56 protein-coding genes and 1 tRNA gene are annotated in these 57,671 nt (G+C 38.4%); 35 read left to right on the forward strand and 22 right to left on the reverse strand.

The annotated features are described in order from the left end of the window. Window positions 1–147: 147 nt before the first annotated feature. Window positions 148–552 carry a hypothetical protein gene (locus ACFE6N_RS20645; protein ID WP_378939631.1) on the reverse strand — a complete coding sequence of 135 codons (405 nt, stop codon included), beginning with the start codon at window positions 550–552 and terminating at the stop codon, window positions 148–150. A gap of 20 nt (window positions 553–572) precedes the next feature. Beyond that, window positions 573–2,135: a L,D-transpeptidase family protein gene (locus ACFE6N_RS20650; RefSeq protein WP_378939633.1), complete on the reverse strand. Its 1,563-nt coding sequence runs from the start codon at window positions 2,133–2,135 to the stop codon at window positions 573–575. A 275-nt stretch (window positions 2,136–2,410) separates the two neighbouring features. On the opposite strand from ACFE6N_RS20650, the gene hisG reads away from it, so the two are divergent. The 11 genes from hisG (at window position 2,411) to ACFE6N_RS20705 (ending at window position 12,095) form a co-directional block, all read left to right on the forward strand. Next, window positions 2,411–3,262, forward strand: a complete 852-nt coding sequence (gene hisG / locus ACFE6N_RS20655; protein WP_090981954.1) for an ATP phosphoribosyltransferase — start codon at window positions 2,411–2,413, stop codon at window positions 3,260–3,262. 49 nt (window positions 3,263–3,311) lie between these two features. Further along, window positions 3,312–4,628 (forward strand): histidinol dehydrogenase, encoded by a 1,317-nt coding sequence (gene hisD / locus ACFE6N_RS20660; protein WP_378939635.1) that lies wholly within the window; start codon window positions 3,312–3,314, stop codon window positions 4,626–4,628. Between the two features lie 125 nt (window positions 4,629–4,753). Continuing rightward, window positions 4,754–5,794: a histidinol-phosphate transaminase gene (hisC, locus tag ACFE6N_RS20665; RefSeq protein ID WP_378939637.1), complete on the forward strand. Its 1,041-nt coding sequence runs from the start codon at window positions 4,754–4,756 to the stop codon at window positions 5,792–5,794. Window position 5,795: 1 nt separating this feature from the next. Then, entirely contained in the window at window positions 5,796–6,929 is a 1,134-nt protein-coding gene (gene hisB, locus ACFE6N_RS20670; RefSeq protein WP_378939639.1) for a bifunctional histidinol-phosphatase/imidazoleglycerol-phosphate dehydratase HisB, read from the forward strand. A gap of 212 nt (window positions 6,930–7,141) precedes the next feature. Continuing rightward, window positions 7,142–7,735 carry an imidazole glycerol phosphate synthase subunit HisH gene (gene hisH / locus ACFE6N_RS20675; RefSeq protein WP_378939641.1) on the forward strand — a complete coding sequence of 198 codons (594 nt, stop codon included), beginning with the start codon at window positions 7,142–7,144 and terminating at the stop codon, window positions 7,733–7,735. A gap of 1 nt (window position 7,736) precedes the next feature. Next, window positions 7,737–8,486: a 1-(5-phosphoribosyl)-5-[(5-phosphoribosylamino)methylideneamino]imidazole-4-carboxamide isomerase gene (gene hisA, locus ACFE6N_RS20680; RefSeq protein ID WP_378939643.1), complete on the forward strand. Its 750-nt coding sequence runs from the start codon at window positions 7,737–7,739 to the stop codon at window positions 8,484–8,486. Between the two features lie 198 nt (window positions 8,487–8,684). Beyond that, entirely contained in the window at window positions 8,685–9,440 is a 756-nt protein-coding gene (hisF, locus tag ACFE6N_RS20685; protein WP_378939645.1) for an imidazole glycerol phosphate synthase subunit HisF, read from the forward strand. A gap of 61 nt (window positions 9,441–9,501) precedes the next feature. Then, a complete protein-coding gene (gene hisIE / locus ACFE6N_RS20690) occupies window positions 9,502–10,104 on the forward strand; it encodes a bifunctional phosphoribosyl-AMP cyclohydrolase/phosphoribosyl-ATP diphosphatase HisIE (RefSeq protein WP_378939647.1) in 603 nt (200 codons plus the stop codon). 74 nt (window positions 10,105–10,178) lie between these two features. Beyond that, window positions 10,179–10,550, forward strand: coding sequence for a hypothetical protein (locus tag ACFE6N_RS20695; protein ID WP_378939649.1), 372 nt, complete (start codon window positions 10,179–10,181; stop codon window positions 10,548–10,550). Window positions 10,551–10,570: 20 nt separating this feature from the next. Then, the gene (locus tag ACFE6N_RS20700) at window positions 10,571–11,038 is read left to right on the forward strand and encodes a hypothetical protein (protein WP_378939651.1); all 468 of its coding nucleotides are present in this window, start codon (window positions 10,571–10,573) and stop codon (window positions 11,036–11,038) included. Between the two features lie 160 nt (window positions 11,039–11,198). After that, window positions 11,199–12,095: a WD40 repeat domain-containing protein gene (locus ACFE6N_RS20705; protein WP_378939653.1), complete on the forward strand. Its 897-nt coding sequence runs from the start codon at window positions 11,199–11,201 to the stop codon at window positions 12,093–12,095. A 267-nt stretch (window positions 12,096–12,362) separates the two neighbouring features. On the opposite strand, the gene ACFE6N_RS20710 is transcribed toward ACFE6N_RS20705, so the two are convergent. After that, on the reverse strand, window positions 12,363–13,148 hold the full coding sequence (locus ACFE6N_RS20710) for an NlpC/P60 family protein (RefSeq protein ID WP_378939655.1): 786 nt from the start codon (window positions 13,146–13,148) through the stop codon (window positions 12,363–12,365). Window positions 13,149–13,255: 107 nt separating this feature from the next. On the opposite strand from ACFE6N_RS20710, the gene ACFE6N_RS20715 reads away from it, so the two are divergent. Continuing rightward, window positions 13,256–13,708 (forward strand): universal stress protein, encoded by a 453-nt coding sequence (locus tag ACFE6N_RS20715; protein ID WP_378939657.1) that lies wholly within the window; start codon window positions 13,256–13,258, stop codon window positions 13,706–13,708. Window positions 13,709–14,016: 308 nt separating this feature from the next. Here ACFE6N_RS20715 and ACFE6N_RS20720 read toward each other — a convergent pair whose 3' ends face one another. Then, window positions 14,017–14,367: a 4Fe-4S dicluster domain-containing protein gene (locus ACFE6N_RS20720; RefSeq protein ID WP_090981929.1), complete on the reverse strand. Its 351-nt coding sequence runs from the start codon at window positions 14,365–14,367 to the stop codon at window positions 14,017–14,019. A 79-nt stretch (window positions 14,368–14,446) separates the two neighbouring features. On the opposite strand from ACFE6N_RS20720, the gene ACFE6N_RS20725 reads away from it, so the two are divergent. From ACFE6N_RS20725 to dnaJ, 6 genes are all read left to right on the forward strand, one after another. Next, complete coding sequence (locus ACFE6N_RS20725) at window positions 14,447–15,463, forward strand: acyl-CoA reductase (RefSeq protein WP_378939660.1); 1,017 nt, start codon at window positions 14,447–14,449, stop codon at window positions 15,461–15,463. A 104-nt stretch (window positions 15,464–15,567) separates the two neighbouring features. Next, a complete protein-coding gene (locus ACFE6N_RS20730; RefSeq protein ID WP_378939662.1) occupies window positions 15,568–17,472 on the forward strand; it encodes a gliding motility-associated C-terminal domain-containing protein in 1,905 nt (634 codons plus the stop codon). Between the two features lie 51 nt (window positions 17,473–17,523). Then, window positions 17,524–17,727 carry a hypothetical protein gene (locus tag ACFE6N_RS20735; protein WP_057932355.1) on the forward strand — a complete coding sequence of 68 codons (204 nt, stop codon included), beginning with the start codon at window positions 17,524–17,526 and terminating at the stop codon, window positions 17,725–17,727. A gap of 1 nt (window position 17,728) precedes the next feature. Beyond that, a complete protein-coding gene (locus tag ACFE6N_RS20740) occupies window positions 17,729–18,412 on the forward strand; it encodes a cell division ATP-binding protein FtsE (protein WP_090981923.1) in 684 nt (227 codons plus the stop codon). A gap of 127 nt (window positions 18,413–18,539) precedes the next feature. Continuing rightward, entirely contained in the window at window positions 18,540–19,121 is a 582-nt protein-coding gene (locus ACFE6N_RS20745; protein ID WP_378939665.1) for a nucleotide exchange factor GrpE, read from the forward strand. A gap of 88 nt (window positions 19,122–19,209) precedes the next feature. Next, entirely contained in the window at window positions 19,210–20,373 is a 1,164-nt protein-coding gene (dnaJ, locus tag ACFE6N_RS20750; protein WP_293744466.1) for a molecular chaperone DnaJ, read from the forward strand. Between the two features lie 314 nt (window positions 20,374–20,687). Here the strand turns inward: dnaJ and ACFE6N_RS20755 are convergent, their stop codons facing one another. Further along, window positions 20,688–21,638 carry a hypothetical protein gene (locus tag ACFE6N_RS20755; RefSeq protein WP_378939667.1) on the reverse strand — a complete coding sequence of 317 codons (951 nt, stop codon included), beginning with the start codon at window positions 21,636–21,638 and terminating at the stop codon, window positions 20,688–20,690. A gap of 160 nt (window positions 21,639–21,798) precedes the next feature. On the opposite strand from ACFE6N_RS20755, the gene ACFE6N_RS20760 reads away from it, so the two are divergent. The 3 genes from ACFE6N_RS20760 to ACFE6N_RS20770 all read left to right on the forward strand — a co-directional run bounded on the left by ACFE6N_RS20760 (window position 21,799) and on the right by ACFE6N_RS20770 (window position 24,012). Next, complete coding sequence (locus tag ACFE6N_RS20760; protein ID WP_378939669.1) at window positions 21,799–22,107, forward strand: hypothetical protein; 309 nt, start codon at window positions 21,799–21,801, stop codon at window positions 22,105–22,107. A gap of 30 nt (window positions 22,108–22,137) precedes the next feature. Further along, window positions 22,138–22,851: a DUF72 domain-containing protein gene (locus ACFE6N_RS20765; RefSeq protein ID WP_378939671.1), complete on the forward strand. Its 714-nt coding sequence runs from the start codon at window positions 22,138–22,140 to the stop codon at window positions 22,849–22,851. Between the two features lie 246 nt (window positions 22,852–23,097). Further along, entirely contained in the window at window positions 23,098–24,012 is a 915-nt protein-coding gene (locus ACFE6N_RS20770; protein ID WP_378939673.1) for an exopolyphosphatase, read from the forward strand. A gap of 259 nt (window positions 24,013–24,271) precedes the next feature. Here ACFE6N_RS20770 and ACFE6N_RS20775 read toward each other — a convergent pair whose 3' ends face one another. The 9 genes from ACFE6N_RS20775 to ACFE6N_RS20815 form a co-directional block, all read right to left on the reverse strand. Further along, window positions 24,272–24,838 (reverse strand): Maf family protein, encoded by a 567-nt coding sequence (locus ACFE6N_RS20775; RefSeq protein ID WP_378939675.1) that lies wholly within the window; start codon window positions 24,836–24,838, stop codon window positions 24,272–24,274. A 69-nt stretch (window positions 24,839–24,907) separates the two neighbouring features. Next, on the reverse strand, window positions 24,908–25,297 hold the full coding sequence (locus tag ACFE6N_RS20780) for a Spy/CpxP family protein refolding chaperone (RefSeq protein WP_090981903.1): 390 nt from the start codon (window positions 25,295–25,297) through the stop codon (window positions 24,908–24,910). 101 nt (window positions 25,298–25,398) lie between these two features. Next, window positions 25,399–26,229, reverse strand: coding sequence for a universal stress protein (locus ACFE6N_RS20785; RefSeq protein WP_378939678.1), 831 nt, complete (start codon window positions 26,227–26,229; stop codon window positions 25,399–25,401). A gap of 172 nt (window positions 26,230–26,401) precedes the next feature. Next, entirely contained in the window at window positions 26,402–26,929 is a 528-nt protein-coding gene (locus tag ACFE6N_RS20790; RefSeq protein WP_378939680.1) for a KdsC family phosphatase, read from the reverse strand. 77 nt (window positions 26,930–27,006) lie between these two features. Further along, window positions 27,007–27,249, reverse strand: coding sequence for a Fe-S cluster assembly protein IscX (iscX, locus tag ACFE6N_RS20795; RefSeq protein WP_090981895.1), 243 nt, complete (start codon window positions 27,247–27,249; stop codon window positions 27,007–27,009). Between the two features lie 87 nt (window positions 27,250–27,336). Then, window positions 27,337–27,669 carry a 2Fe-2S iron-sulfur cluster-binding protein gene (locus tag ACFE6N_RS20800; protein ID WP_025143142.1) on the reverse strand — a complete coding sequence of 111 codons (333 nt, stop codon included), beginning with the start codon at window positions 27,667–27,669 and terminating at the stop codon, window positions 27,337–27,339. A gap of 40 nt (window positions 27,670–27,709) precedes the next feature. Next, window positions 27,710–28,474 (reverse strand): Rossmann-like and DUF2520 domain-containing protein, encoded by a 765-nt coding sequence (locus ACFE6N_RS20805; protein WP_378939683.1) that lies wholly within the window; start codon window positions 28,472–28,474, stop codon window positions 27,710–27,712. Window positions 28,475–28,477: 3 nt separating this feature from the next. Next, a complete protein-coding gene (locus ACFE6N_RS20810; protein WP_378939685.1) occupies window positions 28,478–30,943 on the reverse strand; it encodes a heme lyase CcmF/NrfE family subunit in 2,466 nt (821 codons plus the stop codon). 5 nt (window positions 30,944–30,948) lie between these two features. After that, complete coding sequence (locus ACFE6N_RS20815) at window positions 30,949–31,383, reverse strand: cytochrome c maturation protein CcmE (protein WP_145855931.1); 435 nt, start codon at window positions 31,381–31,383, stop codon at window positions 30,949–30,951. A 254-nt stretch (window positions 31,384–31,637) separates the two neighbouring features. Here ACFE6N_RS20815 and ACFE6N_RS20820 point away from each other — a divergent pair, with 254 nt between their 5' ends. From ACFE6N_RS20820 to ACFE6N_RS20835, 4 genes are all read left to right on the forward strand, one after another. Beyond that, entirely contained in the window at window positions 31,638–32,318 is a 681-nt protein-coding gene (locus ACFE6N_RS20820) for a hypothetical protein (protein ID WP_378939687.1), read from the forward strand. A gap of 60 nt (window positions 32,319–32,378) precedes the next feature. Further along, a complete protein-coding gene (locus tag ACFE6N_RS20825; RefSeq protein WP_378939689.1) occupies window positions 32,379–34,412 on the forward strand; it encodes a hypothetical protein in 2,034 nt (677 codons plus the stop codon). Window positions 34,413–34,537: 125 nt separating this feature from the next. Further along, on the forward strand, window positions 34,538–35,932 hold the full coding sequence (locus ACFE6N_RS20830; RefSeq protein ID WP_378939691.1) for a hypothetical protein: 1,395 nt from the start codon (window positions 34,538–34,540) through the stop codon (window positions 35,930–35,932). Window positions 35,933–36,038: 106 nt separating this feature from the next. Beyond that, window positions 36,039–37,643, forward strand: a complete 1,605-nt coding sequence (locus tag ACFE6N_RS20835) for a Na+/H+ antiporter (RefSeq protein ID WP_378939693.1) — start codon at window positions 36,039–36,041, stop codon at window positions 37,641–37,643. A 142-nt stretch (window positions 37,644–37,785) separates the two neighbouring features. Here the strand turns inward: ACFE6N_RS20835 and ACFE6N_RS20840 are convergent, their stop codons facing one another. The 4 genes from ACFE6N_RS20840 to ACFE6N_RS20855 form a co-directional block, all read right to left on the reverse strand. After that, on the reverse strand, window positions 37,786–39,207 hold the full coding sequence (locus ACFE6N_RS20840; protein ID WP_090981877.1) for a Glu/Leu/Phe/Val dehydrogenase: 1,422 nt from the start codon (window positions 39,205–39,207) through the stop codon (window positions 37,786–37,788). 1,102 nt (window positions 39,208–40,309) lie between these two features. After that, window positions 40,310–40,531 carry a CcmD family protein gene (locus ACFE6N_RS20845; RefSeq protein ID WP_378939696.1) on the reverse strand — a complete coding sequence of 74 codons (222 nt, stop codon included), beginning with the start codon at window positions 40,529–40,531 and terminating at the stop codon, window positions 40,310–40,312. A 1-nt stretch (window position 40,532) separates the two neighbouring features. Beyond that, window positions 40,533–41,195 (reverse strand): cytochrome c biogenesis protein CcsA, encoded by a 663-nt coding sequence (gene ccsA, locus ACFE6N_RS20850; protein ID WP_378939698.1) that lies wholly within the window; start codon window positions 41,193–41,195, stop codon window positions 40,533–40,535. Between the two features lie 114 nt (window positions 41,196–41,309). After that, window positions 41,310–41,975: a heme exporter protein CcmB gene (locus tag ACFE6N_RS20855; RefSeq protein WP_378939700.1), complete on the reverse strand. Its 666-nt coding sequence runs from the start codon at window positions 41,973–41,975 to the stop codon at window positions 41,310–41,312. A 477-nt stretch (window positions 41,976–42,452) separates the two neighbouring features. Between ACFE6N_RS20855 and ACFE6N_RS20860 the strand changes: the two genes are divergently transcribed. The 6 genes from ACFE6N_RS20860 to ACFE6N_RS20885 all read left to right on the forward strand — a co-directional run bounded on the left by ACFE6N_RS20860 (window position 42,453) and on the right by ACFE6N_RS20885 (window position 49,510). Then, complete coding sequence (locus ACFE6N_RS20860) at window positions 42,453–43,073, forward strand: hypothetical protein (protein ID WP_378939702.1); 621 nt, start codon at window positions 42,453–42,455, stop codon at window positions 43,071–43,073. A 311-nt stretch (window positions 43,074–43,384) separates the two neighbouring features. After that, complete coding sequence (locus tag ACFE6N_RS20865) at window positions 43,385–44,734, forward strand: M28 family metallopeptidase (RefSeq protein ID WP_378939704.1); 1,350 nt, start codon at window positions 43,385–43,387, stop codon at window positions 44,732–44,734. 45 nt (window positions 44,735–44,779) lie between these two features. Beyond that, window positions 44,780–45,253 (forward strand): TspO/MBR family protein, encoded by a 474-nt coding sequence (locus tag ACFE6N_RS20870; RefSeq protein WP_090981864.1) that lies wholly within the window; start codon window positions 44,780–44,782, stop codon window positions 45,251–45,253. Between the two features lie 50 nt (window positions 45,254–45,303). Then, the gene (locus tag ACFE6N_RS20875) at window positions 45,304–47,601 is read left to right on the forward strand and encodes a patatin-like phospholipase family protein (protein ID WP_378939707.1); all 2,298 of its coding nucleotides are present in this window, start codon (window positions 45,304–45,306) and stop codon (window positions 47,599–47,601) included. Beyond that, window positions 47,598–48,128 carry a hypothetical protein gene (locus ACFE6N_RS20880; protein ID WP_293744486.1) on the forward strand — a complete coding sequence of 177 codons (531 nt, stop codon included), beginning with the start codon at window positions 47,598–47,600 and terminating at the stop codon, window positions 48,126–48,128. Before ACFE6N_RS20875 ends, ACFE6N_RS20880 begins: the two co-directional genes overlap by 4 nt. An 815-nt stretch (window positions 48,129–48,943) precedes the next feature. Continuing rightward, window positions 48,944–49,510, forward strand: a complete 567-nt coding sequence (locus ACFE6N_RS20885) for a 2'-5' RNA ligase family protein (protein ID WP_378939709.1) — start codon at window positions 48,944–48,946, stop codon at window positions 49,508–49,510. Here the strand turns inward: ACFE6N_RS20885 and ACFE6N_RS20890 are convergent, their stop codons facing one another. Continuing rightward, on the reverse strand, window positions 49,511–51,934 hold the full coding sequence (locus tag ACFE6N_RS20890) for a BamA/TamA family outer membrane protein (RefSeq protein WP_378939711.1): 2,424 nt from the start codon (window positions 51,932–51,934) through the stop codon (window positions 49,511–49,513). Here ACFE6N_RS20890 and ACFE6N_RS20895 point away from each other — a divergent pair. From ACFE6N_RS20895 to ACFE6N_RS20910, 4 genes are all read left to right on the forward strand, one after another. Beyond that, window positions 51,925–52,671 carry a TrmH family RNA methyltransferase gene (locus tag ACFE6N_RS20895; RefSeq protein ID WP_378939713.1) on the forward strand — a complete coding sequence of 249 codons (747 nt, stop codon included), beginning with the start codon at window positions 51,925–51,927 and terminating at the stop codon, window positions 52,669–52,671. The two genes, ACFE6N_RS20890 and ACFE6N_RS20895, sit on opposite strands and share 10 nt — an antisense overlap. A 69-nt stretch (window positions 52,672–52,740) precedes the next feature. Next, a tRNA-Cys gene (locus ACFE6N_RS20900) sits at window positions 52,741–52,814 on the forward strand. A 35-nt stretch (window positions 52,815–52,849) separates the two neighbouring features. Continuing rightward, complete coding sequence (locus tag ACFE6N_RS20905) at window positions 52,850–53,020, forward strand: hypothetical protein (protein WP_029275070.1); 171 nt, start codon at window positions 52,850–52,852, stop codon at window positions 53,018–53,020. A 97-nt stretch (window positions 53,021–53,117) separates the two neighbouring features. After that, on the forward strand, window positions 53,118–53,987 hold the full coding sequence (locus ACFE6N_RS20910) for a hypothetical protein (RefSeq protein WP_378939715.1): 870 nt from the start codon (window positions 53,118–53,120) through the stop codon (window positions 53,985–53,987). A 1,191-nt stretch (window positions 53,988–55,178) separates the two neighbouring features. Here the strand turns inward: ACFE6N_RS20910 and ACFE6N_RS20915 are convergent. From ACFE6N_RS20915 to ACFE6N_RS20925, 3 genes are all read right to left on the reverse strand, one after another. Next, window positions 55,179–56,207, reverse strand: coding sequence for a quinone-dependent dihydroorotate dehydrogenase (locus ACFE6N_RS20915; RefSeq protein WP_378939717.1), 1,029 nt, complete (start codon window positions 56,205–56,207; stop codon window positions 55,179–55,181). Window positions 56,208–56,510: 303 nt separating this feature from the next. Beyond that, window positions 56,511–57,161: an NAD(P)-dependent oxidoreductase gene (locus ACFE6N_RS20920; RefSeq protein WP_378939719.1), complete on the reverse strand. Its 651-nt coding sequence runs from the start codon at window positions 57,159–57,161 to the stop codon at window positions 56,511–56,513. Window positions 57,162–57,232: 71 nt separating this feature from the next. Next, window positions 57,233–57,646, reverse strand: a complete 414-nt coding sequence (locus ACFE6N_RS20925; RefSeq protein ID WP_378939721.1) for an Rrf2 family transcriptional regulator — start codon at window positions 57,644–57,646, stop codon at window positions 57,233–57,235. Window positions 57,647–57,671: the final 25 nt, after the last annotated feature.

Raw genomic sequence — 57,671 nt, forward strand, 5'->3', positions numbered from 1 at the left:
CTGAGCAAGCTCAAGGATACCTAGTTTGTTCTTAATGATCTTTGCTTGTGTAGTCATAATACTAATCTCTGTTACGTTGTTTAATTTATTGTAACTGTCAGATTAAGTTTTGACTAATTCAGATAAAAATATCCTCAACTTTTCAACCTAATAACTAAACCCGGGAAATTCGATATTTACAATTTTCCATTGGCCATTGCTTAATGCAAAATACAATTTAAAAGGTCCGCTTATAATTTTAGATTGTTTTTGAATCACATCCCGGTAACCCGCAACGCCTTCCACAATGCCCATACCTTTAACCTCATCAAATAATTCAAAATTAACATCAATAATATCATAACGCCCCCCAACATATTCGTCTGATTGTCCGAAAATACCTTTCAAACGCCCAATGATCACATCTTTGCCAATGATTTTTTTTCCAGGCAGGATAAAAAAATCGTTCAGTTCCATTGTAATGGCCTTTGATTGCTTAAACCATGCGTTCATAAACCTGATGGCACTATTTACGATATCGGCCTGATGGTTAAAAATAGGTGTTTCCTGCATTTTGCAAACTTAACACTAAGTTACCTAAATTTCTTCATTGCCGCCCAAAGTTTATCGTCCATACCATAAACATCAGGACGGTATTCAATCTGATTATTCTGAGACCAGGCCGTAATATAAGTAATCAATAAAGGAACTTGTTTCTTTGGTCCGAACCATGCAGGTTTTAATTGAAAAGCCTTGGTGGTATCTGCCTTTTGAGCCATACGTTTTTTATACCATTTTATATGCGTACTATCTACTGGCGGCAAATCAACTTCTGCCCTAAGTTTATCATAAGTGTATGGATCTCTAACCAAAAGTTCAGCAAATTCAAGTGGCTTTTCGATGCGTACACAACCATGACTGATGGCCCTGTTGGTTAAGTTAAATCCATTCTTGTTATTGGTGTCGTGCAGGTAAATACTAGAGCTATTATCGAAGATAAATTTAAACTTTCCCAGGGCATTTCCACCACCAGATCCCTGTTTAAATTTAAAAGGTAATTTATCCCGTGAATACCTGCTCCAGTTGATGGTATCGGGCTCACCGATCAGCTTATCTTTATAGTAAACTTTGATGTTACTGTTCGATAAATAATATGGGTCTTTTCTGGCCATCCAATAGATCTCACTCTGAGCAATACTTACCGGAATATTCCACACCGGATTGGCCTGAATAGCGTTAATTTTACTGAACAATAATGGTGTCTCATGATTCTTCGGTTTATCATCTAAACTACCTGATTTTGCAAAGGCTTTAAGCTTCTCTTCGTAACCATTTTCACGCTTGCCACCCACACATACTTTCATCGTAATTAAGGTATCTTTTTTATCAAACCAGGTTAACCTAAAATCAGGAATATTTACCTGTACATAGTTGTCTCCTGTCTCCGGCATTTTCCAGCGGAAACGTTCCATATTCAACAATAAAATTCGCTTTTCGCTTTCCGAATCTGTATTCAAATAAGCAGCTTGTAAAGCCTTGTATTGAGCCGACTTTGGCTGAACGGATCTTAGGGTATCTATAAAGCTTTTGCTCTTTAAAAGATTAATCATACCCAAGCTATCCGGACGCTTCACTTTAATATAATAACGGGAAAAAATCGTCCGCGGATTTACGACCCCATATTTTAGATAATTGTTATAATTTAGATAAGCATTAGCAGACAGAAGTTCCAGTTTAGCAATTATAGGATAACTTTCCTCTACTTTCTTAAACTTATTGGCCGTTAACACAGTCAATAAACCTTTAATTTCATCACCCTTAAAGATTTTTGGATTAAAGCCATGTACCGTGCTTTGATCTAAATAACTCACCAGTGAGTCTAACTGGCCATTAATGTAGAATTGTGTAACCAGTTTAGGCTGAGTATTATTATGTGCATAAAACGCTTTTATGGCTTTGGGATTTACGAATTTACCTGAAAGACTGTCCATTGTTTTCACAAAAACACTATCGTAAGCTACAGTATCAAAATCTTTATAGATCTTATTCTTGAAATGTTCAGATAGTACTTGTCCAATCTCAGGCGGGCTTTTAAACCACCCACAAGCAGATATAAATAAAATAAATGGCAGAATAAGAAGGTGAAACTTTTTCAAAAGCGTAAAATTTTAATATAAATTAACGGTTAATGATAATAAAAACAGCATAATGGCAAATTAAGTGCCATTATTTTTTGTTTTCACAAATCAAACACTATATTTGCCAGCGCTTATCAGCTAACGTATTGATACTGGCAGAAATAATTTATGAACTTAACTTTGAACCATCACTTACATTTACACCATCGCCGATAGGCGATATGATATGTTTGTTTTGTACTTCAAAACTTTTTTCCGTAAAATAATTTCTTGTTCACTCTATATTCAATACTTTGAAAACACTTAAAATTGCTATCCAAAAGTCGGGTAGGTTAAACGAAAAATCTGTAGAAATACTTAAAAATTGTGGTTTATCTTTCGAAAACTACAAAAGTTCACTCATCTCAACCGTTACCAATTTTCCTTTAGAAATTCTTTTCCTGCGTGACGATGATATTCCGGAATACGTACAGGACGGCATTGCCGATTTAGGTATAGTGGGCGAAAATGTGATTGTAGAAACCAAAGCCGAGGTAGACTATCTTCAAAAATTAGGTTTTGGAAAATGCACTTTAAAAATCGCCGTTCAGGCCACCAGCAACATCCAACAATTGGAAGAGTTAAACGGCAAGGCCATCGCAACTTCTTATCCGGTAATTCTCGAAAAATTTCTACAGGAAAAAGGGATACAATCTGATATCAGAACCATATCAGGATCGGTAGAAATTGGCCCGGGTTTAGGATTAAGTGACGCCATTTTCGATATCGTTTCAACAGGTGGAACATTAAAAAGTAATGGCTTAAAACCTTTCGCTGATGTCATGCAATCTGAAGCTGTTTTAATCGGAAACAAATCTATCGCCGACAATCCGGAGGTAGCAGAATTATTGCAACGCATCCGCTCTGTACTCAGTGCAAAATCAAACAAATATGTAGTACTGAATGTATCTAAAGATAACCTTCAAAAAGTAGTTGATTTATTGCCCGGCGTAAAAAGTCCTACGGTAGTTCCACTCTTCGAACCTAACTGGGTAGCCGTACATTCGGTAATTGCAGAAGAAGATTTCTGGGATAAAATAAACAGTTTAAAAGCTGCCGGAGCCGAAGGTATTTTAGTGATGCCTATTGAGAAAATAATCAGATAAATTTTTAAAATTTCATATTAACTATTAGTTAATTTAAAAATATAAATCATTGAAAATCTATAATTATACAGATTTATCTAAATCAAAAATTGAAGAACTGTGTTCCAGACAGATTGAGGATGATAAGTTGGTGGAAAGTCGTGTTGCCGACATTGTAAAATCAGTAAAAACGGATGGCGACGAAGCCCTTTTTAATTTTGCCAAAACCTTTGATAAGGTGGAACTGGAAAAACTTTTTCTAGATGGAGAGGAGTTAAAAGCTATTGCAGCAACTATCCCTCATGAAGCAAAAAAAGCGATTGATACGGCGTATGAAAACATTAAAAATTTTCACTTGTCTCAACTCAAAAAAGAAGATAAAGTAGAGACCATGCCAGGTGTAGTTTGCTGGCGCGAAAGCAGGGCAATTGAAAAGGTCGGATTGTATATTCCGGGGGGAACTGCAGTATTACCAAGCACTTTTTTAATGCTGGCAACACCAGCTCTTATTGCAGGCTGTAAAGAAATCATCGTATGCTCTCCGCCGCAAAGTGATGGTAAAACAAATTGTTACCTGGCTTACTGCGCAGTGTTATTGGGTATCGAAAAATTATTTCTGATTGGAGGCGCACAGGCTGTAGCAGCTATGGCTTTTGGAACGGAAAGTGTGCCACAGGTATATAAGATCTTCGGACCTGGCAATCGCTACGTAACCACAGCCAAAACCATGGTCCAAAATAAGGTGGCTATTGACATGCCTGCCGGACCATCGGAGGTACTGGTCATTGCAGATGAGACTGCCAATCCGTCATTTATTGCTACTGACCTAATTGCACAGGCAGAACATGGAACTGATAGCCAGGCTATTTTGGTATCTACCTCTAATCAAATCATAGCTAAAACATTAAAAGAAATTGAAAGTCAGCTTACTATTCTTCCCAGGAAAGAGATAGCAGCCAAGGCCATTGCCAATTCTTATGCAGTTTTAACTAAAAACCTGGATGAAGCGATGTTATTTTCAAATGAATATGCACCAGAGCACTTAATATTGGCCACGGAAAACTTTGAAAGTATTATCCCCCTGATTGTCAATGCAGGATCTGTATTTTTAGGCAATCTTACCCCAGAAAGTGTTGGCGATTATGCTTCCGGAACCAACCATACCTTACCTACCAGTGGCTTTGCAAAGGCTTATTCAGGCGTATCAACAGATGCGTTTTTGAAAAAAATCACTTTCCAGCACTTATCTCAGGAAGGTTTGAACAATATAGGCAGAACAGTAGAGATTCTTGCAGCAGCAGAGGGTTTGGAGGCGCATAAAAACGCGGTGAGTATAAGATTAGGTGTTGGGTCGGAAGACCGAAGTCAGCAGTCAGAAAATAAATAAGTATAAAATAAAACCGAAAATAAGATTAAGTCATTTCAATAAATCTGTAAAAAGTATAACGTATAAAGCTTTAGGCTACATGCCAAGCCCTTTTACCTTTTACCTTTTACCTTTTACCTTAAAAAATGGACATTAACGATTTAGTAAGAGAAAATATAAAAAACCTTCGCCCCTACTCTACCGCAAGGGACGAATTTAAAGGTCAGGCATCTGTTTTTTTAGATGCCAACGAGAACAGTTATGGCTCACCGCTGCCCGCCAATTATAACCGGTACCCGGATCCTTTACAGCTGGACTTGAAAGATGCCATCAGTAAAATAAAGGGCGTGCCTATTGAGAATACATTTTTAGGAAACGGTAGTGACGAAGCAATAGATTTGTTGTTCCGCGCTTTCTGTAACCCGGGAAAAGACAATGTAATTGTACTGCCCCCAACTTACGGAATGTATGAAGTTTCGGCCAACATAAATGATGTAGAATTACGCAAAGTAAGCCTGCTTCCGGACTTCCAGTTAGACATGGAAAAGATCGCAGAAACGATCGACAAAAACACCAAATTAATATTCATTTGTTCGCCAAATAATCCGACCGGAAATTCGATAAACCGGGAAGATATTGAAACCATTTTAGCCAACTTTAATGGTATCGTTGTAGTGGATGAAGCGTACATTAATTATGCCCGCCAGAAGACCTTTATTCAGGAGTTAACTGAGTACGCAAACCTCGTGGTTTTGCAAACTTTTTCGAAGGCCTGGGGACTCGCAGCATTACGTTTAGGCATGGCCTTTTCTTCCACAAAAGTGATTGATGTTTTGAACAAAATTAAGCCACCTTATAACATCAACCAGGCCACTCAGGATTTAGCATTTGAGGCGATAAAAAACATTGCACAAGTGAATGAATGGATTAAAGAATCTGTTGCAGAAAGAGATCGTTTAAGCAAGGCATTAAGTGTAATAAATATTGTAAAAAAAGTATACCCTTCTGATGCAAATTTTATTCTCACAGAAGTTACAGATGCGCTAAAGATTTATGATACTTTAGTAGAGCAAGGCATCATCGTACGCGACCGTTCTAAAGTAACTTTATGCGAAGGTTGTTTAAGGATCACTGTGGGTACAAAAGAAGAAAACGACAAACTATTAACTGTTCTAGAAAATTTCTAAAATGAAAAAGGTATTATTTATAGATAGGGATGGCACTTTAAATATCGAGCCAGATGATGAACAGGTTGATAGTTTTGCTAAGCTTAAATTTTATCCACGTTCGTTATATTATCTATCGAAAATTGCAGCCGAGATGGATTACGAACTCGTAATGGTTACCAACCAGGATGGATTGGGTACACTTTCAAATCCGGAAGAAAATTTCTGGCCTATCCATAATTTTATGCTGGAGACTTTTGAAGGCGAAGGGGTACATTTTAGCGAGGTTGTAATTGATAGAACTTTCGCAAAAGACAATGCCCCTACCCGTAAACCCGGCACCGCTTTATTGACGAAATATTTTAGCGAAGATTACGACCTGAAAAACTCTTTCGTTATCGGCGACCGTTTGAATGATGTAGTTTTGGCAAAAAATTTAGGCGCAAAAGCCATTTTTCTTCGCCAGAATGATGCATTAGGCTCTACAGAAGCGCTGGATAAGCATGAAACACTCTTAGATGTTATCATTCTTGAAACCAAAAAATGGGAAGATATCTACAACCTGCTTAAAGCAGGAAGCAGGAAAATCCATCATGAGCGCAAAACCGATGAAACCGACATCACCATTAACCTTGACCTGGATGGAACAGGAAAGGCAAAAATAGAAACCGGTTTAAACTTTTTCGACCACATGCTTGATCAGATCGCCAGACATGGCAGTGTTGATTTAGAAGTAATGGCTAAAGGCGATTTGCATATTGATGAACACCACACGATAGAAGATACCGGTATTGCACTGGGAGAAGCCTTTGCTAAAGGACTTGGAAATAAACTCGGCATTGAGAGGTATGGTTTTTGCTTACCAATGGACGATTGCCTGGCACAGGTAGCCATTGATTTTGGTGGAAGGAACTGGATCGTTTGGGATGCTGAATTTAAACGCGAAAAAGTGGGTGATATGCCAACAGAGATGTTTTATCATTTCTTTAAGTCGTTTAGTGACGCTGCAAAATGCAATCTAAATATAAAAGCGGAAGGTGATAACGAGCACCATAAAATTGAAGCAATTTTTAAAGCATTTGCAAAAGCCATTAAAATGGCTATAAAACGTGATGCAGAGAAAATGGTATTGCCGAGTACCAAAGGAATGTTGTAAGAGAATTGGAAGGCTTAAAGGTGGAAGGCTGAAAGGTTTTAACTGAGGGTTTTGACGCCCATCCGCTGTTAAATAAAACCCGATAGAGCGGAATAGCCCGCATCCCGATTTTTCATCGGGAGAGGACTATAAGCGATAGCGGGACTACAGGCCCGATGAAAAACTGACTTTCATTTTCAAACCTATAAAAAAAGAATATTAACTATTATATTATGGTTGGAATTATAAACTACGGAGCAGGCAATATTTTCTCTCTTACCGCAGCTTTAGACCGCTTAAGTGTGACCTACGGCATGGTAAATACAGAAAATGACCTCGAAAAATACAGCCACATCATCATCCCTGGTGTTGGCCATGCGGGTGCGGCGATGGAAAAATTAAAGGGTACCGGCCTGGTTGAAGCCATAAAAAAGCTAAAAAAACCTGTACTGGGCATCTGTGTGGGCATGCAGCTTATTACCGAACATTCTGAAGAGGGCGATGCCGCGCTTTTAAATATCGTTCCGGTTAAAACCAAAAAATTCGATAAGTCGCTGAACATCAAAATCCCACACATGGGCTGGAATGCGGTAAGCCCAAAAAGTAATTCTTTATTTGAAGGTGTTGAAGATAATACACAATTTTACTTCGTGCATTCGTACTTTATTGAATATAACCCTACTTTTGATATCGCATCTGCTGATTATGGTTTAAAGTTTTCGGCAGCGGTACAAAAAGATAATTTTTACGGCGTTCAATTTCATCCCGAAAAATCGGGAAAAGCCGGCGAACTAGTATTAAAAAATTTTTCAAACTTAAGCTTATAAAATGTACATAATACCTGCTATTGATATCTTGGATGGAAAAGTGGTCCGTCTGCGTGAAGGAGATTACAACCAGAAAACGGAATATGATGTTTCTATTCCCGAAATGATAGAAAAATACCGCTCTAATGGTACAGATTTTATCCATATTATTGACTTAAACGGAGCTAAAGGTGATTTTAGTAATCAAAAAGCACTTTTTGAGATCATCAAAAAAACCGACATGAAGGTGCAGTATGGTGGTGGTATCAGAACCGTTGAACAGGTGACTAACTTGCTTGATGCCGGGATCCATCGGGTAATTGTAGGTACACAAGCCATTACCAACCCTGATTTCTTGCCACAGTTGAGCGAGGCTTTTGCTAAAAAAGACGATTATGCCAACCGCATTGTTATTGCAATTGACGTTTTAGACGAAGTGATTAAGTACTCGGGCTGGATGGAAAGCTCACCTATTAAGCTAATGGATTACGTAGATAAATGCCTTTCGCTGGGATTTTTCCGCTTCCTATGTACCGATATCAGTAAAGACGGGAAATTAGGTGGCGCAGCAATTGAATTATATCAAAAATTACTGGAACACTCACCAATGATCAAATTAATTGCTTCTGGTGGTGTAAGTTCAATGGACGATATTTACGAACTGGCTAAATATCCAATTAGAAGTGTAGTAGTTGGAAAAGCCATTTACGAAAACAGGATTACTATTGAAGAAATTAAAGAGTGGAATCTGAAGGCGCTAAGTTCAATTTAAAATAACATTTAATATTTAGTTCATTGTAATATTCGATCGTCATGCTGAATTTATTTCAGCATCTTAGTGCAATATAGACCCTGAAATTAATTTACTTTTTAGCTTTCCTCTGCGCTACAGATCAGGGTGACGAATCGCTCCGCGCGAAAGCATTAAGATTGCTTCGTGCCTCGCAATGACGAACTACAAACATAAAGTATGCTTTCAAAAAGAATAATCCCCTGTTTAGACGTTAAAGACGGCCGTACGGTAAAAGGCGTAAACTTTGTTGATTTACGCGATGCAGGGGACCCGGTTGAACTGGCTGCGCAGTATGCCCAACAAGGGGCAGACGAATTGGTTTTCCTCGATATTACCGCAACACACGAGCGTCGCAAAACCATGATCGAAATGGTTAAATCGGTGGCTAGGCAGCTAAACATCCCTTTCACCATTGGTGGTGGGATCACCGAAATCGCAGATGCTGATGCACTTTTAAATGCAGGTGCCGATAAAATCAGTATTAATTCTGCAGCCGTACGTAATCCTAAACTGATTGAAGAACTGGCCAAAGCCTTCGGTGTACAGTTTGTGGTTTTGGCCGTTGATACCAAACACGTAGACGGCAAAAATATGGTTCATTTAAATGGAGGAAGGTTAATTACCGAACTGGAAACCGAAAACTGGATTAAACAGGCCGAAGATTTAGGCGCTGGTGAGATTTTATTAACCTCAATGGACCACGATGGCACCAAGGCGGGCTTTGACTGCGGATTATTGGGTAAAGTAAACCAAATGATTAATATCCCGATCATCGCTTCGGGCGGTGCCGGTAACATGGATCATTTTACTGAAGTATTCCAGAAAGCAAATGTTGATGCCGCATTGGCCGCTTCCGTATTTCATTATGGTGAAATCCTGATTCCTGATTTAAAACAGGAATTGAAAAGAAACCAAATTCCGGTAAGGATATAAATAAGTCCGGGGTCAGCAGTCCATGCCAATGAGTCTGCTTTTTCCGAAATAAAAAAATAAAATGACAATTGATACTAATTCCCTTGATTGGGATAAAACTGTAGGCTTACTACCTGTAATTATTCAGGATCACAAAACTTTAGAAGTTTTGATGCTGGGTTATATGAATGCCGAGGCTTTGGAAAAAACCCAGGCTGAGGGTAAAGTAACTTTCTTTTCACGTTCCAAAAACCGTCTTTGGACAAAAGGTGAAACCAGCAATAACTTCCTTTATGTGAAGGAGCTTTTTGTGGATTGCGATAATGATACCATCCTGATTAAGGCAGATCCTGTTGGCCCAACTTGTCATACCGGTAGCCGCAGCTGCTTCAAAACAGATTTCAACCAAAATTTCATTTTCGAGCTTGAAAACATCATTAATGATCGTTATGAAAATCCGGTTGAAGGTTCTTACATCAACAAAATGCGCAACAAAGGACTTAATAAAATTGCGCAAAAGGTTGGCGAAGAAGGTGTAGAAACGGTAATTGCCGCATTGGCAGAATCGGAAGAAGAACTTATCGGAGAAGCTTCAGATCTTCTTTTCCACCTCTTATTTTTATTGAAAGAAAAAGGCCTGTCGATTCAAGACATCGCAAAAAATTTAGAGAAAAGGCATAAATAAGGTAGAAGGCAGGAAGGTTGAGGGTGTAAGGTTTTACATATTGAGGATTGATTTTGAACCAGAACTAAAAAGCTTTGAAAATACAGGATAAAATTAGCGAGGTAATAAAGTCGAGAATTTTAGGCTGGCATTTTTCAGCTATTTTTATCTCTGCATTTTTAATATGTTCTTTACTTTACGAATTAATTATTCCAATTATATTTTGGATGGCTTTAGGAGAAAGCGCAGAATCGGATAGAATCGCTAGTCTACCTTTTAATATGTTTATTGCAGAATGGGCAGCGTTAATTTTAACTATTCTACTCTGCGCGATTCTTACATTGATAAATTTGAAGAAATTAAACTTCCAACGGGCAAAATCTTATCTATTAACCATATTAATAATTTCTATATTATATTTATTGAGAACTCAAATTGGTGACTTTCTATTTGAAGTTTTTCAATAGTAATTATTTATTAGATTAAATTGAAAACGAGTATTAATTTTGATGAATTAAATATATTTGTAAGGAGTAAAACAGCTACAAACTACTATTTTAAAATATTTTTATTTCTTTTCAATACAACTGCTATCACTGGACTATTCTGGTTTGCTCTTAGCTTGCAAGAAGAAAAGCCAAACATTTTTCCATTCCTCCTACCGATTGCTTATTTTTTTACACTTGGCAAATATTTAATTTGGAATACTTTTGGCGAAGAATTTTATATCATCAGTACAACTCATATATCCTATCAGCACAGTTATGGATTTTGGACAACTAAACTTAAAACAGCTAAATATTATTCTATTAGTGAATTACAGAATAAAGGAAGCGAGGGTGTAAACTTTATTTTCCAAGATTATACTGACGGAAAATTACCAACAGAAGTATTCAGTACTGCGCTACCAATCTCTGTTTCTGATTCAGCAAGAATTTTTAACCGATTAAATTAAATAAAAGTTGATGAATTTGGTGAAGGAATAAATTTTCCAAAGATTTTTTCAAATTAACTGATACTTATTTAAAGGCATAAATAAGGTTTAAGGAAAGAGGTTTAAGGTACTAGAAGTTTAAACCCTATACCCTAAGCCTTAAGCCCTAAACCTCAAGAAAATGCTAAAACACATCAAAACACTTCCTGGCCACCAAAATCCTGTTTATGCCCTTGCCCACTCGGATCAGGATGAATTATTTTTTAGTGCGGGTAACGACAAAGGCATTGTAGAATGGTCGTTAGCGGAAATGGCTTTTGTTAAGGTTAAAATGCCCGTACAAAGCTCTGTTTATTGTCTGCATTACCATAACGATCAATTATTTGTTGGCGAAAGAAGTGGTGCTTTTAGTGTTTACGACCTGAAAGAACAAAAGGTAATTGTAAGGGTTAATGCACATATCAAACCTATTTTCGATATACAAACGGTAAAAAGTAAAAATGAGCTTTTAACCACTGGCGAAGATGGAACTGTAGCGGTTTGGTCGTTAAATGATTTTAAGGAAGTTTACCGCTTTCAGGCAGCTTACGACACGGTACGAACCATTGCCTTGTCTCCTGACGAAGCGGAAATTGCATTTGGCTGTAAAGACCACCTGATTAAAATTTATAATCTCCAAGATTATAGCCTGAAGCAAAATCTCGAAGGACATAAACTTCCGGTTACGTCTTTGGCCTATCACCCAACAGGTAAATACCTGATTTCAGGAAGCCGGGATGCCCAATTAAAGATATGGGATATACCAAATTACGAGTTAAGGGAAACCGTACCGGCACACATGTTTACCATCTATGATATTGCTTTCCACCCTTCTCTACCCTATTTTGCAACATGCAGCCAGGATAAAAGCATTAAACTTTGGGATGCAGAGAGTTTTAAACTCTATAAAATATTAAGCCTGGAAAAAGCGGGTATAGGCCATACCCATTCTATCAATAAAATTATGTGGAGCCATGATGGTAAATACCTCATTTCCACAGGTGATGACCGACAGATAATGGTTTGGGAAATGGAGTAGGTTAAGATGTATTTATGTTATTAATTAAGTGTTGTCGTCACGCTGACCTGTAGCGAAGCGGAAAGCTACGCAGTAAACCGAGCCTTCGGCGAGCTCACCGAAGGTAATTTATTTCAGGGTCTAACTCATAGAAAAGATGCTGAAACAAGTTCAGCATGACGATCACATTAGGAAAAGTAGACCAAAACTAATTAAAACACATAAAAATTAAATGTAAATCCTTAGATCGAAAATTAACTCATAAGTTTGAGAAGATTGCTAAATACATTATTCCACAAAACGTTTAATAATTCTCAATTTATGAGAATATTTTCCCAGTTCTTTATTAAAAATCCCCTGGTCATCAATTGGATCAATTTTAACCTTTGCAGAGGAATGGATGATCTCACTTGGACTCAACATAATACCCACGTGTGTAATCCGGCCTTCTTCATTATCGAAAAACGCAACATCACCTGGCTTACACTCGGCGAGAAAACCAACCAGTTCACCTTGTTCAGCCTGCTGAGCAGCATCCCGGTTTAACTTTACACCCAACATTTTAAAAACGGTTTGCGTAAAACCTGAGCAATCTAAGCCAAATAAATGCCTTCCGCCCCATAAGTAGGGGATGTTCTGAAAAAATTTGGCTGTTTCGGTTACTTTATCCGTAAAATTCACAGTACGGTTATCGTATGGTTCAAAATTCAGTTTAAACCTTTCTTCTCCGGCATAACAATATCCATCTTTTACAAAGGGGAGATTACTTGCCGGACTTAAATGATATAAACTGCCATCATCGGCGGTTAACACGTTATTGAAACTTAAAGGCGCCAACAAATGACAATCATGCATTTCCGCAAACTGGTCCTGGTTAATGGCGGCCAGCTGCCTGAAATCCATCCAGCCCTGATAACCATCATAGCCATTCTGAATCAGCCACCAACGTTCTTCTTTCTGGATAATTTCAACATGATCACCAAATAACAATTGTGAAACAATTTCTGCTCGGTCTGATGCATCTGCTCTTAAAGGGGCTACTGCTACTCTACAAATACCATATTGATTTTCCATATAATCTGCTCGTGAAATGATGTAAAACTAATAAATTACCGCTATTACCTAACATTTTCCATACAAATTTGTTACTTTTATGGTGTTCATTTTTAAATAAGCCCGCCATGAATTTTAAAAAAATATTAATTGCTGTTGATAATAGTACCTGCTCAGAAAAAGCGGCAAAAGCCGGTTACAATATGGCTGAAAAATTCGGGGCGGAAGTAGCATTGGTTAACATTATTGAGCCTGTACCAGCCAATGTGAATGCAGACCTAACGCTGGCCCCTGTTTTCTTGGAAACTTATGATAACAGCGAAGAGAACAGCCACATTTTACTAAAAGAAATGGAGACTAAATACGGAAACGGGATAGCTACCACTTACCTAAGCGTTATTGATACCGCTGCACATGGTATCATCCAACAATCAGACGAATGGGGATCGGATTTAATCGTGATAGGCACTTATGGCCGAACTGGTTTATACCATTTTTTAATGGGAAGCGTAGCCGAACACGTAGCGAGAAAATCTGCCTGCCCGGTTTTGATTATTCCTAATAAGAGCGATGTTGATTAACTGGTTTAACCTAACCCATTGTCTTCATTAAGAAAAATTTAGTTTACAAAAAAAACTACAGGGTTATAAAGAATTAGAATCTTCTCGAAATATCGTTTCGACTGCAGTGGAGAAATCCTTTAAACTAGCGTTTAATAATTTGGTTCAAAGATCTCTCTCCCGACTTAATGCCGGGACTGCGCTACATCCGATAGCTATCGGATCAAGATAACGAGCAAACCAGTAGAGTCTGTAGCATCAAACCAAAACTTCATAAATAAAAAAAGTCTCACCTTAAGCGAGACTTCCTTCTTAATATCTGGTCAAGACTATCCTTCCTGGTGCAACCAGGCTTTCTTAGCCAATAATTCTTCTTCTGTTTCGCGGATATCCTCATCATCTACACAACAATCAACCGGGCATACTGCCGCACATTGTGGCTCATCATGAAAACCTTTACACTCAGTACACTTATCGGATACGATATAATATACCTCATCTGAAACTGCCTCCTGAGCAGCATCAGCTTCAATTTTTTGATTACCAAAATCAATGATACCTTCTAAATTCGTACCATCAGAAAAACGCCATGCAGTTCCGGCATCGTAAATCGCGTTATTTGGACATTCTGGTTCACATGCCCCACAATTTATACACTCATCTGTTATTTTAATTGCCATGTTTTCGTCTAATTCTTTTGCTTAGTTTACCTTTGCGCCTGCAAATATAAGATATAATCCATTAATAATAATTCTAAATATGTCAGCATTAACTCAAGAAAAAGCAATAATTGCATTCGGTAAACTCGGCCAAAAGCTTATAAGCCCTGCTGACATACTAGGAAATATACTTTATAGTGCCGGAAATGCTAATGCATGGTTCACTGAAGAAAATATTAAAAAGTCTATCCTATCATTTGCAGAAATGTTAAATGAGACCGATTTGCTTCTTTGGTTCAAATCAATTCAATTCAATACATCTCCAAAAAAGATTGGTTTGATCTTAGCAGGAAACATTCCTTTGGTGGGTCTACATGATGTTTTATGCGTTTTAGCGACAGGGAACATAGCCTTAATCAAACTTTCGTCTTCAGATGATCAATTGATTAAAACTGTTCTTGCTGAATTGATCAATATTGAACCGGCTTTTGCAGATCACATTGAATACGTGGAACGCTTAAAAGATTTCGACGCTGTAATTGCTACCGGAAGTAATAATTCATCCAGGTATTTTGACTATTATTTTAGTAAAGTGCCCAATATCATACGGAAAAACAGAAATAGTGTAGCAGTTTTAGATGGTACAGAAACCAAAGAGAACATCCAAAGCCTGGGAAATGATATTTTTGATTATTTTGGGCTTGGCTGCAGAAATGTTTCCAAGCTGTATCTTCCAAAAGGATATGAGATTGCTAATTTCTACGAGGGCATAGAAAGCTTTCAGCCCATTATAAACCATTTCAAATATCAGAATAATTACGATTACAATAAATCCATTTATCTGGTAAATGCTGCCAAACATTTTGATAATGGTTTTTTGCTGTTAAAAGAAGATCAGAGTTTAGCTTCGCCACTGGCTGTACTTTACTATGAAGAATACGAAAACCTGAAAGACGTAGAAGATAAACTGAATGATAAAACAGCAGATATTCAGTGTGTGGTTACCAAATCGCCAATAAACATTGTGAGTTTTGATTTTGGCCAAAGCCAGCACCCAAAACTTTGGGATTATGCGGATAATGTAAATACCATCAGTTTTTTAAACTCGCTAAATTGATTGCCATAAGCAATTGGATTACACTTTTTTTATTTGGATATTAGCGTGTTGACTTGACGCAGCCAGTGTATCCTTTAATAAAAGCGCTATCCTTTCTTTATATCGTGATCTTTGCGAATTTTGTTAGGGCGCAGGTATGTACCGGCACTTTCGGACAACCTTTAATTAACCAGACTTTTGGGCAGGGCAACAATGCGGATAACTGGTATGGTCCTTTAGCACAATATGCTCCGGGTGCAACCACCTTTACCACTTTTAAGGGGCCTCCGGGGCAAAACCCAAGAGCTTTAGCACCAAACCAGTCAGGCTTAGTTAAAACGCCTGCTACACCTGACAATCCCTACCCCATTTACTGGCAGCACCATACAGACCATACCGGAGATAGCAATGGCTTAATGCTTTTGATAGATGGCATTTCGACCCCTACTGTTTTTTTCGAACAGAAAATGGACAATCTTTGCCCAAATACAATTTTGCGTTTATCGATCTGGGTACTGAACACCAACTCAGCAGCAGCAAATGCCCCACCTCCAAAGATGATTTTAAAGGTGATTGACCCCAATGGTAACTTCCTTGGCCATACATCAACCGGCAATGTAACAGCAGATGGGATGTGGCATCAATACACGCTTGATTTTAACAACGGAAACAACTCTACTGTGACCCTGCAACTCGTTAATGATACCTCTACCGACAGCGGTAACGATTTTGCTTTGGATGACATTACGGTACAGGCCTGTGGTCCTCACATCACACCTTTTTTTAACCTGGATAATACATCATTAAATATGTGCGAGGGAAACACAAACAGCTTTATAGTAAACGCTGATATTTTGCCGGAGTATCTCAATCCGGTTTATCAATGGCAGGAAAACAAAGGTACCGGTTGGGTTGATGTCGTTGGGGCAACAACAAAGCAGGCAACCATCAACTTTTTAAACCGGCCTAAAGGTACTTATCTATATCGTTTAATTACGGCCATTAACGGTAATATAGACAAAGTTAACTGCAGAGCAGTTTCAGACCCCATCACCGTAAACGTAACCGCCTTACCCCTTGCAGAAGCTGATAATTCCGGCCCATTCTGCGTAGGCAACAATATTCAGTTACAGGCATCTGGAGGAACAAGTTATAACTGGAGAGGGCCAAACGGTTATAACTCTACAGCCCAAAACCCAACAATCATCAATGCAACTAAAGCCATGGAAGGTGAATACATCGTTACCGTCACTACAAATGGCTGTTCATTAAATGCAATAACCCATGTACAGGTCAATGACCCGATATCGATTGGGACAAATGTTCAGGAAATTAGCATTTGTGAAGGTAAATCAGTGCAATTAAGTGCATCAGGTGGAACGGAGTATCTTTGGTCGCCGGCAAATGGTCTTTCAGATCGCAAGAGCGCCAATCCCATTGCTGCCCCGACCGAAACTACTACCTATACAGTAACTGTTAGTCAAGGTGCATGTTCCGAAACTGCACAAATCACCGTAAAGGTCAATAAAAATGCGACGACAGATGCTGGTGCTGACCAAGAAATCGTAAGCGGACAAAAAATAACCTTAAATGGGAAGGTATCAGGCGATGTCACTTATATATGGACACCTGCCAGCTATCTGGACGACCCTACCAAACTGAATCCAATTGCCACGCCACCACGCAATATCACCTATACCTTACAGGCCACTTCCAAATCAGGCTGTAGCAGCAGTAGCGACGAGGTAAATATAACCGTTTATCCACAAATAGTTATTCCAAATACTTTTTCTCCAAATGGCGACAACGTAAACGATACCTGGAATATCCCGGCAGCGGCATTATTTCCAAACCCCAAAATTAAAATTACTAACCGCTACGGCAACGTGGTGTACCAAAGTACTGGCCCTTTTAAACCCTGGGATGGCAAAATGAACGGAAAAGACCTTCCGCCTGCGGTGTATTATTATTCGGTTTATTTAGATGAAAAATTCCAAACCTACAAAGGGTGGCTTATGTTAGTCAGATAAAAAAGGATTCAAACTTCCGCTTATCATTTGGAAATGCTATTTTTGGGCACAATGTATATCGTAAAAGTCAAAGGCATAGCCAAAATTCCGGATTACGTACAGTTAAGAGATGACAAGTTTACACTTTTAGCTTATTTTAGGGTAGACAGACCTGATAAATCGCTGGAAAAACTGGGACTTGGCGACAAGCAAGAATACATTATGGAAATGGTTAAAGATTTGCCTTTCGGGCAGATTGCAAAATTAGAAATATAATATGGCAGGCAACTCAGTAATTCATTTAAGTAATGTTGATGTTTTTCAACAAAAACATTTAGTCCTCTCCAATGTAAATTTACACATCGAAAAAGATGAATTTGTATTCCTGATCGGCCAAACAGGCTCTGGAAAGAGCAGCCTGCTTAAAATATTATACGGCGATTTGCATATCGGTAATGGCGATGGCAATATCGCGGGGTTTGATCTTAAAAACCTTAAAGAAAGCCAGGTACCATTTTTACGTCGTAAGTTAGGGGTTGTTTTTCAGGATTTTCAGTTACTTACCGACCGGACGATAGAAAAAAACCTTGAGTTTGTACTTAAAGCAACCGGCTGGAAAGACGAAAAGTTGATTAGCGAGCGTATTAAAGATGTTTTGGACAAAGTAGGCCTGCGTTCTAAGATCAAAAAAATGCCACACGAAATTTCTGGTGGCGAACAGCAGCGTATTGTAATTGCAAGGGCTTTGCTTAACGATCCGGAAATTATCCTTGCAGATGAGCCAACCGGGAACTTAGATCCAGAAACTTCCGAAGAAATCGTAACGCTTTTAAAACAGATCAGTCAGGCCGGAACGGCAGTTTTAATGGCCACACATGATTACCACATCATCCGCACTTTTCCTTCACGCATCATCAAATGTGAAAATGGCATAGTACATGAAGATGCACAAATAGCATAAAAATTCTGACATCCGTCAGCTAATCAGCCAATCTGTTCAGATAATCATCCATAAATCTGACAGCTTGGCTGATTTACGTTTATGGCAAAATAGTTGAGATTAACACAAAAAAATTCAGCCTTATATTATGTTTAATAAGAAGAAAAATAACGATAAAGAAGAAAATATAATGAATCCTGAAAACACATCAGAAAATGCTGCGGAAAACGTAGAAAATACTGATGCCACCGCAAATGAGACTGAGCAAGCACCGGAATTAACCGCCGAAGAGAAATTGCAGGCGGAGGTTCAACAGCTTAACGATAAATACCTGCGTTTATATGCAGAATTCGACAATTACAAACGCCGTACACAAAAAGAGCGTGTAGAGTTGTTACAAACTGCCGGTAAGGACGTAATTGTTTCGCTTTTACCTATTTTAGATGATTTTGACCGCGCATTAAAGGCAATGGAAAGCGCTACGGAAGTGGCTCCTGTTAAAGAGGGTATTTTGTTGGTGAACAATAAATTGAAAAGTACTTTAGCACAGAAAGGCTTAAAAGATGTAGAAAGCATTAACCAGCCTTTTAACACGGATTTCCACGAAGCTATTACCAATATCCCTGCCCCTACTGAAGATTTAAAGGGTAAAGTTATAGACGAAGTTGAAAAAGGATATACCTTAAATGATAATGTGATCCGCTTCGCGAAAGTAGTAGTTGGAGCATAAAAATAATTATTGAATGACCGAATTTGAATGATTGAATTGATATTCTTTCATTCCATCACTCAATCATTCAATCATTTTATAAAAAAAGATGAGTAAAAGAGATTATTACGACGTATTGGGCGTAACCAAAAGCGCAGGTGCTGACGAGATTAAGAAGGCTTACCGTAAAATGGCGATCAAATATCACCCGGATAAAAACCCGGGAGATAAAGCTGCTGAGGATAAATTTAAAGAAGCTGCAGAAGCATACGAAGTGTTAAGCAGTCCTGAAAAGAAACAGCGTTACGATCAGTTTGGCCATGCCGGTGTAGGCAGCAGTGCCTCGGGCGGTTACGGCGGTGGAAGCATGAACATGGATGATATCTTCAGTAATTTTGGAGATATTTTTGGTGGCCATAACCCATTCGAGAGCTTTTTTGGTGGCGGCGGCGGTGGCCAGCAACGTGGCGGACGTAGAGTAGCTAAAGGTTCTAACCTGCGCATCAAAGTTAAATTAACGCTTGAAGAAATTGCCCATGGTGCAGAAAAGAAAATCAAGGTTAATAAACTGATCGTTTGTAAAACCTGCGACGGTTCCGGAGCAAAAGATAAATCGTCTGTAAGTACCTGTGGCACCTGCGGTGGCAGCGGCCAGGTACGCAGGGTAACCAATACCATTTTAGGTCAGATGCAAACTGCATCTACCTGCCCTACCTGTAACGGAAGCGGCCAGCAAATTACTGCCAAATGTAATGTATGCCATGGCGACGGTGTTGTGCGTGGCGAAGAAACCATTACCATCAATATCCCTGCAGGTGTAAGTGAAGGTATGCAACTGAGCATGAGCGGCAAAGGAAATGCGGCACCAAATGGCGGCATTCCGGGAGATTTAATTATCTTAATTGAAGAAATTCCACACGAGACCTTAAAACGCGAAGGTAATAACGTAGTTTACGATTTGCATTTAAGTTTTGTTGATGCTGCTTTAGGTATGAGCATCGAAGTACCAACCATTGATGGTAAAGCCAAAATTAAAATCGACCCTGGTACCCAAAGCGGAAAATTATTGCGTTTAAAAGGCAAGGGTTTACCAGAAGTTAATTCTTACCATAGAGGCGATGAGATTATCCATATCAACATCTGGACACCAAAAGCTTTAAGCAGCGATGAACGGAATGTTCTGGAGAAATTACGCGAATCGCCTAACTTTAAGCCTCAGCCAGGTAAAAATGATAAGAGCTTTTTCGAAAGAATGAAAGAATACTTTGAGTAATTAATCCAATATAATGGAGAAGCCGATGTTTTTAGCATCGGCTTTTTTATTTTTAAATTATGTTTAAAGTTTTATTGTAAGCCGGAAGACGCCGCGAAGCAAAATCTTTTAAATTCGTTGGATAACTCAGTACAAAGATCTCTCCACTCTGCGTTGCCCCGGTCGAGATGACCATCCTATCTGAATTTATCATTCGTAGCTTGCTTTAACTTCATTTTTAAGACTTTTAAATTTTCTTCAAGCTCAGTATAAACTAGCAGTAACAAAACAAAGTTATCAGGAAGCAGGATTTATTACCCAACCTTTTTTAAAACCTAATCCACAAAATTGTTGTAAGCAGAACGCATATTATCCTGGTGGCGAACCAATTCTTCGATATTGTAATCGGTTAGCTGACCAGAAGCGGAAGCATCGCGCATCATTTTTCGTGCAGCAATTAAATAGTCATTTAATCTTTCATTGAAATTTTTAAAATAGCCATCCTTCCCAGGATATTTTGTTGCATCTGGTGCAGCCATAGCAGCATGTTTTTGATACTGTTCCTCAAGGGCCTGATAAGCGGCTTTAGCCCTGGCCTCTATGGATTTATAATTTTTAGTGCCTGCCATTAATTTGGTAAACGCGGCGGTCGCACTACGGTCGTCCTTCAGCGCATATATATATTCCTTTAAGGGATGCGTTTTTAAAATTACCCGCTCTGCATCATCTCCGATCAGGTTTAGCTTGGCCAAAACCAAATCATCATATGTATAGTACTTTTTACCCATGCTGTAAATAGAATCTACCAAAGTTTTTCCCTTAGTCCCCTTATCATCCTTCCAGTCTTCTGCCTTGATGTATTCATCTAAAGATTTGTACGTTTCTTTGATCTTATCCAATAAACCGGTCATTGTGGTTACATTTTCTTTAAAAAATTTCTGATCATCTTTATTTAGCGCATTAGGCGGGGTATCAGGCTTTAGCTTGTTGCTGCTGGTTGTTGGTATCGAAAAAGGCTGGATTAAACCAATGAAAGCAAAATGATCGCCTGGATTTTGCAGCCCTTTTTCAATTTTAACGATGTTATTTTCGATACGTTTGATGTAATCGTTGTTTTTATCCGTAAAACTTACCATTACATTATTATATTCAATAATGGCATTTACATCTTTTTCATCTGCTTCGGCGTAAGCAGTTTTAGCATTATCGTCTTTTTTATTATCATTTTTACAGGCCGTAAAAGAAAGGGTAAGCGCAAGCGCTGTTAATTTTAAGATCGTTTTCATAGTATAAATTGTTTTCATAAATCCGATCCCCGATCAAAGCAATTTTTAAACCAAAAAGCGGTAAAAAATCAAGAGTTTTATGATTTTGGTATCTTGTTGCTGTCTTCCAATTATTTAAATTGATTAGGATTAAGGTTACTAAAACGGCAAGAGGGTATTAATGAATATGGAAGAATTTTGCAAAACCTTTAAAAAGCATCCCATTGCCTGGACACTATTTATAATTTTTGTTGTTGGATGGCTTTTACCCTTAGTCGGTATGATTTTTCTTGATCCACCATCAGAAAAATTTACGTATCAGAAAGGTCAGCACAATCCTACTGTAGGACTATTTACAGTATCTGTATTTTACTTCCTTATCAATCTTACTTTAGGTTTTATAGGTAAAAAAAACAACATCTATTTAAAACTATCTGCTTATATTGGTATCAGTTCTGCCCTTTTTATGGCTATATCTAACGGCTTATAAACCTTTCTCTCTAAAGCCTGTTTTCTACATATGAAATGGAGAATTGGTTGTTCAGGTTTTTATTACCGTGAATGGAAAGAGGTTTTTTATCCAAAAGGCCTGGCACAAAAAAATTGGTTTAAATACTATTGTTCGCATTTTAACACCATAGAAATTAATTCTACTTTTTACAAAATGCCCACTCAAAAATCGTTCAGTAAGTGGTACGATGAAAGTCCGGATGATTTTTTATTTACGATTAAGGTCCCGAGATTAATTACACATTACAAACAGCTTCATGAATGCCAACAACTCTTAATTGATTTTTACGAGACGATTCAAGCCGGACTAAAGCAAAAATTGGGCTGTGTACTCTTTCAGTTTCCACCAAAGTTTGATTACAGTGTGGAACGGTTAAATTTATTAATTGAAAATTTAAAAACCGATTTTAAAAATGTGGTAGAATTTCGTCACATCAGTTGGTTTGATGAAGAAATTTATCAAAAATTAACAAAAAACAATATTACCTTTAGCGGACAGAGTTATCCTTCTGCCCTGCCAGACGAGACAATCCAGAATACAGACACTATTTATTACCGTTTTCACGGAAAACCGGTATTGTACAAATCTGAATATGATCTGAACACAATTAAGGAATTCAAAAATCAGATTAATGATGGTAATGAAGTATTTGTTTATTTTAACAATACCTGGGGTTTTGGGGCATTGCATAATGCAAAACAATTGCAAGACTTAGTGAAATAGCCCTGTTTGTGGAGTTAGATGTTACTATTTGGCTCCTTCGATCATATGAATAAAGCAACAATTTAGAAGGTACCCGGCTATTTTTGCCTAAAACCCGCAAACCCACATAAAATAAACCTGATAGTAGTGGTATTTCGCTTTACTAAACCTTAATTTAGCACGAACATTAACGAAATTTAAGGGATAGCAGGACTATCAGGACCGAAGCATTACTGTAACTGCTTTCCAAAAAATAAAACAAAAGATATGCGTGTTGCCGTTATCGATCTTGGAACCAATACCTTCCACCTACTCATTGCTGAAACGGCAGAAGAGCAGCCAGAAATTTTATATAAAACCAATGTACCTGTCAAATTAGGAGAAGGGAGAATCAACGATAACACGATCATTCCGGCAGCGTTTAAAAGGGGAATTGATTGCCTTAAAGATTTCAGCAAAACCATTGTTAACTATCAGGTTGATTTGGTGAGGGCAACGGCAACATCAGCCGTCAGGAGTGCTGAAAACGGGAAAGATTTTGTTAATGCCGTAAAAGAACAGGCCGGAATAAAGATCGAAATAATTAGCGGTGATGAGGAGGCTGAACTGATTTATCAAGGCGTAAAACTGAGCGGTGCTATACAGGAGCCATCATTAATTATGGATATTGGTGGCGGCAGTGTGGAGTTTATTCTGTGCGACAGCGAAAAATTAATCTGGAAGAAAAGTTATAACATCGGTGCAGCAAGGTTAATGCAAAAATTCTTTAATTCTGATCCTCTTTCCGATCCAGATAAACAGCACATTCTTTTTCACATCCAGCAACAACTGACAGATCTTTTCGCAATCTGCGAAAAATATAAACCACAAATTTTAATTGGCTCAGCCGGTGCATTCGAAACATTTGCCGAATTGGTTTCCGGAAAGCATCACCAAAATATCGCCGTTGAGCAGTTAAAAACGTACCTGTTTAACTATGATGATTATATTGACATTTCATTAAAGCTGATCAACTCTACACACCAGCAGCGCGTAGAAATGCCAGGTATCATTCCATTAAGGGTTGATATGATCGTTATAGCGGCCTTAATTACGAATTACGTATTGGGCAGAGCCAAAATAAACCGGCTAATGCTCTCTTCCTATGATTTAAAAATGGGGATCCTTGCCAGCATGATGTAAATATCAAAAGTCATAATTCCGCCTATAATATCGCATTAAACTTAGTCTATAGTGAGCAGAACAAGATGGAGAAAGTACTTTGATATGATACATTCAATTCAATTGAGATACTCCGACAACTCGTTCCAAAACTTCTGAATCTACCTTTAACTTTATTTACAATTATATATTGATGAACGTATCATTTTATCAAATCTATAGTTTTCATGCTGTTGTTTTCTTATATGATGAAATCTCAAGAAAATTTCACAAAGGCTTTTTAAATAAACTTCAGGAGTTCATTATAAAGCTTTTCTGTTGGCAAGCCCATTACATTTGTATACGAGCCTTCTATGCGTTCTACTACGACAATACCCCACCAATCTTGTACGCCATAGCTACCCGCCTTATCAAAAGGTTTATAATGATCGATATAGAAATCAATTTCTGCTGCTGTAACGGCCCTGCAGTAAACTATGGTACGATCATAAAAGGAATGGATCTGACCTCCCCCGGCAAGCGTTACCCCGGTAAAAACCTCGTGTTTACTGCCCGATAGCTTAGTTAACATTTCCTGTGCATGTTTCCTATCCGCTGGTTTACCCAAAATTTCACCGTTTAAGGCCACAATCGTATCAGCAGTAATCACAATTTCGTCATCAGCTGTAAAGGCTTTTGCTTTTTTTTCAGCAATATAAACCGCAATCTCTGCCGGGCTTAAATCACCAGGATAGCTTTCGTCCACATCTTTCAGTTCAACTTTAAAAGTTAAGCCCATAAGTGTTAAAAGTTCTTGCCTGCGGGGCGATTTAGAGGCTAAAATGATTGGCGGAAACTGAACTGGCATATTTTATTTTTCTGCTAAAATAAGAAAAGCGACATAAAGCCGCTTTTCTTATTTAATATTTTATAAGGATTAGTTATTTCCACCACCTTGCCTGCGTTTTTCCATTTCAGCACGTTGTTCTTTTTGCCAGGCTTCGTAAGTCTTTTTCTGATCATCAGTTAATACTGCATTTACTTTTGCATCATTATCAGCACGCATTTTTTGCATTTTCTCTCTCATTGCATCCCGATCGCCACCACCCTGCATTTCTTCGCGCATTTTTTTCATGGTTTCGGCTTGCTCGGTAAAAACAGCGGTGAGTTTCGTTTTCTGATCATCAGATAACTTTAACTTTTCATCCATCAGTTTTACCCTTTCTTCAGGTTTCATCATCATTCTACCTGGTCCACCACCTTGTTGTGCATTAGCGAAACCCGCTATGCCTAGCATTAGTCCGCAAATCATCATTAATTTTTTCATTTTGTTCTTTTGTTATTTTTGGTTCAAATTGAGTTTATTGGAGTGGAGAAGAAAATGAAAGTTTAAAGACACCATGTAACTTAGCTGTTGCAAAAAAAAGGCTAATCTTTTAACAATAACACGGGTACGTGCGATTTAATAGTTAACTTCTGTGATACACTTTCGTGCAACAGGCTTTCAAAAAAACTATATTTCTTTGGAAGTGCAATGATCAACTGCGCTTCTTCGCTTTTTGCAAATTTTACAATTCCTTTAATGGTATCCGGATGATCGGCGTAATGGTAATCAGGTGAAAAATCTTTTAACATTTCATGCAAAATATGTTCTTCCTGCAAGTCAATAGCTTGGCCAGAATTGATATTAAGTACCAGAAGTTTTAGGGCGTGTTTGCTTAAGATATTTTTTAGCGACTGTACAGGCATTACTTCTTTAACTTTTTTAAAATCGCAGGCTAAAACAGCTTTACGGATAGAATGATAATCGGCTTTAGGCGGTACGACCAAAACCGGCACCGGGCTGGATTTGGAGATTTTAATGGCATTAGAACCTATATCACTCTCATCTTTGGCTTTTTTTCCATTGCTGCCAATAATAATCAAATCTATTTCTTCCTTATTAACCCGATTGATGATTGATCTCAATATGGTTTCCCTTGTTAAAGAAACCTCAATTTCGGCATCCGGATTAATCTCCAACATTTTTAACTTCAGTTTTTCAAGCGCTTCAAGCCTGCGTGTCGTTTCATCAGCAATATGTTCGTCTGTGGTGACAATTAAATCAGGTGTCGGCAGGATGCTTTCGTATGTCGAAACATAATAAGCATTAAGCAGTATAATTTTAGCGTTCGCCATTGCGAAACTTAATCTGGCCGCATATTTCGCAGCATGATCGGCTGTTTTGGAAAAATCGACAGGTACAAGGTAATTACTCATATCATAAAAATTATGTTTTCAAAACACAATTTAATCAATCGATTGATTAAATTGATTAAACAAATTTCGTTTATAATGTGATGTATTGCAAATTTTGGATGTAGAGATTTATAATGGTAGCGTCATTCTACCTTTGTAATGATCAAATTGAAGTTAACAATGGTTGATCAATCTATTTTCCTGAATCGGCAGCATTTGGATTTTCGTCGTACCATTTGCCCTGCACTTTCATTACCTTCTCGATAATATCACGCACAGCAGTTTTGCCGCCTTTGTAAGGAGAAATGAATGTGGATATTGCTTTTATTTCTTCCACGGCATCAGCCGGGCATGTTGGAAGGCCTACCAGTTTCATCACTTTTAAATCAGGAATATCGTCGCCCATGTAAAGGACTTCCCCAGAAGTGATGTTCTTATCCTGAAGATATTGATTAAAAACGGCTACCTTATCTCCTGTCCCCAGGAAAACATCGGTGATACCCAGATTTAAGAAACGCTTTCCCATGGCGATACCATCGCCACCAGATATAATGCAAACATTATAGCCCTTTTTAACGGCCAGCTGCAGGGCATAACCATCTTTAATGTTAAAAGTGCGTAAAGATTGACCGCTATCAGTAACCTGAACTGATCCATCTGTAAGCACTCCATCGACGTCAAAAATGAAAGTGGTGATTTCTTTTAATTTCTGAAGAAACATATTTAGCTGGGAGTTTGGGGCTTGGAGTTAAGAGTAGAATGGGGCTCTAGACTCCAAACTCTTTACTCCAAACTAAGTTACTGGTTATCTCTCCATTCGTAAACCCAGGCAGATTGAATTTGCTCCAAATGGCCTTCGTTGCTTTCTTCACGGGTTCCTTTAAAATTAGGCAAAGATAAAACCCATTCTAAAAGTTCGGTAAAGCGAACGCGGTAGATCCTGGCTTCTGTAAAATCATCACCGAATTTCTCATATAAAGACATGGCAATGTCTTCATAATCGTTCCAGTAAAAAGGTAAAGCAAATTTATCGTTATTCATGTTTTGTTCGTTTGTTGTTATAAAGTTGAATGTTTTAATGTTGTAAAGTTTCAGACCCCAAACTAAGGACTCTAAACGCTAAACTAACTAGTGTCCCATAAAACCAGACTGATCTGGAATGGTTACTTCAATATCGCCGTTGATTACCACACACTGGCAGCCTAAACGCGAAGTAATTTTCGGACGAACAGCCCTATCAATAAAGTCTTCTTCCTTGTCAGAAATCTCTTCGATATTATCCATTCCCTTAGTTACATACACATGGCAGGTACTGCAACCGCAAACGCCTCCGCAGTTGTGCTGTAATTCGATCCCATTATCCAGGCAAACATCTAAAACAGATTCTCCTGCTGCTATTGGTAATTCAATAGATTCGTGATCTGCTTCTTCAAAATTTATTTTCAGTTTAAAAATGCTCATAATTATTTTGCAAAAGTAATAAGCAAAAGCCGTAATTATGCTATTTCAGCGTTAATTTTATGCTATTGCTCAATGTTTGATAAATGTTCTGCAATTCGGGCATATCGGTTAACATGCTCAAATGCTTATTTAATGTACTTTCGTCAGCTCTGATTGCTGGCCCGGTTTGCACATCTCCCGGCAGGTTGCTCATTACCTTATTGGCTGTTTCTGCAATCAGTGGCCTGATGATTTCGAAGTCCAACTCATTCCGGCTTAAAATTTTATTGGCCAGGGCGTATAGGTGATTAGGGAAATTACAGGCAAAAACCGCCGCAAGGTGCAATACTTTCCGCTTCTCTCCATTTAATTCATACACCTCCCGACTTATTTTAGCTGCGAGATTTTTTAAAATCATTAATTGCTTTTCGCCGTTTGCTTCAATACAAAGCGGAACGTTTTCAAATAAAACTTCTCTATCTTTTGAGAAAGTTTGCAGCGGATAAAAAACGCCAGCGTGCTGAACTTGTGATGATAAAATACCGATATCGGTAGTACCAGAGGTATGCACCACCAAGCCCGTAACATGTTTCAATGATTTTGCAACGCTTTCAATCGCATCATCCTTTACCGAGATGACATACAAATCAGCCTGTTGTTCAAGTTCAGTAAGATCGTTTATGCCAACAGCCCCTATTAAATCAGCTAATGATCTTGCATGGTCTAAATTCGGGCTGTACACCTGTATTACATCTTCACCATTTGCTTTAAGTGCTTTTGCCAGGTTTGTGGCAACATTACCCGACCCCAATAAAACGATCTTCATGGTTTATACAGTTTTGGCCTCTTTTCTCCTTCTGAAAATTGAAAGCAAGAAACCCACCACCATTACAATGGTTCCAGCCCAGTATAAATTGATAAAAGGAAATTCTATGGCTTTGAAAACTACCCAGTCTTTAGCCTGTTGTGGTTTCTCAAAAATTTGAAGCTCTACTTTTTTCTCATCAGGTAATACATTCGAGAAACGGAATTTCAAATCTAATTCATCTATCTTACGTGCAAAATCAAAAGTATTGTTGCCTTTAATTAAGAAAATAGGCTCTGTGTTATAAATTTTTCCTGCAGCGTTAATTTCTAAAGGTAAACCCACAGCATAATCGCCTTGTGCAAGTGCTAAATCTTTGGCTGTTGGTTTTCTATCCAAATCTTTAACCGTAACCACTCCGCTGGAGGTATGAATGGTATCACCTACCGAAACCTTAACAATACGTGGTGCTTTATAATTCTCATCATCAGAATGTCCTTCATGATCGTCATGAGCAGTTTGTTTAACTGCTGCACTGGTAATGTGCGTGTACACATCATAGGTAAGATAATGTTTGGTATCAGGAGAAGCAATTAAACCCATTTTTTCATTATCCTGAGTATGAGGGTGCAAATTAAAATCTTCCTTAATCTTACCGTCTTTATCTACAACCTTAAAATTAAGCGTATAAAAAGTATTTGGAGCCTGAGTTGTATCGCTAACATAAGTTACCGTGTACTTACCCATTTTTTTAGGCTCATTTTTATACAACATGATATTCTCTCCAGGCTTTTCTGTCTTTTCAAAATCCTTTACCGGAATAAAATTATTGGCATTAATAGATAAAGGTTTATTAGTAGCGGCAGAAATTAAAGCACCCAAAATCAAGAAAGCAAAACCGATATGCGCAATCGCTGAGCCTGCTAACTTTGCCTTGCCACCAAAGGCCTGGTACAATACGCCAGCATTTGAAAGCACCGCAAATAAACAGCTGAAAGTAATCAGGATGTACATGGTATTGGTGTAAATTTCAGCCACATACACTAAACCTGCTGTTAATACGATAGAAAAAGCAATTACAGATACCAGACTGCTATAAAATTTGCGCGGATCGGTTCTCTTGTATTTTAAGTACTGAGAAAAACCCGAAATCAGGGTAATTACCATTGCGAAAGGTGCCTGCCACTGATTATAATATTTCACAGCATCAACAGGCGGTGTAAAATTAGTACCAAAGGCCTTGTTAAATACCGGAACTGAAGTAGAAAAAATAACCTGAATACAAGCAATGGTTACCACCAAAGCACCAATAAACATCCAGAATTCGCGCGAATAGGTTTCCTCATCCTTGGTTGTGATCGGCAATTCTTTCCAACGCTTGATAATCAAAGCAACAGCTAAAACCGCGAAAACCACATTGTATAACACCAAATGGCCAAACATCCCCATATCGGTAAATGAGTGAACTGAAGTATCTCCTAAAATTCCGCTTCGGGTTAAAAAAGACGCGTACAATACCAATAAAAAACTTAGGAATACCAAAGCAATTGCAGTAAAATAGGCATGCCCGGTATTTTTATACGCAATCATCACGTGTACTGCACCAATTAAGGTTAACCACGGAATCAATGAAGCATTTTCAACAGGATCCCAAGCCCAGAAACCACCAAAGTTTAACGCCTCATAAGCCCAGAAAGAGCCCATGATAATACCTGTTCCTAAAACCATCAGCGCAAAAAGCGTCCATGGCATAGCGGGCTTAATCCACTCTTTATATCTTTTTTGCCACAAAGCTGCAATACCGTAAGCAAAAGGAACAACCATGCTGGCAAAACCTAAAAACAAGGTTGGCGGGTGAATCACCATCCAATAATTCTGCAGCAATGGATTTAACCCCTTTCCATCGGTAATGAACTTCAGGTAGTTCTTATAATTTTCAGGGTTTGCAAAAACCACAGGTGCCTGTGCTTTTAAATCTAATGCATCTCTTAACAGGATAAATGGAGAACTTCCGATGCGCTCGCCAAAAATCTCTACACCTAAAAGCATAGAGGTTAAAAAAACCTGAGAGAAAGCAACAACGGTCATCACAGGGCTTTCCCATGATTTAGCCTTCCAGATCAATAATGTACCTAAAAAGGATTGCCAGAAAGCCCAAAGCCAAAAACTACCTTCCTGTCCTTCCCAAAAGGCAGATATGATATAGTAAACCGGAAGTTGTTTAGAAGAATGGGATTGAACATAATAGTATTCAAAATAATGACCAAGTACCAGGTAGAATAACACGGCACCGATGCAGATAATACTGGCAAAATTAATCAGATATCCGATCCGGCCTAAGTTACGCCAGGATTTTTCTGTTAAGTTTTTATCGCGACTGGCAAAAAAGTACGATATAGTTGATAGTAATGATGCACTAAAAGCCAGTACAATAAAAAACTGTCCGATTTTACCTGGCAACAGGTGTTCGCCTACAAATTGAATATCCATTAAAATTAGTTATATTTTTTCTCGCCGTACTTACCTACAGTGTCTACTTTGCCATCTTTATTAATCTCTACCAGATTATCATTATACTTAGAAGGGCATTTCATTAAAATTTTTGAAGCGTAAAATTTGTCCTTATCCATTTTACCGATAAGCACCAATTTTTCTGATTTTTCGAAATCCTGCGGTTTGGTACCTGCGTAAATAACCTCCCTCACCTCTCCTTTCTCATCTTTCATATGGAAAGAAAAGCGGTTCGCATCTTGTACTGCATCATAATGCGTACCCATCGATTTTACCCAATAACCCATCACATGCTCTTCTTTTTCAGAAAGGGCTGCCTGTTTAAAATTAGAATAGGTATCAGTATTCGCATTTAAGCTAAATAAAATTCCTACAGAAATTGCGATGGTAATCAATCCAATGATGGCACTTTTTTTCATGGTTATACTGGTTGTAAAAACTGGCAACAAAGATAGAAAAATAGGCTTAGCCAGCATTCTTTTACATTTTTCTTGTCTTTATATTGACAATCAGCTGATTTTTGAGACTAAATATTTTTTCCGGACCAGGTATTTATAATCAATCTAAACGAATATTTGAAATCATTTAAAAGTTTGTATCGAAATTATTAAGTTTGGCCTTTCAGATAACCATTTCTTTGCGCATTTTACCGTAAAACATTAACCGGATTAATATGAACTTGAAACAGTTTTATAAACTTTTGTTCTTTATTGTTTTAATACCGCTTTTAAGCTCGTGCTTTGAGGTAATTGAAGAGATTTCGATAAAAAACGATGGAACCGGAGATGTTGTGCTGACTATCAACCTAAGTCAAAGTAAAACCAAAGTAGCTTCGGTCATGCTGTTAGATAGTGTACAGGGTTACAAAGTACCCAGTAAACAAAAAATACAGCAGGAACTAAACGAAGCTGTGGCTTATTTAAAAAAATCGGAAGGTATTTCTAATGTAAAAAGCACAAGCGATTTTAATAATTACATTGCAACCGTTAGTTTCTCTTTCAAAGATGTTTCCAATATCAACAACATCACCAAAAACATTCTGGCGAGGCAAAAAATAAAGGCAACCAATACTTCATCTTACCTCTACAATAAGGCCAGCAAAACCTTTAGCCGTAAATACCAGGCCATCGGCAATGCCAAAACAGCATTCAATAAGTTAAAAGCAAAAGACAAATCTGTTTTTAACGGCGCCACCTACACCAGCATCTATCGTTTCGAGTCGGCTGTAACAAGTAGCAGCAATCCGGCATCAAATGTATCTAAATCTAAAAAAGCAGTCATGTTAAAAAGCAGCATTACTGATTTAATAAATGGCAAAGTTAACGTATCCAATACTATCCAACTTTCTAAATAAACTTACCCTGTATTTTGTCGAAAGGGCAATGCATGGGGCCTATCTCTAAAATCTATCTAAATGAAAAAAATTCTAATTGCTATCTTCCTTTTTTTATCGTTTAATGTGACCCGGGCACAAGATCTGGTTAAAAAAATCCCTTTAAATGCTTTCACTGTGGCTACCATTAAAGGCGATAATGTTTTTAAGCTCATGTTTGTTAAGGATTTTAACGAATCTTTTCTGGGCAGGAAATTGCTGACCGAAACATCAAAATCACTTGATCAAAATTTTACCAGCATAGAAGATTTTGGAATTAACGTGGAGAAAAACATGTATTACTTTAACCAGTTAAGCGATAGTATTACCTACAACTGTTTTCTGATCCCGATAAAAGACGCTGGGAAATTTGAAAGCCTGATTCAAAACAAAGAGAAAAAATTTACCCAACAGGGTGATATCCGTACAATGGTTTTGCCTGATAGCACGAGCATACTTAAATGGAATAACGACATGCTCTATTTTGTAGCAGGAAGCATTAACAGTTCTTTCTTTTCCGATTCTACCAAATCTGCACGTTATGGAATAAAAGAAATCAGGTTTCAGAACAATTATGATGATGTAGCCATTGCAGATAGTAGTGTTGTTGTATCAGATACTGTTTACACCACCACAGCCGAACCGATGGTAGAGGTAGCTGCCCCCCCAATTATTGAAAAAGCAAGAGTTCAGAAAAAAGCGTCTCCTGGCAAAACATCAAAAAAAAGAAGCATAAAGAAAAAAACAGGAAAGAAAAAAGCTGTTAAACCAAAGAAAGTAACATGGACGCAGAACGTCGAGTTTGAAATGGAGGCAGATCCCAGCGAAGAAGCTGTTGATTCTACTGCAACTGCCAAAGCTAATATTGATGCACAATATGATACGTATCAGCAAGAACGTGCAGAACAGGATGCCAAGAAAAAAAGGCTCGCTCTAGTTTGGATGACCGCTCAAGCTGATCAAATTTTCAATGGAAATTATCAATCTATCGAAAACAATAAATCGTACGCAGCAAGTTTAGATAACAAAGCTATTGCAGAACTTTGGGTTTCAAGCCTTCAGGATGCATACAATATAATCGCGCCGGGTTTTGGTACTTATGGTAAAGCAGGTTTGATGAAAGGTTACGGCAGCCTGAATGCAAAACTTTTTATGGACAACAAAAGCTTTCGCATCTCCACAGGCTTAGAACTATCACAGGAACAGGCAGATTCCTATAAAAAAATCCTGAACAGAAAGTTAAACAAAAAATTTCTGAAATATGTGAACAGCGAGAAAGCACTTGGTTTTATGAGCTATTCAATCGATACCAAAGCATACCTGGAAGAATTCCCCAAATTATTGAAACAAACCTATGGTTCTTTTATGGGGGCTAAAATGGACGAAGAAATGGACCTGGGTGCCGATCTGATTTCGCTATTGCTAGACGAAGAAGCCGTAAGCAAAGTAATCAAGGGCGACGCATTATTTGTAATCAATGGATTAAATACAAAGGAAGTTACTTATACCGCTTACGAGTATGACGACGATTATAAACAAAAAGAAGTAACAAAAACCAAAAATGAAGTGTTACCTGATTTCCTTTTCATGTTCTCATCTGATGATACCAGATTGATTAATAAACTGATTAAATACGGTATAAACAAAAATTTCGTAACAGCTGAGGGCAACATTTATAAACTAATGGAAAAGAAAAGTCCGATTGATGTTTATTTACAAATTAAAGATGGTATCGTGTTTTTTGGCAATTCTTTAACCGAAATGCAGGGCATTCAAAATAATCAATACGGCAGTTATAAATTAAGTAAAATGCATAAGCAACTATTGAGCAAAAACAATTTCAGCTTTTTATTTAATGCTAAAAACCTGGTGGGCAAAGTGCCTGCTTCTGAAATGGGTGGAGACGAAACGGCGAAGAAATTCAACAGCACTCTGGAAAAAATGGGCAATGTATATATAAAATCTAACCCGATCAAAGGGAAGCTGGTATCAGCAGATATCAGTGCAGAAATTCCGAACGGCCACGAAAATGCTTTGAAGTATTTATTCTCGTTAATTGAAAATGCAGCTAAGTAGAGCAGTTTACAATTAACAGTTTTCAGTTGGCAGTTTCTAGTTGGTAGTTTTTCAATTGGCAATTGGCAGTTAATAATTTCCGGTTGGCTACGCCACAGTTAACCAATTATACAGTAACCATTCTCATGAAGAAATTTTTAAAAATAACAGCAGCGATAATTCTATTGCTGCTTGTTTTTTATTTCGGCTTGTTTAAATACAGGCAAATCCAGGCCAGCAAAATATTAATTCCTGTTACTACCCAGACTTTATTAAAAATAAATGTAGATGAACTATACAAGACCCTGGCTGTTAGTTATCTGAAACATCCCAGTCAATATTCCGGAACGGACAAGAAAGGGATCAGAGAAAAGATTAATGATTTAAATACAGGTTTAAATATCCCCGCAAACATTTACCTATACACCTTAAAAGGAAAAGCTGTAAATACTTTTTACACCCGTTTAGAAATAGCCGATAGTTTGGCATTTGATACTTTTATTCAGAAAAAGCTTACATTGTTAAAAAAGGATGCCCATTTTTTTCAATCTGCAGACTCAACATTTTGTGTTCTGTTTAACAAAACAACTGTAAGCTTCGCATTCACCATGGCGAAGGAGCCGGTAAAAAACATACTGTACGAGATCCAGGATCAGAAAAACATGGTTAAAATTAGTGATAGCAAGTTTGCACAAATGACCAGTCTTTCCGATCACCTCTCTTTTCAAAATGCAGAAAATTTAAGCAGGATTAATTTTACAGATGGAAAAATTGATTTCAGCGGTGAATTCGAGAATAAATGGATAGAGCCTGCTGTACAACCCAGGCATCGGATGTTAAATCCAGAAAGTACATTGGGTATGTGGTTAAACGGAAAAATCAAACCGGATTTTATTAAGAAAAATCAAACCGTAAATCCCTCGTTACTATCAAAGGATAGTTTTTTCAGGTTTTACAAAGATTATATGGATTTTGAATGGACAAAAACCATTACACAGGTAGATACCATCGTAGGTTACGAATACAATGAAAACTTTGAGCAGGTAGAGAAAAAAATACTTCAAGACCATAAGATTCCTTCGGTTAACGTCAATCTGAGTGCCGATGATCAGGCAGTAGGCAATTATCTGAAATCGCTGGGTGCGCTGGATCAATCTACCGGAAAGATTAGCAGTTTAATGATTCCATTGTACCAGGTTTATTTTAAAGGTGGTAATGGCAACGTTTTATTCACTACCGTTAAGGATGCTAAACCTGATTCAAAAAGGGTATCATCTGCTGATTTCTTTTATTTTAAAGTAGATTTCAAAAAGTTAATTAAACAAACATCAATACCATTGATTGCAGACAAACTGGGTACTTTTAGTCAGTTGGAGATTAAAGCAAAAAGCGCAGGGAAAGACAAAATTAAACTTGAATCGGAACTTTTATTTTTAAACAAAGATGCCAATGCCCTCATTCAACTTTTAAAAATGTTTGAAAATGGCTTCAACAGCTCTTTAAATTTTAATTTATCTGTTGATATTCCGGCACGCAAGTAAAATCACTCCCAAAATAAAAGCATAAATATACGCTGTTGTATCTGTTCTTTATTTTCTTAATCAAACGTTGGTATATTCGTAAGTTGATCACCTAAAAACATCTTAAATGCTTCATGATAATTTGATTCTTATTTTGGTTTTACTTTTAGGCGTAACCCTGTTGGTAATGGTTGGCCAGAAGATCAAAATCTCCTATCCGATTTTTTTGGTATTGGCCGGCTTACTTATTGGCTTTATTCCGGGTATTCCACATATCAAAATTGATCCCGATCTTGTTTTCCTGCTTTTTTTACCGCCTTTACTTTATGAAGCTGCCTGGTTTACCTCATGGAAAGACTTTTGGGAATTTAAGGGTGGTATATTTTTAATGGCCGTGGGTTTGGTTTTTATTACCTCGGTGGCGGTTGCTTATGCATCTGTAATATTTATACCTGGTTTTACCCTGGCGTTGGGTTTTTTATTGGGGGGCATTGTTTCGCCACCAGATGCCGTTGCCGCAGCAGCGGTATTAAAAGGCATGAAGATTCCAAAGGTGGTAAGTACTTTACTGGAAGGAGAGAGTCTGGTAAATGATGCTTCCAGTTTAATTGTGTTTAAATTTGCATTAGCTACTATAGTTAGCGGAACATTTGTAATGCAGGATGCCGCGGTAAGCTTCGTTACTGTTGCTGGCCTTGGTATTTTAATCGGTCTTGCTGTTGGCGGTATTTTTTATGTGATCCACCGTTGGTTACCAACAACCGATAATATTGATACCGTACTGACCTTACTTACGCCATACTTTATGTACATCACTGCCGAGCATTTTGAAGCGTCTGGCGTAATGGCAGTTGTATCAGGAGGCTTGTTACTCTCCAGTCAATCACATATCATCTTAACCTCAAGTTCCAGAATAAAAACGGTTAACGTATGGTCATCATTAATATTTATGCTCAACGGTGTTGTATTTATATTAATTGGCCTGGCCCTACCGGATATTGTAAACGGCTTAGGGCCTGATTATCCGATAACCAAAGCTATCGGTTACGGATTCGGGATTAGCATACTGGCACTTTTTGTCCGCATGGTATGGTTGGTTTCAACCGCTCAGATTACACTGCTCTTTAATAAAAAAACACGAATACGTTACCGGGATATGACCTGGCATTCATATGTCGTGATCATTTACGCGGGGATGAGAGGCGTGGTATCTTTAGCCGCAGCACTTTCCATTCCGGTTATGATTTCTGATTCGGTGGCTTTTCCTTTAAGGAACCTGATTTTATTCATCACTTTTGTGGTCATTTTCATTACGCTGGTTTTGCAGGGACTTACCCTTCCCCTGGTAATCAAATGGCTCAAAATTCCGGAGCCTAAGAGCAAATTAACGGAACAGGAGCAGACAAACCAGATTAAACTAAAATTGATAGACCTTTCCTTAGATAAATTAAATGCCGATTATCAGCACCAATGCACCCACAATGAGTTAATGGTTAACCTAAAAGCAGAGTTACAACATGCTTTAAAAGAAAAAAGGGATAATATCCACGCTTATAGAAGAGGCGAAATTGATAAAGAAGATTTAAAAGCCTACCGGGAAATCGTGCTGGCCTTAATTCAAATTCAGCGCGATGAGTTACATCATTTAAAACGCAACAAAAAATACGATGATGAAGTGATCAGGAAAGAAGAATGGAGGCTGGATTTAGAAGAGTTGAGTATTATCTCTTAGTGCTTGTTTTAAAAGCCGGATAAATAGAAAACGTCTGGTTGTTAAAGAACAGTAAGCAAAACTGGCAAGTAAAAAAAATCCCTGCAAATGTTACATCTGCAGGGATTTTCGCTTTAAGCTTTAGTCTTTCGGCTTTGTGTCCTTATGGCCAAACACCTAAATTCATGTAAGAAACCGCAATTTTATCAATCGAATTAACGAAAGCAGCCGTTCTTAATGTTTTGGTACCAGGTTTGGTCATCAACGTTTCGCGGATTTCGTGGTACGAATGGATCATCGTATCTTCTAAACCAGAATTAACCAGTTCCATTTCAGATGCGCCTTTAACAATCATCAAACGGTGTTCAGGAAGAATGGTTTTACCGGTCAGGTTTTCTAAAGTATTGATCAGATTCGCATTTGAGTTAGCTGCATAGCGGTTCTCCATACGACCAAAAGCCACGTGAGAAAGGTTTTTCAACCATTCGAAATAAGAAACCGTAACACCTCCCGCGTTGCAATACATATCAGGAATGATGATACCACCCATTTCGGTAAAAATGGCTTCAGCTTCTGGTGTAGTTGGTCCGTTAGCACCTTCTGCAATAATTTTCGCTTTAATGTTGCGGATATTAAGTTCTGTAAATTGGTTTTCCAAAGCCGCCGGAACGATGATATCGCAGTCCTGCTCTAAACCTTCCATTGAATTTTTAAAGCTGGTGGCACCTGGAAAATCTAAAATTGAACCTGTGTTTTTACGGTGTGCAAAAACTTCATCAACGTTTAATCCATCAGGATTGTAAATCGCACCTTCAAATTCACAAAGGCCAACTATTGTTGCTCCAAATTCAGACAAGAATTTAGCAGAGTGATAACCCACGTTACCTAATCCCTGAACAATTACCCTTTTATCGCCCAAACCGGCTTTAAAGCCTAACTTAGCCATATCTTCTGCAACTTCAACACATTCACGTACGGCATAAGCTACGCCACGGCCGGTAGCTTCTTTACGGCCACGGATACCGTGCAAAGCAATCGGCTTACCGGTAACGCAGCCCAAAGCATCGAGCTGACCAGGATTCATGGTCATATAAGTATCGGCAATCCAGCTCATTTCGCGTTCACCAGATCCATAATCAGGAGCAGGAACATCAATGCCGGGACCGATAAAGTTTTTCTTAATTAATTCAGTTGTATAACGACGGGTAATGGTTTCCAGTTCGGCAACACTGTATTGTTTGGTGTTGATTTTGATACCGCCTTTTGCACCGCCAAATGGAACGTTAACAATAGCACATTTGTAAGTCATCAGGGCAGCCAGCGCCATAACCTCATCTTCGTTTACCATTTCACTGTAACGGATCCCCCCTTTGGTAGGGCTCATGTGGTGAGAGTGTTCTACGCGCCAGGCATCAATTACTTCAAAACCATTTCCACGGCGGATGGGGAACTGGAAACGATATACACTATTACATGTTTTAATCTGGTTCAATAAACCTTCAGGATGATTGGTAAATTGAGCCGCACTGTCAAAGTTCTTACAAACATCTGCAAAGAACTTGTTCTCGTCTGCTAGATTAGCCATTATTTATTTTTTATATTGAATAAGTTTTCGGTGCAAAATTGCCTAAAAAAAATGCACATATCCAAATGCAAAAATACTTAGTGTACAGCTAACACCACCTTATATAGCGCATGTAAAAGGCGTTATACCGATGATGCAGATCTGTTCAAAAACAATATTTAAATAGGTTTAAACAGCTATATACCCATCCTTCGACAGGAATAAAACTACTAATTTAATAGGTTTTTTCGCGGCTTAATCTGACGAAAAAAAATTATAAAAAAAATATCCACAGGTCTGTTTTTTTACGATACTGATTAATCAACAAACAAAAAAACAGCTGAAATTATCAATATCATAATTTCAGACCAAAAAATAAGAATCGAGTAGGAAGATAGGGATTAGTTCCCTATCTGTCCTCTCATACCACTGTACGTACCGTTCGGTATACAGCGGTTTGTTGAAACAGTATCTCTTGACAACCGATGATATTCACCTATTGCCAGGCATTGTGCACATTGGTTGCACGGCTCGGCTCAGCTCCTCTTATATTTTACTCTCGGATTCCGTCCTACCCTCATATAAGCAGTTCTCTAATGTAATTCCACTGTAAACGCTCTGCCATAAACTTCCTGTTTCCTTTGCCATTTCAACATTTGGTCCTTCCTGCACCTTAAAATGCAGTACTACGACCGCTGCTGACTTCTGAGTGAGCCATTGAACGTCCCCGCCAAATGTTTCCTCTCCTGTAATCGCGCTTACTCTTGACAGAACTCATTCAGATCTCCCGGGGTAAGACAATCTACTTCCTATGGATGTGGCCTCTGTATTTACGTAATAGTCTCCGTGCAGTACTGGGCTTCTGTTTGTATGGCAACATCACCCAGACTAGATCCGCCTCATATACAGTTTCTGTTCGTAAGCCCCCATATTTGCCGCCGACTTCCTTCAGATTCGCAGTCACCCACGACACCCTTGTCTTTAGCTAACACTTCCTACTGCTAAGCGTGTTCGGGACTCTAACCCTATAGTCGATTGCCATGCCCGGCGCACCATAAAAAAGGAGATCAACTGATATTGATCCCCTTTAAAAAATTATCCGGACTATCGCAATTACGATCCTTTATTTATCACTGATGTGGTTTTCTTTTTCGATTTTTTTTAATCTTCTATCGATGGAGAAAAGGTATGCGAGCAAACCTACTAGAATAATTACGATACAGACAACCACTACGTAAATTTTTCCATTGCTACGAAGACTATCGGCCATTTCTACGCCATTATCTTGCGCAAATAACTGCATAGTGGCCATCATTAATATCAGGGAGAAAAATATTTTCTTCATTTTAGTTATGTTGTTGTTTGTTCTCAATAGTACGTATTCTGAAACGAATGGTATATACCCAATAGCCAATCAGGATCCAGCCCAAACATGCAGGGTAAAACACCATGCGCATGCGACTATCCAAATCGTAACTGTTAAAACCAGGGTTACCGCCATTGCCCGGATGTAAGGAATCTTTTAGCCGGGGTAAAACAAAAAGCAATACCACCATCATCGGAAAGGCAAAAATATTGTAAATGGCAGAAATCTTTGCTCTTTTTTGTTCTTCATCAATCGCATTGCGAAGAATTAAATAAGCAAAATACAGCAATATTGAAATGGCTGCAAAATTCTGTTTAGGATCGAAACTCCAGAACTGTCCCCAGGTAAATTTAGCCCAAATGGCACCGGTAATTAAACCTAGAATACCAAAAATAATACCGGCATTAACACTTTCAACAGCTTTGATATCATCAATTTCACTTTTCGTACTCAACGATTTTATACTATAAAAGACTGAGATCGAAAACAGTACAATCATAGCAAACCACATGGGCACGTGAAAATAAAGATTTCTTATCGTTTCGTTCAATATCGGCAAATGTGGTACGCCGAGCAATAAACCCGCTATTGCCGTATAAATTACCAAAACCGAACCTAAAATTTTCCACCAAGTTTTATGCATACATATATAATTTTGAATGATTGAGCTTTGAAGGAGAGAATGGTCTTTTTTTCTGACTTAAATAATCATAAAGAATTTCTCATTTTATAATTCAATCATTCATTTAATCATTTTTTAATCCCTCCAAAGGTAAGGAAATAACAGTAAAGAGGTTGCAACCACAAGTACATTCACCACCAGCAACATCGATATTTCATCGTAACTATTCTCCCATGGCAGACCATCAACCGCATTTTTAGCCAGTTTAATTAGCAGAATCAATACCGGGATAATGATCGGAAAGCTTAAAATAGCCATCAGCATCCCACCGTTACCCGCTTTGCTCGCTATGGCCGAAACCATGGTAAATACAGTAGAAAAACTGATACTACCCAATAATACAGCTACATAATACAGCAATAGATCGGGCGGCGTAAAAGAATCAAAAACCAAAGTATAAAAACCTAAAGCAATAGTAGTAAGGACCAACATCAGTAGTGTATTGTACACCGTTTTGGATATTAACACTGCAGCCGGACTGGCCAATACATAACTATATAACTGCTGACCTTTGGTTTCCTGTAAAAAGCTTTTCGATACGCCATTGATCGAGGCAAAAAGCATAATGATCCAAAAGAGTGCGTTCCAGGTTAATTTATCGCCAAGGCTAACAAAAGAGAGGTAACATGTAAAAATGGTAGAGACCACATAAAGTAATACACCGTTAATGGTATATTTGGAGCGCCACTCTAACAATACTTCCTTGTGAATTAAATATTTAACCTCTTTGGCCAATTGCATAGCAGCAAAGATACTTTTATTGATAAATATTGCGCGCCTAAATTGTTGTATTGTTGTAATTTTGTTTGAATGAACCAGGCAATCGTCCTGCCTTTGGAAAAATAACCTATTGTTAATGTTCCATTATCCAATAACAGGGACGCCACAGTACGCGCTATAATAGCCAGTCTCCTCCGGCCTATTGATATTTTCGTCTTTGTCAACCAGTTTCTAAAGGTGAATCAACTTTTTGCTAATTATCGACCTTAAAGGTCGCTGTCTCAAATAATATAATTAATGCGGCGCAAATAATTCGGAATAGCATAATGAACGAAATGAATAAAATATCCGTTTGCCAAAATCCATTTCGGATGTAGCAACGTATATAGGCCAGTTCTTGTAAATCTCACCATTTATGCTCAATGCATTGAAAAATCAATGATTTGTCATGCCAAAAGATCTACTGACGATTATCCTTATTATCAATAAAAAAACAAAATGAACAAAATCAAAACAATTGTACTTTCTACTGTTGCTGTCCTTTCCATTTTTACAGTCGAAGCACAGACTTTTAAAGAGCCGGTGGGTTACAAACTTAAGAATGGCATGAACATTATTATTTCAGAAAATAATAAATCGCCGAAGGCCTATTCCAGTTTCACCTTGGATATCAAAGCATTTGACACTAAAAAAGACGGTATAGTTGAGCTATTAAATGCCGTGCTAAATGAAAATGCAAGTAAAAGCCCCAACATCAGTTTTAAAGACAATAGTGGTAAGCTGGCCACGTTAAATACTGACCTGGAGAAAGACCTGACACAGATGGCTTCGGTAATTCAAAATGCAAGCTTTGATCAACTTACCTTTGAAGTGGCAAAAGCTAAATTGATGGCCAGCATAAAGCAACAAGATCATGATTATGATCAAACGGTAAATGAAAATTCGATCAACGCCTTAACACTGGCCGATGTTAAAAACTTTTATAACCAGATTTCTCCTGAAAAAACATTTCTGACCATTGCAGGCGATATTGATTTAAATACAGCTAAAGCTTCAGCAAAAAAAGCTTTTGGCAATTGGAGCCGAACACACGAAATAACATCAGCAGTTACAAAGTAATATCGAAATTAAGTCAAGGCCATTTGATTCGTTTCAAAGAGCCTTTTTTATGTCCAAATGCTTCCAGAAGGGTATTTAAATCTGGATACAATTGTAATTTAATACGATAAAAAGAATATAACTGACTTTACCGATCTAAATACATAGTGTATTTCAGAAGAAATCCATTACCTTGTGTAATTTAATGCCTCTAAAGGGCTTTTTTACGCCGAATTGTTACATGCCTTTAATTTTTAGCCATTCACATTCCGGCAATCATTTAATATCTTCGTTATAAATAAAATCATTAGTTTCCAAAAAAGCCTCCTCAAATGAAAAAAGCCTATACCCTACTTACTTTTGTTGCCATTAGTTCATCGCTACAGGCTCAGGTTGTGGTTAACCGAAATCAGGATATCGATAAAATGGTTAAGACTGTAAATCCCGATTCGCTAAAATCGTACATCAGTAAAATGGTTTCTTTCGGAACCAGAAACACCCTTAGCGATATTAAAAGTAAAACAAAAGGCATCGGAGCGGCCAGAACTTGGGTGCTGAATAAATTTAACCAGTTTGCGAAGCAAAGTGATGGCAGGCTTACTGCGTACCTGGATACCATTACCTTCAAACCTGACGGTAAAAGAGTAGATCAGCCTACACTTTTAGGTAATGCCGTAGCCATATTAAAAGGCACGGATACCAACGATAAACGGGTTTATGTAGTAAGCGGACACCTGGATAGCCGTGTTACGGATGTGATGAACAGAACCAGCGATGCGCCGGGCGCTAACGATGATGGCAGCGGAGTAGCAGGCGTAATAGAGGCTGCACGAATTATGAGTCAGTATAAATTTCCGGCAACCATCATATTTGTAGCCGTAAGCGGAGAAGAACAATCTCTACTGGGTTCTGGTTTTATGGCAGCAAAAGCTAAAAAAGAAAACTGGAACGTGGATGCCATGCTGAACAATGATATGATTGGCAGTAACAATAGCAGCGAAACACAAATTATTGATAATACCAGGCTGCGTGTATTTAGTGAGGGTTTACCCAGTTTCGAGCTGGATAAAAATGCCAAAAGTATCCGCCAGTTTGGCTTGGAGAACGATGGTAAAAGCCGTCAGTTGGCACGTTATGTTAAAGAAATAGGCGAGCGTTATGTAGATCAGTTAGAAGTTAAATTAATTTACAGAAACGACCGGTTTCTACGTGGCGGAGACCATACCCCATTCGTAGAAAATGGTTTTACAGCCGTACGCATCACCGAAATGAACGAGAACTTCGATCATCAGCATCAAGATCTTAGAACAGAAAATGGTGTGCGGTATGGCGATCTGCAGGAATTTATGGATTTTGAATATTTACGCAAAAACACAGGTGTAAATATTGCTGTTTTAGCCAATCTGGCCAAAGCCCCTTCAAGCCCAACCGAAGTAAAGGTTGACGTTAAAAACCTGAGCAACTCGACTTTTTTATACTGGAAAGCACCCCTTAATGGTACGGTGAAAGGCTATTATGTATTAGTGCGCGAAACCAGCAGCGCTGTTTGGGAAAAGAAATTTTTCACTTCCGCTACCGAATTAAGATTGCCCTACAGTAAAGACAATTATTTATTCGCCGTTCAGAGTGTTGGAAATGATGGTAATGAGAGTTTACCCGTAGTACCCGGTATAGGCAGATAATTAAAATATTTTGGTTTTATGCGTATTTAAACTCAAATTTATCGAATGAAATTCAAACCGCTGGCTTTTATTATTAATATTGCCATCACACTGGGTGTTGGCGCATTGGGCGGATGGGCTACTGCTCAATCGGTCAAAACCTGGTACCCAACATTAAATAAACCATCGTTTAATCCGCCAGATTGGCTTTTTGCACCGGTTTGGACCAGCCTTTATATCTTAATAGGTATTGCAGCCTACCTCGTTTGGGTAAGACGTGATAAAATTGTTCATTTTCCACGTACAGTTGCCATTTACCTCATCCAGCTGATTTTAAATCTCGCCTGGTCATTCATTTTCTTTTATCTGCATGAAATAGGTTTTGCGCTGGCAGAAATCATTTTACTGTTGCTGGTGATCGTTATTAATGCCATCACTTTTTATAAAATCAATAAATGGGCCGGAATACTTTTTATCCCATACATCATGTGGGTAAGTTTTGCCACATTTTTAACTTATAACATTTTCATATTGAACTGATTTTAAAAGAAAAACACTTATTTTTAGGGGTGGTAACTTTTAAAAGATATTTGCTGATCCTGTTCGTTCTGTGTTGTAGCCAATTGCAGGCGCAAAAGGTAGGTCTCGTATTTAGTGGCGGTGGTGCTAAAGGATTGTCGCACATTGGTACGCTAAAGGCCCTTGAAGAAAACCACATTCCTATCGATTACATTACCGGCACCTCTATGGGTGGGATCGTTGGCGCCATGTATGCGGCTGGCTATAGTCCAAAACAGATTGAGGAAATAGCCCTGAGTAACGACTTTCAGAACTGGGTAAACGGACGGTACACAAGTGATTATACGTATTATTTCCAGAAAAATGCACCCAATGCCTCCATGCTTACTGCAAAAGTAGCCATTGATACGGGTTTTCATTTTAGCTTCCGTTCCAATCTGATTAATGATATTCCCTTAAATTTTGCCTTTCTGGAGCTTTTTTCACAGGCCTCAGCCGTTTCCAAAGATAATTTCGATAACCTGTTTGTTCCCTATCGCTGTATGGTTGCCGATGTGCTTTCGCAAAAAAGCATCACGGTAAGTAAAGGAAGTTTGGCTGAAGCCGTAAGGGCCACCATGACGGTACCCATTATCTACAGGCCAATTAAATTAGATGGCAAGTATGTTTTTGACGGTGGCCTTTACAATAATTTCCCGGCAGACGTAATGGAAAGAGATTTTAAGCCCGATTATATGATTGGGGCCAATGTTTCTTCCAAAACCTATAACGAATATCCTAAAAACATAGACGATCGTTTAATGAACCGCTTTCTGGTATACATGTTCCTATCTAAATCAGACTCTACCATGATCGGTAAAAACGGTGTATATATCCAGCCAGATTTAGCCTCTTACAGCGTAACCAACTTCGCTCCGGTAGCGGAGCTGATCAAAAAAGGATATGATGCCACCATGGCTGATATGCCAAGGATTAAAGCTTTGATCAGCAGAAGGGTGAGCGATGAAGAACTGGCACAGAAAAGGGAAAAATTTAATTCGAGAAAACCAGATCTCAGATTCAGCAACATCATCGTAACCGGCGTAAACAACCAGCAAAAAAGATATGTAGAAAGGCTTTTCAAAAGCGATAAAACTACTTTTAACCTGCAAGATGTTAAACGTGGGTATTACAAACTTGTTGCCGACCAAACTTTTGAAACGGTATATCCCAAAATTTCTTACCAGGCTGCAACAGACAGCTATACCTTTGAAGTAGTGGCCCAGCCCAAAAAGAGTTTTAAGCTCGAGTTGGGTGGCAATATTTCAACCAGGCCCATCAGTAACGTTTTTTTGGGTGCGCAATACAATTACCTCAACCGCAAATCTTACACTTTCGGAACCAGCTTTTACTCCGGCCGTTTTTACGAATCGGTACAAGTGAATGGACGGGTAGATTATCCAACCAGGCTCCCCCTGTTTCTTGCTGCGGAGCTAACCTATAATCACTGGAATTTTTATAATACCAGCCAGATTTTTATTGAAAACCCACATCCCACTTATATCGAACAATCAGACCGGAAGATCGATCTGATGATGGGAATGCCATTAAATTACAACACCAAAATTGTGCTCCATGCTAACTTTATCAACAATAATGACCGCTACAGCCCAAATAATACCTTTGCAGTAGGCGATTTCTTAGATCAAACTATATTTAATGGCTTCAGGGGCTCGTTAAACCTGGAAAAGAATTCGCTGAACAGAAAACAATACGCCACCAATGGTCAAAGCTTTTCGTTAAGTTTTAATTACACCACCGGTCGCGAAAATTATAATCCCGGTAACATTTTCCGGAATACCCCTGGTTTTGTGAAAATCCCTGGCAGTAGCCAGCTACGCCATTGGGCCAGTATTAAGCTTACGCAGGAGAACTATTTTTTACACCTCAACAAATATACGCTGGGTTACATTGTTGAAGGTGTAATTTCGAATCAGCCCTTATTTAGCAACTATTACGCAACGCTTTTAACCGCTCCGGCTTTTTACCCGCTGCAAGATAGCCGCTCGCTGTTCCTGGATAAATTTAGGGCGACCACCTATGCCGCTGGCGGAATAAAAAACATTTATAATGTTAAAAAAAACCTTGATTTTAGATTAGAGGGTTATTTATTTTTACCGCATAAAGAATTTGAGCTGAATAATTTCCAGGACATCAGTTATGCAAAGGCCATTACAAAATTACGTTATGCAGGTACCGCTGGTCTGGTTTATCACTCACCTCTGGGCCCGGTTAGCCTAAGTTATAATTTATATAATGATGCTATTAAAAGAAATGGCGTATTATTGCATATCGGTTATTTAATTTACAATAAACGTTCTATCGAATGAAACGAATCGTACTCTTGTTTTTGCTGTGTATAAACGGACTTTTCGGCTTTGCACAAAACGCATCAATCAATAATTTTCTGGTAAAAGAGAATTTGCTAAAAAACAGTAAACTGGCCATCATAGCAGCCGATTCTTTGAACAACCCCAACGAGAATATTAACGGAACCTATACCTTTAGTGTAAGTGGCTTTACCCAGGTATTAAAATTTAATGATGGCATAGCGGTGCTGCCTTTACCGATCGATAAATCTACTTTTGTTTATATCAAACACCAAAACGACGCCGGCACACATAGCAAACTTGTTTATGTTTATAAAAAAGATACCGATTTAAGTCCTTACACCATCAATAGTTTATGGTTATTCATCATCCCTATTTTACTGATTGTTATGGCCTTTGCCTTCCGTAAGCTCATTATATTTGTGGTAATCGTACTCCTGGTATTTGTATATTTCAACCATAGTAACGGATTAAATCTTTCTACTTTTTTCGAAAGTATTTTTGACGGCTTGAAGAATCTGGTCTGATTTCCCCGACTAAAATCGTCATTGCGAAACGGCTTCTTCAGCCGGCGAAGCAATCTTTATTGCGAGGCTTTCGAATGGTTAAGTAAGGTGTAAAAAAGAGAAGCTCATGCTCGTTTTCGTTTCAAACGAGTGTGAAAATAGCAAGTCGCTTTCAACGATTAACATTATTGTTTATCACAAAAGTTTCTATTTTTTTAGAAAAGCAGTACCTGTGGTGCTTCGGTTCCGCTAGTCCCGCCCTTTGCTTAACCCCGGTAAATCTTGGATAAATTAAATTCCGCTTAAACCGGGGTAACGCTGCCGGTCGGGTTTAGTTAACACGGGTCAATTAACGAAATATTTGTGGTGTCAGTTGTTACTAACTGACACGAAAACAATTATAATCATCACAAACTCATGCTCATGCTCCTTTCAACGAGTGTGAAAATAGCAAATCGCTTTTAACGATTGACATCATTGTTTATCGCAAAAGGTCTAATGCAATTTCTATTTTTTTTAGAAAAGCAGTACCTGTAGTCCTTCGGTACCGCCAGTCCCGCCCTTTGCTTAACCCCGGTAAATCCTGGATAAATTAAATTCCGCTTAAACCGGGGTAACGCTGCCGGTCGCCCCGCCTGCAACGGGTAGGGGTTTATTGAACCGGAGTCTGTAATGCTATCGAACTTCTCCGTGCCAATCCGTGTTTCAGTGGCTAAAAACTTAAGTGATCTGTGAGGACACAGACCACGGAATTGGTTAGTGCAGATACTAACCGCAGCACAGAGGATTTGCTCAAGCCCATTTTTATTTACTAATATTTTTAGTAAATTTGCTTTATGGAAAATCTTTTTTTAGTATGCCTGGTTCCTCCTGTTTCTATTGCAGAAGATATCGACGAAATTAGGACCTACATTGCAGATAAATTTAATGTGCGTGAATCATTAAAGCGTCCGGCACACATTACTTTATATCCTCCGGTAAAACTTTCAGGATATGGTGCAGAAGAGCGTTTTTTCAAAGCGCTGACAGATGCCTCCTTTAATCAGCCATTTACACAGGTGCTCCGAAATTTTAACTCCTTCCCCGAACATACCTTTTATTTAGATGTTGAACAAAATGAAGGATTGATGTTGCTGGAAAAACAGATAACCAAAACCTTACAACCTTTAAAACTGATCGGGAAAAAAGAAAAATTCAATCCACATTTAACTTTGGCATTCAGGGACATAAAACCCGTTTTCAAACAGATCTGCGCGGAATTTAAAGACCGCAAATTTAAACGCGAATTTGAGGTTTCATCTTTTTCTGTTTATAAGCACGTGGATAAAAGATGGCAACCCTTTAAAGAATTGCCTTTTAAAGATCCCGATACAAAACCCAAAACTTTAACGCTTTTTGGTTAATTAAAACGGCATTCCGATACCAAAATTGTATTGGATAAAACGATAGGTATCAGGCCCATGCGTGGCGTTATAAGTATTTTTAAAATCCCTTGCTCCAGATAAAAACTTGCTGATGACCCATTGATCCGAACCTGCGAACTGGGGATCTTTGAGTTTTAACCCGACATCAAACCTGAAAACAAAATATTGCACATCATATCTCAGCCCTACACCCGTACCAACGGCTAACTGTTGCGCTAATTTACTCAATCTAAATATGGTTTGCTCGTCAAGTGAAGGATTGGCAACAAGAATCGACTCGCCCTTCCTCAGGTTCCATACATTACCGATATCAACAAATGCAGCACCTTTTAAAGTCGCACCTAAAAACTTTTTCGCAACGGTAAAACGGTATTCAAAATTGGTTTCAATCCTCATGGTTCCGAGTTGGTCGAGCCCAAAAAATGCTCTCCTTAGCGTATCACTCCGTAAAAGACCTCTATCATAGTTCCCGGGCCCAATGGTTCTCGCCTGCCAGGCTCTTATCCCGCTTGATCCACCAGCAAAAAACTGCTTTTCAAAAGGTATACCGGTTAATACTGAATTTCCATAAGCATAAGCTACGCCTGCATTTAAACGCGCAATAAACTGCCGATCACCGCCTAAATGTTTATACCACCTCAAATCAACTTCAGGACGCATGTATTGGTTAAATGGCAGGCCCAGTATTTTTGCTGGATTGTTGTTTGCAGGATCACCTTTTTTCCCGATTAATCCGGATATTCCCTGCAACATATTTCCTGCAATATCCATTCCGGCCCGTAAATAAACAAAAGAACGGTATTCATTTAATTTATTTGCATTTAAGGTATAGGTATATTTCATGCCCAGTGTTAAATCTTTACGACCTAACAATGTGGAATAATAAAGGTTGTTCAATACGGTTTGCGCATCAACGTTAGGGTCTAAATAGCCAAACCGGTATTCGAAATTTAAAGGTGTAAACGAATGTAATTTAGATTTGGTTTCAAACCAATCGTAAGTAATTGAATTGATAAAGATCCTCCTTACTGAAACATCTTTTTGTAGTGCGTAGATGTAACTTGATGCAAAAGTAGTGTGTGGCATGCCATTCCCTCCCAAAACCGGATTATAGAAAGGAATCATCAACCGTGGTACGGTGATACTCGAACTGATGGAAAAATCGCGCTGATAAATATCGCTAAAGGGTTTGGCACCGTTGCCAATCCTTGATTGCAAACCACCTTTTACCTGAAGTTCAAATCGTTCGGCCCCTCTGAAAATATTGTTATTGGTATACGTATTTCCGATGGTAAAACCTACTGTACCGCCATTAAAAGGCACCTCCCCTTCCACGCGGTTACTCATCACCTTTTGTGGAATAAGCTGAATTACCGTATTTATTTTGTTTGAAGTACTATCTCTACGGTAATAATCAATCTTTACATTTTTAAAAATATTGAGTTCATACAACCGATCGTAAGTAAGGTTTTCATTTCGGATATCATAAAGATCGCCCTGTTTCAAAAAATCATACCTTACAATGGGGTTTCTGCGGTAGCGCTTGGAAAAATCGGTAAAAATGATACCGTTAATGGTGTCTTTATTGAGCTTATAACGTACCGAATCCGGGAAGCCATCCGGGTTAGGCGCAATAATCATGTGGGTATATCCAATATTGAACTGCTTATGTTCGCCGTCGTTGGGGTTGGTTACATTCAGGTTCAGGTCAATTTTATTGGTTTTTGAAGTAGGTTCGGCACCATAAACATCGAAATTAACATAGGGTCTTAAGAAATAGAAATAACCGTTTTCTTTCATGATGCGGTAAATCTGTTCCCTTTCGTACGTTAACGAATCTTCATCATACTGCATTCCGGTGTGCAGATGGCTTATTTTCGCTTTATTCGATTCGTAAAGGTTTTTAATGTTCGCATTGGGTATCGAATCGGAAATTTTATCTATAAAATAAGCAGGTCCCGGTTTTGCCGTGAACACAATTTCGGCTTTTTTATCTGCAACCTTTATCGCTGCCTTTACATCGGCCCGGCGGTAGCCCTTGCTTTTTAAAAACTTCTGTATCTGTGTTCTCGAAATCTCGACCAGCGTGCTATCCAGAATGGCGGGTGGCGTACCAAAGGGTTTGATATCGCTCGTTTTATACCGGCCATCTTTAGTATTAAACAGGTTGTATAATGGTACCTGGATACTTAGCTTAGAAGCAGGCCTGATATCTTTCTGCACATAATTGTAAGCCTGTTCTTCAAATTTAGCATCCACACTATCGATAGTTACCTTTTTCACTATCGACTGATAGTCTGCAATGTACTTAGTTGATGAGCAGGCCTGAATTAAAACAATAATAAATAGTAATATTGCAGTGCTTTTCAGTTTAATATATATTGAGTTTTGGTATGCTTTCAAAATCACAGATTAGTTTTATAAAATCGTTACATCAAAAAAAATATCGTAAAGAACATGGTTTGTTTATTGTTGAAGGTATAAAATCCATACAGGAATTTTTCCAGTCAAGCTACCAGATCCACACTATATTTTATAACAGCGAGCAATATCATTTGTTACCCAAATTGCCTGCAAATATAAACTTATTTGAAGTAAAGAACGCCGAATTAGAGAAGATTAGTACGCTGCAAACCCCACAGGGCTTTCTGGCGCTTGTTCATATTCCTAAAAACAAAGAATTGGCACTAAAAGAGCTAAAAAATCAGTTTACTTTGGTATTAGACGGCATTCAGGATCCAGGCAATATGGGCACCATTATCCGTACGGCAGATTGGTTTGGTTTTAAAAATATCATCTGTTCTCCAGACTGTGTAGAAATATTCAATCCGAAAACGGTACAGGCCACCATGGGCTCTCTGGCACGGATCAATATCCATGAAGCAGATTTGCCAGCCTTACTGGAGAACAATACCCTCCCCGTATTTGGTGCCTTATTAGATGGGGAATCCATTTACAAAACGCAATGGGGAACGGAAGGACTGGTAATTTTAGGTAATGAAGGAAAGGGCATATCGGCAGAGGTGATCAAAAAAATAAATAAGCCGGTCACTATTCCAAGAGTTGGAGCAGCCGAATCATTAAACGTGGCCGTAAGTGCAGCAATCTTTTGTGCTGAATTAGTGCGAGTTCGCAATTAAATTAGATAATTATTGAAATAATGTTTGCGCGCTAACTAATAATTGCTATTTTTGCAGCCTTGAATTTAAGGTCGAGTGGCCGAGTGGCTAGGCAGAGGTCTGCAAAACCTTCTACAGCGGTTCGAATCCGCTCTCGACCTCCATTTGTACAAATAAAATAATTAAAAAGGTTATTACCATGGCAGTTACCAGATTAAAAAGAAAAGACAGAAGAAATAAAAATACAGCTCACCAAGAGGTAGCATTTTTAAAAAGAGCAACTAACATCGAGTTAGGAAGTCGCTCTGCACAACCTAAAAACGATCAATTAGCTAAAAACAACGCTGTTTTAGCTGCTTTGGCAAAATAGTTTTTAGAAATTCTGCTAAAAAATTTAAAGCATCCTTCTGATCAAAGGATGCTTTTTTTATATCTTATATTTTATTTTTAAAACAAATTATTTAAACATGAAAACTAAAAAACGCTTATCAATTTTAGTTATTATCCTATTTAAAGCACTCGTCGTAAATGCTCAATTTTCTAAAGACAATGTAGAAACTAACCTAAACGCATTCGCAACGGTTAACGGCCAATGGTTTGCAGCTAATCCGGCAAATAATACATTTGGAGTTTCGTACTACCATGGATTAAATTTTGGCTATGACGCAAATAACTATGTAAGTATTACAAACCCTATTGCAACGAACGAACTTTATTTCGGAAGATGGTCTTATTCGTGGAAAGGCTGGAACAGGATTTGGCATTCTGGAAATCTAAACAATACTGACGCGGATTTCAATGCAAAAGCATTAAATTGCTTGAAGGCAACAATAAATACGCCAAGCAGTGCAGATCAGATTAATGCATTAAATATTGACGTGCAATCTTTTGGAACATCTCAAAACGCTGCAAGGAGTTCCTTCTTTAAAATCAGGGATATTGGAGCTGGTAATAGTACTCAATTTATCGTACGTGGAGATGGAAATGTAGGTATAGGTGTTGATAATCCTACCGTTAGGCTAGACGTAAGCGGAACAATCAGGGCAAAAGAAGTAAAAGTCTGTATCAGTCAAGGCTGCGATTTTGTTTTTAACAAAAATTACAAATTAATGCAACTTGATGAACTTGAAAAGTTTGTCACTACCAAACAACATCTTCCTGAAATTGCCTCAGAAAAAGATATGATTGATAATGGATTGGAAATGAAAGAATTTCAAATGAAACTATTGCAAAAAACGGAAGAAATGACGCTTTATATCATTAACCTTAATAAAAAAATCACGGAACAAAACCAGAAGATAAAATATCTTGAAAGAAGGTTAAAGTTCAGAAAATAATAGTCATTAATCTCGTAGCATCCTTCTGATCAAAGGATGCTTTTTTTGTTTATGGAAAGACCTTCGACAGGCTGTCAGTCACAGCATCTACTAGCTCGGTCGTCATTCCCACGTAGGCTTATCGTGTGGACACGTCTTTTAAGAATAGTTTAGACAGTTTGCTAGGCAACTTTAATAAAGCACAGATTTTGACTAAGGACGCTGTTAATCCCAAGAGCCAGGGGAAATCAAAAAAACAGTTGTAGTCCCAGGTAAATTGGCACTAACAAACCTGAAACGCAGTGCTTTTGTGTTCATAACGATGATTTAATTTTTATAAAAAAAATTGAACACAAAACGAAGTGCCGCTGTTTTTTTGATGCGTATGGGATCGTGCAAAAGGCTCATTGCTGGATTGACATAGCGCTTTGGGTACTTTGGCGCTCCAAAATGCGCAGCATTCTTGACCACAACTAAAAACAACACAAACTGCGAAAAACTACCATGCCACCGCGACATAGAGCGGCAGAAAATATTATGATTAATTGTGTCCACACGGTAGGCGCAGGCGGGAACCACGAAGTGCTCAGCGAAGCTAATCTTAAAGCGCTTGCATTAAGATTATTCATAAGTATTTTTTTTATTCAATGGTATTCATGAGCACTTCGTGATTCCCAATCAAGTTGGGAATGACGTTTTCTTAGGGATATCACTTAATAAAAATCATCTATCAATCATAACTTTTGTAACCATAAATTACCACGCAGAATAACAAAATGCGTAATTAGGACATCATACTAGCGTACACTACAAAAGAATCATTGACAGCTTTCTTTAGATTGATCGTCATTGCTAAGAGAAACGACGAAGCAATCTTTCATACAAGAGATTATTATTTAAAGATAGCCTGCATGTTGCAGGCAGGCTTCTCAGGATGACAATTTTATATTGATGATAACCTTTTAAATAAAGAATGTAAAAACCTCAAACCTTAGTTAAATAAACCCGATTTAGCGTAAAACCCGAAGGCGAGGAACGAGCCAAGGCTTTGAAGCGATAGCGGGACTGGCACAGCCAATGGAATGCTGACGTTCATTTCCAAAATGTGAAGACTAACATATTCCGGCTATGATCTAACAAACTCATCATGCTGAACTTATTTCAAAACCCGGAAATACCTCAGATAGCTATTGGATCAGGGTTAAGTCTCCTTTAAACCAGCGCTTTACAGATACTTTTGATCAACCCCGGTCCTTCGTAAATAAAACCAGTATATAACTGAATCAGACTGGCACCAGCATCCAGTTTCTCTTGCGCATCTTTGGCCGAGTGTATCCCGCCCACCCCAATGATCGGGAAAGCTTTATTCGATTTTTCTGAAAGATAACGAATGACTTCAGTAGAGCGTTCTTTAACGGGTTTCCCACTCAATCCGCCTGTTTCGGCTTTTAATTGCTGCTCTGTGGCCAGGTTTTCCCTGCTGATGGTGGTATTGGTGGCAATAATGCCTGCAATCTTCGTTTCTGCGACAATCTCTATGATATCGTCCAATTGTGCATCCGTTAAATCAGGCGCAATTTTTAATAGAATTGGACGTGAAATATCGTTTTTTCGGTTGCGCTCCTGTAAGGTATTCAGAATTTTCTTAAGGGGCTCTTTTTCCTGCAGTTCTCGCAAGCCTGGGGTATTTGGCGAACTTACATTCACCACAAAATAATCTACCACATCGAACAGACGGTCGAAACATTTAATGTAATCGCTTACCGCATCTTCATTTGGAGTTGCCTTGTTTTTACCGATATTTCCACCCACAACAATATCAGGGTGTTTATCTTTTAGCAGACGCAAACGTTCTGCCATTACATCAACCCCCTTATTGTTAAAGCCCATCCGGTTAATTAAGGCTTCATCATTAGGCAGGCGGAACATCCTCGGTTTATCGTTTCCAGGCTGTGGCATTGGGGTTACCGTACCTACTTCTATAAATCCGAAACCTAAATTACTAAGAGGCTCTACGTATTCGCCATTTTTATCGAATCCGGCAGCCAAACCAACAGGATTTCTAAATTTGATGCCAAAAACCTCTCGTTCCAGGCCTTTAATGTGCACATCAAAACTGCTACGGATAATGGTTTTGCCCAGCGGAAAATTATCATTAAACCATTTTAACCGTTTGACTACAAAATAATGTACGTTTTCAGGATCAAATTTAAAGAATATTGGTTTAATAAGGCGATACATGCCACGAAGATAAGAACTTAATGGGAAAAAGGAAAATGAGGCAGTTTTCAGTTATCAATTTTCAGTTATCAGTTACCAATAACAGGATATTAAAAATTGGCGTTATCTCGACAGAAGCAATGCGGAATGGAGAGATCTTTTCACTATGTTTAAAAGATCTCTCCACTGCGGTCGAGATGACGATTTATCTTAACCTGTCATCCAACTCCTTTGTTTTTGGCTAAAAAACTGATCTCTACTAATGACCAGTGAACTAATGGCTAATGAACAATTAAACCCCTCATCCATTTCCTTTCCATCATGCTAATATCCTGCCGTAAACTGCTCCTGGTGGTGCGTGTTATTTTCCAGCTCATCAGCAATTACAATCGCTAAATCTTCTACCGATAAAATAGAACGGCCCTCTTCATTGAAAACCGGACTGGTTTTACCTAAACGATATTTCCCGGTACGGCCGGTAGTAATGCCTGGATGCATCTCAATTGCCGGACTAAAAAACAACCAATCCAATTCTTTTTCCTGTTTCAGCGTGTTAAAATAATCCCTTACAGCCGTTGCGCCTGGCTTGATTTCAGCAGGGAAATCCGGTCCATCTACAACCTGCTGACCGTCAATCTGCAAGGTACCTGCTCCACCAATAAAAATGTAACGTTTAACACCTGATGTTTTTACTGCCGCCTGAATAGCATTTGCGCCTTCGATAGTATCGTTATATAAATTGGGGTTGGTCCACCCTGCGTTAAAAGCACTTACTACGGCATCAGCACCCGCTAAAACTGCTGCTAATTTTTCAGTATCCAAAACATCTGCTGCTACCTTACTTACCTTTTCATCGCGGCTTTCAATTTTTGCCGTATCGCGTGCAATGGCAATCACTTCGTTTCCACGGTTTACCAGTTCGTTTAAAATCGCTTTGCCTACAAATCCGGAGGCGCCTATTAATGCTACTTTCATGTGATTTAATTTTTAGTTTATGTATTATTATAAATTGTAATGTTTTTTATTACAGTTATATGCAAAAAAAATTATTCAAACCTGGCCGCAAAATCTGCCAATGTCTGTTTCGATAAATTTGCGATCAGCGCATGCTCTGCGTCGCTGTACAGCGTATCTAAATGCTGGTTAATCTGCCTGCCGACCGGACATTTAGGATTCGGTTCATTTTTATGCTGGCCCAACAACATATTGCCACTTCTAACCGATTGATAGACTTCGCCCAGGTTAATATCTTTGGCATTTTTAGCCAGAAATGAGCCTCCCCCCTTACCTTCTTTACTCTCCACAAAACCATGTTTACGCAGATTCATAATTTCTTTACGTACTAAAACAGGGTTGACATTGATGCTACCTGCCAGGTATGCAGAACTCACCACATTGCCGTTCGCCTCATTTAATAAGGTTAAAATGTGTAAGGCAATCGGAAACCTGCTTGTGCTCATCTGTAATTATTTTTATTACAGTACA

This window comes from Pedobacter sp. BG31 (assembly GCF_042464845.1).
GTDB classification, from domain to species: Bacteria; Bacteroidota; Bacteroidia; order Sphingobacteriales; family Sphingobacteriaceae; genus Pedobacter; species Pedobacter suwonensis.

Bases quoted from the DNA above. Each gene is read 5' to 3' on its own strand.
- ACFE6N_RS20645 (WP_378939631.1), bottom strand. From the start codon at position 552: ATGCAGGAAACACCTATTTTTAACCATCAGGCCGATATCGTAAATAGT.
- hisC (WP_378939637.1), top strand. From the start codon at position 4,754: ATGGACATTAACGATTTAGTAAGAGAAAATATAAAAAACCTTCGCCCC.
- hisB (WP_378939639.1), top strand. From the start codon at position 5,796: ATGAAAAAGGTATTATTTATAGATAGGGATGGCACTTTAAATATCGAG.
- hisH (WP_378939641.1), top strand. From the start codon at position 7,142: ATGGTTGGAATTATAAACTACGGAGCAGGCAATATTTTCTCTCTTACC.
- hisA (WP_378939643.1), top strand. From the start codon at position 7,737: ATGTACATAATACCTGCTATTGATATCTTGGATGGAAAAGTGGTCCGT.
- hisF (WP_378939645.1), top strand. From the start codon at position 8,685: ATGCTTTCAAAAAGAATAATCCCCTGTTTAGACGTTAAAGACGGCCGT.
- hisIE (WP_378939647.1), top strand. From the start codon at position 9,502: ATGACAATTGATACTAATTCCCTTGATTGGGATAAAACTGTAGGCTTA.
- ACFE6N_RS20705 (WP_378939653.1), top strand. From the start codon at position 11,199: ATGCTAAAACACATCAAAACACTTCCTGGCCACCAAAATCCTGTTTAT.
- ACFE6N_RS20710 (WP_378939655.1), bottom strand. From the start codon at position 13,148: ATGGAAAATCAATATGGTATTTGTAGAGTAGCAGTAGCCCCTTTAAGA.
- ACFE6N_RS20715 (WP_378939657.1), top strand. From the start codon at position 13,256: ATGAATTTTAAAAAAATATTAATTGCTGTTGATAATAGTACCTGCTCA.
- ACFE6N_RS20720 (WP_090981929.1), bottom strand. From the start codon at position 14,367: ATGGCAATTAAAATAACAGATGAGTGTATAAATTGTGGGGCATGTGAA.
- ACFE6N_RS20725 (WP_378939660.1), top strand. From the start codon at position 14,447: ATGTCAGCATTAACTCAAGAAAAAGCAATAATTGCATTCGGTAAACTC.
- ACFE6N_RS20735 (WP_057932355.1), top strand. From the start codon at position 17,524: ATGTATATCGTAAAAGTCAAAGGCATAGCCAAAATTCCGGATTACGTA.
- ACFE6N_RS20740 (WP_090981923.1), top strand. From the start codon at position 17,729: ATGGCAGGCAACTCAGTAATTCATTTAAGTAATGTTGATGTTTTTCAA.
- ACFE6N_RS20745 (WP_378939665.1), top strand. From the start codon at position 18,540: ATGTTTAATAAGAAGAAAAATAACGATAAAGAAGAAAATATAATGAAT.
- dnaJ (WP_293744466.1), top strand. From the start codon at position 19,210: ATGAGTAAAAGAGATTATTACGACGTATTGGGCGTAACCAAAAGCGCA.
- ACFE6N_RS20755 (WP_378939667.1), bottom strand. From the start codon at position 21,638: ATGAAAACGATCTTAAAATTAACAGCGCTTGCGCTTACCCTTTCTTTT.
- ACFE6N_RS20760 (WP_378939669.1), top strand. From the start codon at position 21,799: ATGAATATGGAAGAATTTTGCAAAACCTTTAAAAAGCATCCCATTGCC.
- ACFE6N_RS20765 (WP_378939671.1), top strand. From the start codon at position 22,138: ATGAAATGGAGAATTGGTTGTTCAGGTTTTTATTACCGTGAATGGAAA.
- ACFE6N_RS20770 (WP_378939673.1), top strand. From the start codon at position 23,098: ATGCGTGTTGCCGTTATCGATCTTGGAACCAATACCTTCCACCTACTC.
- ACFE6N_RS20775 (WP_378939675.1), bottom strand. From the start codon at position 24,838: ATGCCAGTTCAGTTTCCGCCAATCATTTTAGCCTCTAAATCGCCCCGC.
- ACFE6N_RS20780 (WP_090981903.1), bottom strand. From the start codon at position 25,297: ATGAAAAAATTAATGATGATTTGCGGACTAATGCTAGGCATAGCGGGT.
- ACFE6N_RS20785 (WP_378939678.1), bottom strand. From the start codon at position 26,229: ATGAGTAATTACCTTGTACCTGTCGATTTTTCCAAAACAGCCGATCAT.
- ACFE6N_RS20790 (WP_378939680.1), bottom strand. From the start codon at position 26,929: ATGTTTCTTCAGAAATTAAAAGAAATCACCACTTTCATTTTTGACGTC.
- iscX (WP_090981895.1), bottom strand. From the start codon at position 27,249: ATGAATAACGATAAATTTGCTTTACCTTTTTACTGGAACGATTATGAA.
- ACFE6N_RS20800 (WP_025143142.1), bottom strand. From the start codon at position 27,669: ATGAGCATTTTTAAACTGAAAATAAATTTTGAAGAAGCAGATCACGAA.
- ACFE6N_RS20805 (WP_378939683.1), bottom strand. From the start codon at position 28,474: ATGAAGATCGTTTTATTGGGGTCGGGTAATGTTGCCACAAACCTGGCA.
- ACFE6N_RS20810 (WP_378939685.1), bottom strand. From the start codon at position 30,943: ATGGATATTCAATTTGTAGGCGAACACCTGTTGCCAGGTAAAATCGGA.
- ACFE6N_RS20815 (WP_145855931.1), bottom strand. From the start codon at position 31,383: ATGAAAAAAAGTGCCATCATTGGATTGATTACCATCGCAATTTCTGTA.
- ACFE6N_RS20820 (WP_378939687.1), top strand. From the start codon at position 31,638: ATGAACTTGAAACAGTTTTATAAACTTTTGTTCTTTATTGTTTTAATA.
- ACFE6N_RS20825 (WP_378939689.1), top strand. From the start codon at position 32,379: ATGAAAAAAATTCTAATTGCTATCTTCCTTTTTTTATCGTTTAATGTG.
- ACFE6N_RS20830 (WP_378939691.1), top strand. From the start codon at position 34,538: ATGAAGAAATTTTTAAAAATAACAGCAGCGATAATTCTATTGCTGCTT.
- ACFE6N_RS20835 (WP_378939693.1), top strand. From the start codon at position 36,039: ATGCTTCATGATAATTTGATTCTTATTTTGGTTTTACTTTTAGGCGTA.
- ACFE6N_RS20840 (WP_090981877.1), bottom strand. From the start codon at position 39,207: ATGGCTAATCTAGCAGACGAGAACAAGTTCTTTGCAGATGTTTGTAAG.
- ACFE6N_RS20845 (WP_378939696.1), bottom strand. From the start codon at position 40,531: ATGAAGAAAATATTTTTCTCCCTGATATTAATGATGGCCACTATGCAG.
- ccsA (WP_378939698.1), bottom strand. From the start codon at position 41,195: ATGCATAAAACTTGGTGGAAAATTTTAGGTTCGGTTTTGGTAATTTAT.
- ACFE6N_RS20855 (WP_378939700.1), bottom strand. From the start codon at position 41,975: ATGCAATTGGCCAAAGAGGTTAAATATTTAATTCACAAGGAAGTATTG.
- ACFE6N_RS20860 (WP_378939702.1), top strand. From the start codon at position 42,453: ATGAACAAAATCAAAACAATTGTACTTTCTACTGTTGCTGTCCTTTCC.
- ACFE6N_RS20865 (WP_378939704.1), top strand. From the start codon at position 43,385: ATGAAAAAAGCCTATACCCTACTTACTTTTGTTGCCATTAGTTCATCG.
- ACFE6N_RS20870 (WP_090981864.1), top strand. From the start codon at position 44,780: ATGAAATTCAAACCGCTGGCTTTTATTATTAATATTGCCATCACACTG.
- ACFE6N_RS20880 (WP_293744486.1), top strand. From the start codon at position 47,598: ATGAAACGAATCGTACTCTTGTTTTTGCTGTGTATAAACGGACTTTTC.
- ACFE6N_RS20885 (WP_378939709.1), top strand. From the start codon at position 48,944: ATGGAAAATCTTTTTTTAGTATGCCTGGTTCCTCCTGTTTCTATTGCA.
- ACFE6N_RS20895 (WP_378939713.1), top strand. From the start codon at position 51,925: ATGCTTTCAAAATCACAGATTAGTTTTATAAAATCGTTACATCAAAAA.
- ACFE6N_RS20905 (WP_029275070.1), top strand. From the start codon at position 52,850: ATGGCAGTTACCAGATTAAAAAGAAAAGACAGAAGAAATAAAAATACA.
- ACFE6N_RS20910 (WP_378939715.1), top strand. From the start codon at position 53,118: ATGAAAACTAAAAAACGCTTATCAATTTTAGTTATTATCCTATTTAAA.
- ACFE6N_RS20915 (WP_378939717.1), bottom strand. From the start codon at position 56,207: ATGTATCGCCTTATTAAACCAATATTCTTTAAATTTGATCCTGAAAAC.
- ACFE6N_RS20920 (WP_378939719.1), bottom strand. From the start codon at position 57,161: ATGAAAGTAGCATTAATAGGCGCCTCCGGATTTGTAGGCAAAGCGATT.
- ACFE6N_RS20925 (WP_378939721.1), bottom strand. From the start codon at position 57,646: ATGAGCACAAGCAGGTTTCCGATTGCCTTACACATTTTAACCTTATTA.